The sequence below is a fragment of the Virgibacillus sp. 6R genome (assembly GCF_001895305.1).
Taxonomy (GTDB): domain Bacteria; phylum Bacillota; class Bacilli; order Bacillales; family Amphibacillaceae; genus Virgibacillus; species Virgibacillus pantothenticus.
Genome location: NZ_CP017762.1, coordinates 1,903,158 through 1,960,828, shown reverse-complemented (window position 1 = coordinate 1,960,828; position 57,671 = coordinate 1,903,158). Strand labels below are relative to the sequence as shown.

Annotated in this window: 45 protein-coding genes, 2 pseudogenes and 1 riboswitch (2 of these 48 cut by a window edge); of the genes and pseudogenes, 31 read left to right on the top strand and 16 right to left on the bottom strand. The window is 37.5% G+C overall.

The annotated features are described in order from the left end of the window. Positions 1–653 carry the 5' portion of an SGNH/GDSL hydrolase family protein gene (locus BKP57_RS08880; RefSeq protein ID WP_072741373.1) on the bottom strand. It extends 229 nt beyond the left edge of the window, so 653 of the gene's 882 nt are visible here — the first part of the coding sequence; its start codon is at positions 651–653; its stop codon lies beyond the left edge, outside the window. An 840-nt stretch (positions 654–1,493) separates the two neighbouring features. On the opposite strand from BKP57_RS08880, the gene BKP57_RS08875 reads away from it, so the two are divergent. The 6 genes from BKP57_RS08875 (at position 1,494) to BKP57_RS08850 (ending at position 6,718) form a co-directional block, all read left to right on the top strand. Next, entirely contained in the window at positions 1,494–1,802 is a 309-nt protein-coding gene (locus tag BKP57_RS08875) for a PTS sugar transporter subunit IIA (RefSeq protein WP_050350889.1), read from the top strand. Between the two features lie 65 nt (positions 1,803–1,867). After that, the gene (locus BKP57_RS08870; protein WP_198035034.1) at positions 1,868–2,176 is read left to right on the top strand and encodes a PTS sugar transporter subunit IIB; all 309 of its coding nucleotides are present in this window, start codon (positions 1,868–1,870) and stop codon (positions 2,174–2,176) included. A 33-nt stretch (positions 2,177–2,209) separates the two neighbouring features. After that, complete coding sequence (locus BKP57_RS08865) at positions 2,210–3,526, top strand: PTS sugar transporter subunit IIC (protein ID WP_072741371.1); 1,317 nt, start codon at positions 2,210–2,212, stop codon at positions 3,524–3,526. A gap of 26 nt (positions 3,527–3,552) precedes the next feature. Further along, on the top strand, positions 3,553–4,344 hold the full coding sequence (locus BKP57_RS08860) for a Cof-type HAD-IIB family hydrolase (protein ID WP_072741370.1): 792 nt from the start codon (positions 3,553–3,555) through the stop codon (positions 4,342–4,344). A gap of 8 nt (positions 4,345–4,352) precedes the next feature. After that, positions 4,353–5,879 (top strand): DUF4127 family protein, encoded by a 1,527-nt coding sequence (locus BKP57_RS08855; RefSeq protein ID WP_072741369.1) that lies wholly within the window; start codon positions 4,353–4,355, stop codon positions 5,877–5,879. 29 nt (positions 5,880–5,908) lie between these two features. Continuing rightward, the gene (locus tag BKP57_RS08850; protein WP_050350894.1) at positions 5,909–6,718 is read left to right on the top strand and encodes a MurR/RpiR family transcriptional regulator; all 810 of its coding nucleotides are present in this window, start codon (positions 5,909–5,911) and stop codon (positions 6,716–6,718) included. 645 nt (positions 6,719–7,363) lie between these two features. Here the strand turns inward: BKP57_RS08850 and BKP57_RS08845 are convergent. Further along, on the bottom strand, positions 7,364–9,109 hold the full coding sequence (locus BKP57_RS08845; protein WP_072741368.1) for a PLP-dependent aspartate aminotransferase family protein: 1,746 nt from the start codon (positions 9,107–9,109) through the stop codon (positions 7,364–7,366). Positions 9,110–9,327: 218 nt separating this feature from the next. Further along, a riboswitch (SAM riboswitch) is annotated at positions 9,328–9,448 on the bottom strand. A gap of 770 nt (positions 9,449–10,218) precedes the next feature. Between BKP57_RS08845 and BKP57_RS08840 the strand changes: the two genes are divergently transcribed. From BKP57_RS08840 to BKP57_RS08815, 6 genes are all read left to right on the top strand, one after another. Then, the gene (locus tag BKP57_RS08840) at positions 10,219–11,775 is read left to right on the top strand and encodes a PTS transporter subunit EIIC (RefSeq protein WP_072741367.1); all 1,557 of its coding nucleotides are present in this window, start codon (positions 10,219–10,221) and stop codon (positions 11,773–11,775) included. A 16-nt stretch (positions 11,776–11,791) separates the two neighbouring features. Further along, positions 11,792–13,162: a class-II fumarase/aspartase family protein gene (locus tag BKP57_RS08835; RefSeq protein WP_072741366.1), complete on the top strand. Its 1,371-nt coding sequence runs from the start codon at positions 11,792–11,794 to the stop codon at positions 13,160–13,162. Positions 13,163–13,516: 354 nt separating this feature from the next. Beyond that, positions 13,517–14,263, top strand: a complete 747-nt coding sequence (locus BKP57_RS08830; RefSeq protein ID WP_050350898.1) for a MurR/RpiR family transcriptional regulator — start codon at positions 13,517–13,519, stop codon at positions 14,261–14,263. A 631-nt stretch (positions 14,264–14,894) separates the two neighbouring features. Continuing rightward, entirely contained in the window at positions 14,895–16,337 is a 1,443-nt protein-coding gene (cls, locus tag BKP57_RS08825) for a cardiolipin synthase (RefSeq protein WP_050351165.1), read from the top strand. Positions 16,338–16,531: 194 nt separating this feature from the next. Next, entirely contained in the window at positions 16,532–17,044 is a 513-nt protein-coding gene (locus tag BKP57_RS08820; protein ID WP_072741365.1) for an acyl-CoA thioesterase, read from the top strand. 290 nt (positions 17,045–17,334) lie between these two features. Further along, complete coding sequence (locus tag BKP57_RS08815; RefSeq protein WP_050350900.1) at positions 17,335–18,756, top strand: alanine/glycine:cation symporter family protein; 1,422 nt, start codon at positions 17,335–17,337, stop codon at positions 18,754–18,756. 156 nt (positions 18,757–18,912) lie between these two features. Here BKP57_RS08815 and BKP57_RS08810 read toward each other — a convergent pair whose 3' ends face one another. Then, entirely contained in the window at positions 18,913–19,239 is a 327-nt protein-coding gene (locus tag BKP57_RS08810) for a winged helix-turn-helix transcriptional regulator (RefSeq protein ID WP_050350901.1), read from the bottom strand. A gap of 204 nt (positions 19,240–19,443) precedes the next feature. On the opposite strand from BKP57_RS08810, the gene BKP57_RS08805 reads away from it, so the two are divergent. Then, positions 19,444–20,685 (top strand): aminopeptidase, encoded by a 1,242-nt coding sequence (locus BKP57_RS08805; RefSeq protein ID WP_050350902.1) that lies wholly within the window; start codon positions 19,444–19,446, stop codon positions 20,683–20,685. Positions 20,686–20,988: 303 nt separating this feature from the next. Here the strand turns inward: BKP57_RS08805 and recQ are convergent, their stop codons facing one another. Beyond that, on the bottom strand, positions 20,989–23,124 hold the full coding sequence (gene recQ, locus BKP57_RS08800) for a DNA helicase RecQ (RefSeq protein WP_072741364.1): 2,136 nt from the start codon (positions 23,122–23,124) through the stop codon (positions 20,989–20,991). 294 nt (positions 23,125–23,418) lie between these two features. Next, the gene (gene brnQ, locus BKP57_RS08795) at positions 23,419–24,705 is read right to left on the bottom strand and encodes a branched-chain amino acid transport system II carrier protein (protein ID WP_072741363.1); all 1,287 of its coding nucleotides are present in this window, start codon (positions 24,703–24,705) and stop codon (positions 23,419–23,421) included. A 997-nt stretch (positions 24,706–25,702) separates the two neighbouring features. On the opposite strand from brnQ, the gene BKP57_RS08790 reads away from it, so the two are divergent. Then, positions 25,703–27,562, top strand: coding sequence for a cation:proton antiporter (locus BKP57_RS08790; RefSeq protein ID WP_050350905.1), 1,860 nt, complete (start codon positions 25,703–25,705; stop codon positions 27,560–27,562). Positions 27,563–27,711: 149 nt separating this feature from the next. Here the strand turns inward: BKP57_RS08790 and BKP57_RS08785 are convergent, their stop codons facing one another. Next, positions 27,712–27,909 (bottom strand): SE1832 family protein, encoded by a 198-nt coding sequence (locus tag BKP57_RS08785; RefSeq protein ID WP_050350906.1) that lies wholly within the window; start codon positions 27,907–27,909, stop codon positions 27,712–27,714. Between the two features lie 98 nt (positions 27,910–28,007). On the opposite strand from BKP57_RS08785, the gene BKP57_RS08780 reads away from it, so the two are divergent. Beyond that, positions 28,008–28,853 (top strand): GNAT family N-acetyltransferase, encoded by an 846-nt coding sequence (locus BKP57_RS08780; protein ID WP_050350907.1) that lies wholly within the window; start codon positions 28,008–28,010, stop codon positions 28,851–28,853. A 287-nt stretch (positions 28,854–29,140) separates the two neighbouring features. Here the strand turns inward: BKP57_RS08780 and BKP57_RS08775 are convergent, their stop codons facing one another. After that, positions 29,141–30,229, bottom strand: coding sequence for an AI-2E family transporter (locus BKP57_RS08775; RefSeq protein WP_249664735.1), 1,089 nt, complete (start codon positions 30,227–30,229; stop codon positions 29,141–29,143). Positions 30,230–30,812: 583 nt separating this feature from the next. Between BKP57_RS08775 and BKP57_RS08770 the strand changes: the two genes are divergently transcribed. Together BKP57_RS08770 and BKP57_RS08765 are read left to right on the top strand one after the other, a co-directional pair. After that, on the top strand, positions 30,813–32,546 hold the full coding sequence (locus tag BKP57_RS08770; RefSeq protein WP_050350909.1) for a phospho-sugar mutase: 1,734 nt from the start codon (positions 30,813–30,815) through the stop codon (positions 32,544–32,546). 400 nt (positions 32,547–32,946) lie between these two features. Beyond that, positions 32,947–33,744 carry a TerC family protein gene (locus BKP57_RS08765; protein ID WP_050350910.1) on the top strand — a complete coding sequence of 266 codons (798 nt, stop codon included), beginning with the start codon at positions 32,947–32,949 and terminating at the stop codon, positions 33,742–33,744. Positions 33,745–33,927: 183 nt separating this feature from the next. On the opposite strand, the gene BKP57_RS22025 is transcribed toward BKP57_RS08765, so the two are convergent. Together BKP57_RS22025 and BKP57_RS08760 are read right to left on the bottom strand one after the other, a co-directional pair. Next, positions 33,928–34,095 (bottom strand): hypothetical protein, encoded by a 168-nt coding sequence (locus BKP57_RS22025; RefSeq protein ID WP_156875303.1) that lies wholly within the window; start codon positions 34,093–34,095, stop codon positions 33,928–33,930. A 296-nt stretch (positions 34,096–34,391) separates the two neighbouring features. Beyond that, positions 34,392–35,087: a Na-translocating system protein MpsC family protein gene (locus BKP57_RS08760; protein WP_072741362.1), complete on the bottom strand. Its 696-nt coding sequence runs from the start codon at positions 35,085–35,087 to the stop codon at positions 34,392–34,394. 173 nt (positions 35,088–35,260) lie between these two features. Between BKP57_RS08760 and BKP57_RS08755 the strand changes: the two are divergent. The 3 genes and pseudogenes from BKP57_RS08755 (at position 35,261) to BKP57_RS08745 (ending at position 39,501) form a co-directional block, all read left to right on the top strand. Next, positions 35,261–35,921: pseudogene (locus BKP57_RS08755) on the top strand (chromate transporter). 418 nt (positions 35,922–36,339) lie between these two features. Beyond that, a complete protein-coding gene (locus BKP57_RS08750; protein ID WP_050350914.1) occupies positions 36,340–37,731 on the top strand; it encodes an L-cystine transporter in 1,392 nt (463 codons plus the stop codon). 729 nt (positions 37,732–38,460) lie between these two features. Next, complete coding sequence (locus tag BKP57_RS08745; protein WP_072741361.1) at positions 38,461–39,501, top strand: ion channel; 1,041 nt, start codon at positions 38,461–38,463, stop codon at positions 39,499–39,501. 13 nt (positions 39,502–39,514) lie between these two features. On the opposite strand, the gene ligD is transcribed toward BKP57_RS08745, so the two are convergent. Further along, positions 39,515–41,323: a DNA ligase D gene (ligD, locus tag BKP57_RS08740; RefSeq protein WP_072741360.1), complete on the bottom strand. Its 1,809-nt coding sequence runs from the start codon at positions 41,321–41,323 to the stop codon at positions 39,515–39,517. Between the two features lie 108 nt (positions 41,324–41,431). Here ligD and ku point away from each other — a divergent pair, with 108 nt between their 5' ends. Further along, positions 41,432–42,283, top strand: a complete 852-nt coding sequence (gene ku / locus BKP57_RS08735) for a non-homologous end joining protein Ku (RefSeq protein ID WP_050350917.1) — start codon at positions 41,432–41,434, stop codon at positions 42,281–42,283. Positions 42,284–43,008: 725 nt separating this feature from the next. Further along, positions 43,009–44,019 (top strand): acyltransferase family protein, encoded by a 1,011-nt coding sequence (locus tag BKP57_RS08730; RefSeq protein ID WP_072741359.1) that lies wholly within the window; start codon positions 43,009–43,011, stop codon positions 44,017–44,019. 43 nt (positions 44,020–44,062) lie between these two features. On the opposite strand, the gene BKP57_RS08725 is transcribed toward BKP57_RS08730, so the two are convergent. Further along, a complete protein-coding gene (locus tag BKP57_RS08725; protein ID WP_050350919.1) occupies positions 44,063–45,412 on the bottom strand; it encodes a YjiH family protein in 1,350 nt (449 codons plus the stop codon). Positions 45,413–45,636: 224 nt separating this feature from the next. Here BKP57_RS08725 and BKP57_RS08720 point away from each other — a divergent pair, with 224 nt between their 5' ends. The 8 genes from BKP57_RS08720 to BKP57_RS08690 all read left to right on the top strand — a co-directional run bounded on the left by BKP57_RS08720 (position 45,637) and on the right by BKP57_RS08690 (position 52,831). Beyond that, on the top strand, positions 45,637–47,283 hold the full coding sequence (locus tag BKP57_RS08720; protein ID WP_082240885.1) for an ABC1 kinase family protein: 1,647 nt from the start codon (positions 45,637–45,639) through the stop codon (positions 47,281–47,283). Positions 47,284–47,301: 18 nt separating this feature from the next. Then, the gene (locus BKP57_RS08715) at positions 47,302–47,601 is read left to right on the top strand and encodes a phasin family protein (RefSeq protein ID WP_050350920.1); all 300 of its coding nucleotides are present in this window, start codon (positions 47,302–47,304) and stop codon (positions 47,599–47,601) included. 604 nt (positions 47,602–48,205) lie between these two features. Continuing rightward, positions 48,206–48,889 (top strand): cytochrome c oxidase subunit II, encoded by a 684-nt coding sequence (coxB, locus tag BKP57_RS08710; RefSeq protein ID WP_050350921.1) that lies wholly within the window; start codon positions 48,206–48,208, stop codon positions 48,887–48,889. Between the two features lie 26 nt (positions 48,890–48,915). After that, on the top strand, positions 48,916–50,835 hold the full coding sequence (gene ctaD / locus BKP57_RS08705; protein WP_083547225.1) for a cytochrome c oxidase subunit I: 1,920 nt from the start codon (positions 48,916–48,918) through the stop codon (positions 50,833–50,835). Continuing rightward, on the top strand, positions 50,828–51,403 hold the full coding sequence (locus BKP57_RS08700; RefSeq protein ID WP_050350923.1) for a cytochrome c oxidase subunit 3: 576 nt from the start codon (positions 50,828–50,830) through the stop codon (positions 51,401–51,403). The genes ctaD and BKP57_RS08700 overlap by 8 nt, the downstream gene beginning before the upstream one ends. 148 nt (positions 51,404–51,551) lie before the next feature. After that, positions 51,552–51,689 (top strand): hypothetical protein, encoded by a 138-nt coding sequence (locus tag BKP57_RS22020; RefSeq protein WP_156875302.1) that lies wholly within the window; start codon positions 51,552–51,554, stop codon positions 51,687–51,689. Between the two features lie 403 nt (positions 51,690–52,092). Then, entirely contained in the window at positions 52,093–52,398 is a 306-nt protein-coding gene (locus BKP57_RS08695) for a YwdI family protein (RefSeq protein ID WP_050350924.1), read from the top strand. Positions 52,399–52,462: 64 nt separating this feature from the next. Beyond that, positions 52,463–52,831, top strand: coding sequence for a DUF423 domain-containing protein (locus BKP57_RS08690; RefSeq protein WP_050350925.1), 369 nt, complete (start codon positions 52,463–52,465; stop codon positions 52,829–52,831). A gap of 96 nt (positions 52,832–52,927) precedes the next feature. Here BKP57_RS08690 and BKP57_RS08685 read toward each other — a convergent pair whose 3' ends face one another. The 5 genes and pseudogenes from BKP57_RS08685 to hemQ all read right to left on the bottom strand — a co-directional run bounded on the left by BKP57_RS08685 (position 52,928) and on the right by hemQ (position 56,833). Further along, positions 52,928–53,185, bottom strand: coding sequence for a hypothetical protein (locus tag BKP57_RS08685; RefSeq protein WP_050350926.1), 258 nt, complete (start codon positions 53,183–53,185; stop codon positions 52,928–52,930). Between the two features lie 343 nt (positions 53,186–53,528). Then, on the bottom strand, positions 53,529–53,996 hold the full coding sequence (gene gerQ, locus BKP57_RS08680; RefSeq protein WP_050350927.1) for a spore coat protein GerQ: 468 nt from the start codon (positions 53,994–53,996) through the stop codon (positions 53,529–53,531). A 32-nt stretch (positions 53,997–54,028) separates the two neighbouring features. Beyond that, positions 54,029–54,454 (bottom strand): cell wall hydrolase, encoded by a 426-nt coding sequence (locus tag BKP57_RS08675; RefSeq protein WP_050350928.1) that lies wholly within the window; start codon positions 54,452–54,454, stop codon positions 54,029–54,031. A gap of 160 nt (positions 54,455–54,614) precedes the next feature. Further along, positions 54,615–55,468, bottom strand: a pseudogene (locus BKP57_RS23420) (SDR family oxidoreductase). 618 nt (positions 55,469–56,086) lie between these two features. After that, positions 56,087–56,833: a hydrogen peroxide-dependent heme synthase gene (hemQ, locus tag BKP57_RS08665; RefSeq protein WP_170875221.1), complete on the bottom strand. Its 747-nt coding sequence runs from the start codon at positions 56,831–56,833 to the stop codon at positions 56,087–56,089. Between the two features lie 460 nt (positions 56,834–57,293). On the opposite strand from hemQ, the gene pta reads away from it, so the two are divergent. Beyond that, on the top strand, positions 57,294–57,671 hold the beginning of the coding sequence (gene pta / locus BKP57_RS08660) for a phosphate acetyltransferase (protein WP_072741358.1). The gene runs 591 nt beyond the window's last position; only the first 378 of its 969 coding nucleotides appear in the window; it begins with the start codon at positions 57,294–57,296; its stop codon lies beyond the right edge, outside the window.

The following is a 57,671-nucleotide window of genomic DNA, read 5'->3' as shown; positions in this document are numbered from 1 at the left end:
TACTCACCGAAAGGATTGTAAAAACCTAGTAAATAAATGTCTGTTTCTGCATTAATGGCACGTATGTTTGATATAATCTTGCCCAGTCGTTTTTCATAGTCTATACGGGCTTTTTCGAAATCATCCATCTGCAGATTTGTAATATTCTCTTTTAATATTTGCATAATATCATTGGCGCCGATCGTTATAAATACGATATCCGCTTGCTGTATAGAAGCAATGATATCATCTTGTTCCAGTCGTTTTAGCAGCTGGTCTGAGCGATTGCCCCTTACACCAAAGTTATCAAAAGTAGCTTGGGTTTTTGCTTCCTCTAACATTTCTTGCAATGCTCCAACATAGCCTCCTTGAGCGGTTTCATCTCCAACGCCTTGTGTTAGCGAATCACCAATTGCGGTAATGTGTCTCGATTGGTAAAAATGTTGCGTAACTTGCTGTTCTATATGAAAGGAAAGCTGCGGTAAACGACGTGGTTTATGTTCGTTTGCTGTTATCGCCTTTTTTTCTATTGCTAAATCTGTTTGGTTCTGTTCTTCCTTTGTGGTTTGAACGTATTCCGATGATTGTTCAGGTTCACGAAGGGAGTTGAAAAGGAGAATCCCTCCTATTAGTACTAATAGGATTGCCCCGATAAGATATTTGTTTTTTTGCATCGTTATCAACACCTAAGCTGGTTAATATTAAATGATTCATTCACTTTGTTTCAAGACCATTATTGCTCTAACTATTCGAGCTTACAACTGGTTCATTGATTTAGAATTTCCTTAAAGTTCCTGTACGAATGAAATTGGTTTTAAGCAACTCCAAAATGAAGATTATTGGTTGTAGTATACAGGTTATGTAACATTCAGGCATTTGTTTATCCTAAGTAAATCGAATTTGTCTGAAAAATGCATGGTATGAATTAGCGAACGAACCATCCGTTTCTTATTTTCATCAAGTAAGGTAAGTATACCATTTTTTATGCATGACCTTGTTTGAGGTTGCCCTGAATTTCAAGCTTCATAAAAATTCCATTAAATGAAGGTTTCACTTTTTAGACTATTTGCAGGCTAACGATAAAAGCAAAACGATGGCTAAGTTAATTATCAAAAGTGTCTCTTTTTAAATGCCTAAAAGTGATTAAATTGTAGCCTCGTTTTTCATAGCTTGCCGCTTTTGAATTAGGTCATTCATCTTCTATCAAAAAAGATCGCCTTCAAATACAAGGCGACCAGAAAGGGAAGGTTATTTATAATTTTTCCAATCATATGAAAAAGTAAACCTATTATAGAAAAATGTTAGCGATTTGTTAACAAAACTAGTAACAACCATAGGAACTTTTCAATGCCCCCATCTGAATATGACGAACATTTAAACCATTATATATGTATAAGAAAAGACATTTGTTTTAGTGGTTCGTTTGGTTTATATTCTCCAAAATATAAATATTGGTGAATAATTATATACGAAAATACTTTTTTGTGGTACGCTTACAGCAAGGAGGTGAAACCATGGATATGAATGAAAGCGGTTTTAAGATTATTATGCATAGCGGTGATGCGCGTTCTCATACGATGGAAGCATTAAAAAATGTTCGAAAAGGAAATTTTGAAAAAGCGGAACAATTGTTAAAAGATGCTGATGATCAGTTGCTTCAGGCACATAAAATTCAAACGTCATTATTACATCAAGAAGCTAATGGAAGAAAAGTGGATCTATCCATTATATTCGTTCACGCGCAGGACCACTTAATGACTGCAATGCTGGCAAAAGACTTGGCAACAGAAATTATTGCAATGCAGCAGGATAAAGCTCTATAGATTGTTTGAAACACCAATGATTAGGAGTGTTTATAACTATGAAATATTATAAAGGAGTGTGTGTTATGCGTGTATTAGTAGCATGCAGTGCAGGGATGTCCACGAGTTTATTTGTGCAAAAAATAAAGAATGCTGCAGAAACAGAAGGAATAAATTTGCAAATAGAAGCTGTATCCATTTCAGAAGCGCGTTCACTATTGTCAGAAAACGATTATGACTTGTTTTTATTAGGTCCGCAAGTTGCTTTTATGAAAAATCAAACGGAAAAAGAATTAGGCGATTCGCTTCCGGTTCGTGTCATTAATAGTCAGGACTATGGTTTAATGCGAGTCGAAAGTGTTTTAAAACAAATCAAGGATACGGTAAACCGCTAGTATGAAAAAATATTAAGCTAGGGGGAATAAAAAATGGATATAATAGCCAATAAGATTGCTCAGTGGTTAACACCAGTTGCTACGAAGTTTTCTACGCAGCGTCATTTAGGAGCTGTGCGAGATGGCTTCATAATTTTGATTCCACTTGTTATTGTAGCCTCATTTTTTATATTAATTAATAATGTAATTTTGGACGCTAATAACGGTGTTTTTGCTGATGTTATAGATTTAAGTGCTTATCGGCAAATCGGAAATCAAGTTTACAACGGTACATTAGGACTGCTTTCGATCTTGATAGCTTTTACTGTCGCTTATAAGCTGGCCCGCTCTTACAATGAAGATGGCGTGATACCAGGAGTGATGGCAGTTGCAGTCTTAGTTTCCATGTTTCCTAGTATGGTTGAAGTTATCCCGCTAAATCAAGAAGAAGCGGTACAGGTAACAGGTGTATTTAGTCAAAGTGAAACATCAGCTACTGGTTTAATTTTTGCAATTATTTCAGCCTTAATTGGAACAGAAGTTTTTTTACGATTAAAGAGAATCAAAAAATTACAAATTAAAATGCCAGAAAGTGTTCCTCCTGAAGTTGCTAGATCATTTAATGCGCTGATTCCAGCATTTTTTACCTTAACATTGTTTGCCCTATTAGTATTTTTAACCAATACATTATTTAATTTGGGACTGCAAGAAATAATCACAAAAGCAATACAAGCACCACTTGATGCTATCTACCAAGGGTTACTCGGTATTAATGGGGTTATGTTTGTACAAAACCTATTATGGGCTTTAGGAATTCACGGTACCTTTGTCCTCGGACCAATTACGGAACCAACTTTATTAGCCGCTATTCAGGAAAACATAGAAGCGTTTCAGGCTGGCATTCATATACCTAATATTGTAACTAAGCCATTTATCGATAGTTTCGCGATGATGGGTGGTGGTGGAAATACGATCGGTTTATTAGTTGCCATACTTATTGCTTCTAAACGCGCAGAATACCGCGGGGTTGCTAAGCTTTCTGCTGCTCCAGGATTATTTAATATTAATGAACCATTAATGTTTGGACTGCCAGTTATTTTGAATCCAATCTTAGCGATACCTCTTATTCTTGTGCCAATTCTGAATCTGAATATTGCTTATCTGGCTACATCTATAGGTCTGATTTCAAAAACGGTTGTATTTATTCCCTGGACAACCCCGCCTGTATTATCTGCCTTTTTAGCGACTGCAGGTGACTACCGTGCAGCAATTTTAGCTGCTCTATTAATTGCGCTATCGGTTCTGATTTATTTGCCGTTTGTAATCGCAACGAACCGAGTAGCCGCCATGGAAAGGAAAAATCGCAACTAACTAGAACTGTCAACAGGAGGGTATGCATGACGAAAGTATTAATCTGTGATTTAGATGGAACATTACTTGATAAAAACAATGAAATATCATTAGAAAGCATAAGGAAAATTCAGTTATTTTCGAACTCAGGTGGTATATTTATTATTGCTACAGGGCGATTAGATCATGATATTGTATATGTTGAGAAGCAACTAGGAGTTCAAGGTGATTTTCGAATTAGCCAAAATGGTGCCGTTATAACAGATAAGGATGGAAAAATAGTTTTTAAACAGGAGATTAATTCTCATGCGGCTAAAGGAATCATGCAAATATTAGCCAAAAGGAACGAACGAGTAGAAGTAAATGATGTTAAACGGCGTTATTTTCCTTCACCACGCCCGATGGGAGAAGTAGCTGAATTTGTTGATTCAGCAGTGATTGATCCACAACTAAGCGAAAAAATTGGAAACAGCGTGATTCCAACCATCTTTCTTATATTCGGTGAAAAATCAGGTTTCAAAGAGATAAAAGCTACCATCCATAAAAAATATGAAAACATCGTTAATTGTGTAGAAACCAGTGACTCTTCCTTAGAAATTATGTCTAAACATACCTCAAAGGGTGTGGCTGTTCGTCAAATTATGAAAGCGTTAAATATATCAACACATGATGTGTATGTTATTGGTGATTCTGAAAATGATATTTCCATGTTCGAAACTGCTGGGTATTCATTTGCTATTGACTCCGCTTCAGATCAAGTAAAGCAAAAAGCAGATGAGATTCAAAAAACAGTGGTCGACTGTATAGAAGTAATTATGAGAAAAACTCCAAAAAATTAGGTGATAATATGAAAAAGATAATCTATATCCCGTTAGACGAGCGACCATGTAATTATTTATATCCACAATATATGCAAGAAACAAGAAAGGACGTAAAATTAATTGTTCCACCAAGTGAAATACTAGGTCGGAAAAAAGAAAAAGCAAATGTCGAGCAATTATGGAAATTTATCAATGATTATGCTCCTGAGGCTGATGGTTTGGTGGTTTCTGTTGAAATGATGCTATACGGTGGTCTTTTACCGTCTCGATTACACCAATTACGTGAATCGGAAGGAAAAGAGCGATTGAAAAAGTTCCAACTGCTAAGAGCAGAATATCCGCATTTACCAATAGTTGCATCAAATTTAATTATGCGTACTCCGAAGTTTAATAGCTCTGATGAAGAACCGGATTATTATGCTGCGTATGGAGAAGCATTATTTAAAAGAGCTTATTTACTAGATAAAGACAGCCGTACAGGATTAAATGAAAAGGAAAAAAGTCAATTACAACAAATGAATACTAACATTCCAGAAATGTTTATTGAAGATTATGAAAGACGACGTAATTTCAATGTTACGATGAACATGCATGTTCTTGATTTAGTTGCTTCAGACGTAATAAACTTTCTTGCTATTCCGCAAGATGATGCTGCAGTATATGGATATACTGCAAAAGATCAGGCAGTTGTTTATCGCTACATCGAACAAAAAAGGTTACAAAACAAAGTAATGGTCTATCCAGGAGCAGATGAGGTTGGATCTACATTAGTTGCCCGAATGGTTAATCATTTGCTCAATAGGAAACCGCGGGTATACTCTTTTTTTAGCTCAACATTAGGTCCCTATATTATACCACTTTATGAAGACAGACCATTTGCCGAAAGTGTCAAAGCACATTTGCTTGCTTCTGGCTGTAAAGTGGCTTTACAGCCGAAGGAGGCAGATTTTATATTAGCAATTAATACACCAGGTAAAGTAATGCAAGAAGCATTTAATCAAGATGAAAAAGATGTCACCTACAGCAGCTATCGTCAGCTACACTTTTTTACAGAACGTATCCAAGACTATTTGGACATGGGAAAGCCTGTAGTGCTTGCGGACAGTGCCTTTGCAAACGGAGGCGATATAGAATTGCTCCATTATCTGGATGACTATCAGCTTCTTGATCAATTAATATCTTATAAAGGCTGGAACACAAATGGTAATACGTTAGGGACATCTATTGCTGCAGGCAGCTTTGCATTTGACAAGCAGGATTGCTTGACAATAAAAAAGAATCTCATATACCATATCCTTGAAGATGGTTTATATCAGTCCATTGTTCGCAAAGAGGTTACAGAGACCGTTCTTCCTGAAATTGGCGCAGACTATTTCCAATTGAATCATCAGGATGATAAAGTTGCTAGTGAAATTAAGAAGAGGATTGAAATATATTATCAGCAAATGGTAAAAAATAGCTTTTCGGAATTCGAATTATCCCAGATTTGTATACATTTACCATGGAGAAGAATGTTTGAAATCGGTCTTGATTTAAAAATAAAGAAGAAGTAGTAATTCCTGGCGCAAGGAGAGTTTAATCTATGGATATAATGGATTTTTTAGCACGAGTGAAGAGCATTTACCCAGCCTTAACGAAGAGCGAGAAAAAAGTTGCCTCGTTTGTTTCTGAGAACTACCAGCGTATTGCTTTTATGTCTTTAACAGAACTTGCTGATGAATTTGGTGTCGGGGAAGCTACTGTAATTCGCTTTTTAAAAAAGGTAGGCTTTTCTGGATATCATGAATTTAAGACTACTATGGCAAAGCAAATCCTTAGCGGTAAAGAACCTAAAGCGGATACTAAATTTGAAAAAACGTACCAAGATATTGTTAAAATGCTGGATGAAACAAGACTGATGACCAATACGGAAAAAATAAAACAATCAGCAAATTTGATAAAGAACAGTAATGCAATCTATTTGTTTGGTATCGGTTTCTCTGCTTTGGCTGCACAGGGAGCACAGATTAGACTCATGCGCCTTGGTTATAAAGCATACTTTTTTTCAGAACAGCATACAAGATTGGTTTCATCTCATTTAATTGAACCTGATGACTTGGCGATCGCATTTAGTGTAACAGGTGATACACGAGAGACGTTACAATGGTTAAGTAAGGTGAAGGAAAATGGAGCAAAAACGATTGCGATTACGAACCATTCACGGTCGCCTATTACTAAAATCGCTGAATTATTATTATTTACTGCAGGAAAGGAAGTAGCACAAGAAGGAAGTACTTTAATTACGGAAATGTCGCAGCTTTTCGTAGTTGAACAAATTTGTCAATATCTACACGAAATTGATAGTTCTAGAATAGCATTAGCAAAGAAACAAATTTCTCAATCTATTGATTAGCGTAAACACCTTAAATAAATAGTGCTATTCATTTTTAAGCGCAGTACGTATTCTCAAGTAAGATAAATTATAACCAATGGTATCCCAACCGGTTGAGCTTTCGTTATAACGTGCTAAAATAGCATAAATATATAAGGCTAAGACTCTAGGTAGTGGGTAGAATTGATTTTTTCTCCAATCATTTCGCAACTATTAAAGATGGAGGGTATATCATTGAGTTCAACAGTATAAAATTTTTATGAGTCGTTTTCTTAAAAATTCTCCCACATTTCGTAGGAGAATTTTTAACTAGAACAACATTTGACTAGAGTTTATTAGTCAAATGTTGTACAAAGCAGGCCAATTATCCATAACTTATCAAAAATATTCCAATAATAGCAGTATTAGTTTGTTGATCATTTTTTCTTTGTCTATGTATAGAAACTGACAAATTTTAAGCATTTTCTAACCATTATTCATATTCGTTTTCGAGGCACTTTCCTTAATAAAACAAAAGGCGCCATAAGCTTTTACGAAGTGTTTGTAAAAAGGCTAGGGCACCTAAAGTTTGATTGAGCAAGATGGAGTCCTGTTTAAGGGTAATAAAATCCATTTTTTTAAGTCTATGAGCTTTTTATTATCGCTACTGGTTTGAATTAGTTAACTTTACACTGGTGTTAAACAGGAATTATTACGAAGTCGTAGTGCTTCATCATAAGGGTTCTTGTGTGTAATAACTGTAATTTCTGCTGCTTTTTTATAATCTGCTATATTATGGAAAGCGTTCGGTTGCTCGATCCATAAAAGCTTGCATTTTTTATTTACGAGTTGCTCTAACAAGTCAGCTGGTAATGTTGCGTGTACCAGCCAAATGGCGTCTACAATCGGAACCTCAGATAACTCATCATACTGTGGCAGTTCCGCTGTGGAAATAGGATTTCCGACAGCAACTATGTCAAATCCAAGTGCTCGCAGTTGCAACACTTTTTCTTCATCTGCTTTGCTCGCTTGCTCTAACCCGTAAACGGCAATCGTTTTTTTGCGTATGTTCCCCTCGTCTCTTATAAAAGAAGAATGGAGCAGCCAATGGATAGCGTGCTGATCATCAAATACGATGGTCTCTTGTTCACCTGTAGCTTTGGCTATCGCTTGATCTAGTGTAATTAGCAAATCATTTACGGATTCTAACCCAATCGATAAACGGACGGTTTCTTCCGTCGTTCCGCTCGCTGCTAATTCTTCTGATGTAAGTTGTTGATGTGTCGTGGAAGCGGGGTGAATAATCAGTGATTTCGCATCACCTACATTGGCTACATGTGACCATAATTCAATGTGATCAATTAATTGTCGTCCAGCTTCCCTCCCCCCTTTTATACCAAACGTAATGATCGACCCTGCCGTACCATCACGGAAATATTTTTTTATTAATGGATAGGACGGATGGCTGGGCAAACCTGGATAACTGACCCACTCAATTGCTGGATGATCCTCCAAATACGATGCAATCTTTTGTGCATTTTGTGTATGTTGTTGCATACGTAAATGTAACGTTTCTAATCCTTGAAGCAGTAAAAAGGCACTATGTGGACTTAAGCAAGCGCCAATATCACGAATTAATTGCACGCGAAGCTTAGTGGCAAAAGCGGCTGGTCCAACATCAATAAACCGCAGACCATTATAACTCTCATCGGGTTCAGTAAAGTCAGGAAATCGTTCATTGTTCCAATCAAATCTTCCACCGTCTACAATGATACCTCCAATGGTGGTTCCGTGTCCGCCGATCCATTTTGTAGCAGAATGGACAATAATATCCGCTCCCCAGGCGAATGGTTTGGTAAGGTATGGTGCGAATGTATTATCAATAATTAATGGAATATGGTGTGCGTGAGCGATAGTAGCAATGGTCTCTATATCAAAAACGTGAAGACTTGGATTTGTAATCGTTTCTCCAAAAATAGCTTTTGTTTTGTCAGTGATCGCTGCTTCTACTTCTTTTGGATTGGTACCATCAACGAATTTAACGTTGATGCCATAGCGAGGCAATGTGTTAGCAAATAAGTTATACGTCCCACCATAAAGATTGCGGTCGGTAATGATTTCATCGCCAGCACTGGCGACATTTAAAATAGCGAATGTAATAGCAGCCATACCAGAAGAGGTTGCTACTGCTGCGACCCCATCTTCCAATTGAGCAACACGCTGTTCAAATGCATCGACTGTTGGATTACCAATACGAGAATAAATATTTCCTGGCTCCGCTAATCCGAATAAATTTTGGGCATGTTTGGTATCTTTAAAAACATAAGAAGTAGTTTGGTAGATAGGTACTGCCCTTGCACCTGTTGTCGGGTCGGGTATTTGCCCGCCGTGAAGTAAAATTGTCTCTGGATCTTGCGTGAAAAAGCTTGTCATTGTTTTATTCCTCCTTTGAATGTGGGGCTGGTTCTTAAGATCTAATCCTCTTATCTTTTTTGCATTTGTGGTCTCCGTTTTTGGAACCTGTTGAATGAATCTTGCGAAAAGTATGTTTTCGGCTGGTTAATTTTTTCAAGGTAGGCGACTATTTGGAGGTGGTGGAAATAAAAAGCCCTCTTCCTAAAGAAGAGGGCTAGAATCGTTTTCCGTTCCTCCTCTTATCTTCCAGACCATTTCTAAGGTCTGTAGGATTTAGCACCGTAAAAAGCAAATCATTATTGCTTTTAGGTTGCCGGGTTTCAAAGGGCCTATTCCCTCCACCACTCTTGATAAGAGATTCAATTTTTAAATTACTGAATATTATATAAGGTTCAAGATGTATTGTCAATGAAGAATACGTGTACACATATTATTTATATAAATTAGGTCTAAGTAGGAGGTAGGAAGCTTTAGATATTTCTCATTATAAATAAACAAGGAGGCTTTAATTTATTTTTTGAAGAATAAGAAAGTATAAACTCAGGTGCTTATGGATAATGAAATAACCTAATAGTCACGTCCGGCGCATGAGCCCAGCAACTATGTGAACTTAGAAATGCGCCCTACGATAAGTTATCATCGGTTCGTGGCAAAGAGGAAGGCCGAGACTAAAAACGGGCTTGCCGCTCCACGTCGGCATACCCCTGTTTTTAGTGGCATGATTCCTAAATCTTTAGTTGATTCGTTCCATTCACTACGTTGCTAAACGGGCGCCCTGCGCCTTTGTTTAAAAGATAAGCAAGTATAAAATGAAGTGCTTGTAACGAAATAACCGACTAGTCACGTTCGGCTCCATTGCCCAGCAACTAGTAATTCGCTGCAACTTTGTGAATGACTGTTGATTTAAGACAATTTGCTGTTATTAAGGTTACGTATACACTTGTAGAACGAATAAAGGTATGTTTCAGTTTAAAGTTTTTTACATGTTATTGATTTTTACAAATGGTTGTGACCTAGGTCATTTTTCATTACCTATGTCAGCTGAAAGGATATGAAAGCGCTTTTTAATTTTAATTTGGCTGATAAAATAAAATGTGAAATGCTGAATGAGGAGGTTTAAATTCTAAATGACAAAGCGAAAAATCAGCGACTCCATTCAAAGATTTGGGCGTACTTTACTTCTCCCAATTGGGGTACTGGCGCCAGTTGGTATGATCTTAGGGATTAGTGGAGCATTGGTACAAACGTATATGATTGAAAGGTTTCCTTTTTTAGGCTATGAAGCAGTAAATACTTTATTAACTAGCATTCGTACCATAGCAAGTGTCGTGTTTGATAATATTCCATTGTTATTTGCAATGGGTGTTGCCTATGGAATGAGTAAAAAAGATAAGGGGATATCTGTTTTTGCCGCTACAACTGGCTATTTAACCTTAATTATAGCCATGCATGTTTGGCTAATCATTACGGGGAAGATGGCGGATCCCGAGGTTATGACGCAATATGGGCAAATAGAAGTGTTAGGCATCCAAACAATGAATATTAATGCGGTAGGAGGAATCATTACTGGGCTTTTAGCAGCTTGGGCAACAGATAAGTTTTATAATCTAGAATTGCCAACGGCATTTGCATTCTTTTCAGGAAAAAAATCTGTCCCGATTATTACAATTGGTTTTATGACGGTAATTGGTTTAATCATTCCTTTTATTTGGTCGTTGTTTGTAGGACTTTTAACAAACTTATCTTCCGTATATTTAAGTGTGGTAGGTCCGTTCTTTACTGCTGCAGGAGAGAGATTATTTATTCCTTTTGGATTGCATCATGTGTGGAATGTTCTGTTTCGATTCACGGAAGCTGGAGGGTCCTATGTTATTGATGGCGAAACGTACGTAGGGGTTGTCCCTGCGATGACGGAGATTTTATTTAATCAAGGACCTAATAGTGAGTATTGGTCGATGATGCCAAAGCTAACTCGTTTTATGGCACAACAGCAAATGTTGGTAACGTTATTTATCTTTCCGGCGATTGCCTTTGCAATGTATAAAACGGCTTATAAAGAAAATAAAGCTTATGTGAAATCAATGTTAATTACAATGGTCTTAACTGCTGTTCTTGGTAATGTTACGGAACCGTTAGAATTTACATTCGTGTTTATAGCCCCATTATTATATGTTGTTTATGCCTTTATTGTTGGGATTGGTGCCGTTTTATTATCTTTTGCAGGGGTAGCAATTGGATATATACGTGGAACTATTTTTGACTTTACGATTTTTGGATTGCTATATGAACAAACCAATTGGATTTTTCTTGTGCTAATTGGTACAGGGCTAGCCATCGTAACTTATTTTGTGTTTCGCTGGGCCATTATTCGCTTTGATATTAAAACTCCCGGTCGAGAAGAACAGCAAAATCTAGATAATACATTATTAAAAGAAAAACGTTATGATGAGATAGCGAAAATTGTCGTTAAAGCATTAGGAGGAAAAGGAAATATTTTAAATGTTGATAATTGTATTACCCGACTTCGGATCGATTTAAAAGATGTTCGTGTTATCGACAAAGATGTATTAACTACTTCTGGATGTACAGGATTTTTCTTTCCAACGGCAAAACATATTCATGTTGTCTATGGTCCACAAGTTGAATTTGTAAAAAATGCGGTTGATGATGAAATACGAAACTAAAAATGGAGAGATATAAATGAGAGCATTATATGATTCGAAAAGTAAGACGATGGATGATCAAGGTATAAAAAAACTATTTACCCAAGAAGAAAAATATAAAACGTGGTTATTATTTGAAGCTGCTTTAGCACAGGCACAAGCTGAATATGGATTTATTCCCCAGCAAGCAGCAGATGATATTAACCAAGCAGCTAAAATAGAGAATATTGATTTTGCAGAAATGGATCAAATATACAAAAAAATAGGACATGGCTTTGTCCCTTTTTTAAAGGTATTCGTAAAAGCTTGCCCAGAAAACAGTGGAAAATATGTTCATTATGGAATAACAACACAAAATATACAACAAAGCTCACAACTTTATATTCTTAAGCAAGCACATCATAAGTTTATGAACATAATCGGTAAAATTTTAGGTAATTTAAGTGCTTTGGCATATGACAATAAGGATACGGTAATGCCTGGAAGAACTCATGGTAGACATGCGATTCCTATTACATATGGGTATAAGGTTTCGGTATGGATTAGCGACTTTATTCATTGCTATGAACGTATGGCAGAAGCAGAAAAAAGAGTTTTTAAAATCATGATGGGAGGAGCTGTAGGTACATTTAGTTCGATGCCAGAAGTTGGCATGCAAGTACAAGCGCGTGTTGCAGAACTAGTAGGGATGTATCCGATGGAAGTTCCTTCAAGAAATATAAATACACATAAATTAGAGTATATGATGAACTTGTCGTTGCTAGCCAATATTTGCCATAAAATAGCCGAAGAAGTATATAGTACAACATTGGAAGAAATAGCAGAGGTTTCGGAAGGATTTAGTAAGGGTACGATCGGCAGCAGTACCATGCCACATAAAATTAATCCGAAATTAGCTAAAGGGATTATTGCAAACTCGCAAAAACTGTATTCTTTACCTGGAGTCGGAATGTATTCAGCAGTACGTCCATATGAAGGAGATAGCAGTTCCTATATGCTATTCGATGGTTTGCTTGAAGAAGCCATGGAATTAATTACGGAGGTTTTATTACGATGTGAGGAATTAACAAGAACAATAGTCGTTCATAAAGACAGGATGCTGCATAATGCTTTACGTAACAAGGGATTGGATAATAGTGAATATGTGATGATGAAATTAGCAGAAAAACTGGGTAAAGATCAAGCACATTCACTCATGTATGAAATTGCCATGAAGACGGCCTCCGAGGGTGAAGATTTCTTTACCAATTTAAAAGCAAATGAAAAGATTGCCAGTGACTTTACCGATGAAGAAATTAAAGCGATGATTGACCCGAGAAACTATATCGGGCTTTCCGTTACAATAGCGGAGAAGGAAGCCAATAGAGCAAAAGAAGTGAAAGAAGAAATATTAAATAAGTATAACTAATGGATGACGCTCCTTTTCAGCATAAAAGCTGAGAGGGAGTTTTTGTATATTCATATTATCTTTATGTATCTAACGTACGTATAATTCTTATCTAACTTTATTGGTAGAACTGATAAATGCAAATGTAAATTCGCTGGATAAGAAAAGGCTACGTTTGTTTAATCGCAAGACAACGCCGATTTTTCAACAACGTCTAAAAATTCTTTGATCTCTGTATGAAGGAGAAAATCCATCCAAGCTTTTGTTTCATTATAACTGGTAGGAAGATTTTAAAATGGTATACTAAATCGTAGTAATTTGATTAAAGGGATAGGCAAGTAACAGCAAATATTGGAATGGATTGAGGAATGAAACATGTTGAACTTTTTAGATAACTATGAAGAGATGACAGCAAGTGAACGGAAGGTTTTGAATTATATTGTAGAAAATATGGATGTTATCCCCTACATGAAGATAAATGATTTAGCAGAAACTATATATGTATCGAAAACAGTGATCATAAACCTTGCTCAAAAACTTGGTTATAGTGGGTACAAGGAATTAAAGTATTATATAAACCAATCTGTAAAAGATAAGACGCTTCATCAAAAAAAGAATGATTTATCGTACCGTGATAGACTAGATCAAAGTATTAAAAAAACATTTTCCCTTGTTAGTGAAGAAGTGCTCCAAAATTGTGCTAAACAAATACAATTCTCGGAAAATGTATTTATTATGGCTAGAGGAACTAGTAAGGCAGTAGGTTATTATTTAGAGCATCTTTTGTTATCAATCGGAATTCAGTGTATTTTTATAAAAGATTATAATCTATCTGAGTTATTTACGAACTTTGTAGCCAAAAACGATATGGTGATATTTATTTCTATGTCAGGAAATACAAAGAAGATCGTTAATACAGCTAAAAAAGTACATTTTAAAGACGCAAAAATAATTAGTATTACTTCTTTTCAAACAAATGAATTAACTAAATATACAAATGATAATTTATATTGCTACTCCGATAATAATGATACAAAGAAAAATGACAAAATATCACGAATCGGATTTTTCTTAATAGTTGATTTATTGATTAATGAATTAATACGTTTAAATGATGGCTAACCTTATTGAAGTTAGTCTGCACTAAACTTCTTTACGACACTATAACTATAACGGATACAGGCGATAACTCAGTTTGGCGGTTGTTTTATGAGTATGTTAGATAAATGAATGAGCTTTAAAGTAGGAAGTCGGTTATTCCTCAAGCAACTGGCAGAAAAAACTGCCCTTCCATCGATTGACGTAAACCTTGGGATAAGTGAAGGGTCCAACAACTGTGACTCAACTTTCCGATGCTGTTAAAAGACCCTTTTTTAGGCTATACTCTTGTAGTGCTAAACAATTAGTGAGGGATAAAGAAAACCCCGATTGCTTGAGGCTTCACTTTATTTCAACGTTTTTAATACATAAATTGGTATTCAATTGATACAATTAGCTATATTAAAGTAAAGGATTCATTTCGTAAAGATAAATTCTCGAGTCAAGAAGTAACAAGAGGCATCTAGTATCAGAGGTTATAATAATTTGTTTTTTGTTGAGAATAAACTGAAATTAACATCGTTTTTATTCAGATTATCGATAAATATCATGGTATGCTATAGTATTATGAAGAAGTAAAAAATTCAAGTGCACGGTAGTCCTTTGTTGAATCATGGGAGCTCGTGTTGTTTAGGAAGGGGGGGAAGTCTTGCAAATAGACATATTTTCTTATTTGCTAAGCTTTATATTAATTTTAAATATCGCGTTAGGTGTTTCCATAATCTTTTTGGAACGCAAAGACCCAACCTCAACTTGGGCTTGGCTAATGGTATTGTTGTTCATTCCAATTTTAGGATTCATATTGTACTTGATTTTTGGCAAACCAATTAGTAAACGACGAATTTTTACATGGGACACGAAAAGCAGATTGGGGGTAAAGGCATCAGTCCAATCCCAGTTACGCGCTCTTGAAGAAGGAACATTTGAATTTAAAAATAACGAAATCGCTGAATATGAAGATTTATTTTATTTACATTTGCGTAATGACGATGCTATTTTTACACATGATAATGAAGTGGAAATTTATACGGATGGTACAGAGAAATTTGAGGCATTAATGAGGGATCTGGAAAAAGCTAAAGATCATATTCACTTGTTATACTATATTATTCGCAGTGATCAGCTTGGTCAACGCATTGCAGATATTTTAATAAAAAAGGCAGAAGAAGGACTAGAGGTTCGTGTGTTGTTTGATGATATGGGTTCACGCTCATTAAAGCGAAAATATGTTAAACGTCTCCGTAAGGCAGGAGTAGAAGTGGAAGCTTTTTTTCCACCCAAAATACCAAAGATTAATTTTAAAATAAACTACCGAAATCATCGTAAATTAGCTATTATTGACGGCAAAATAGGCTATATTGGCGGCTTTAACATTGGTGATGAATACTTAGGGAAAAATAAAAAGTTTGGATATTGGCGTGATACGCATTTACGCATTTATGGAGATGCAGTACGTCAAATGCAGACACGATTTATCTTGGATTGGAACCAGGCTTCCCGTAATGATATTTTATACGAAGATCGTTATTATAGTGCCGACCCAGTGGGGGATGTCGGTGTCCAAATAGTTTCTAGTGGACCAGACTCTGAATGGGAGCAGATTAAAAACGGGTATATTAAAATGATCATGACTGCCAAGGAATATGTCTATATTCAAACTCCTTACTTTATACCTGATGAAAGCTTGCGCGATGCATTACGAATAGCTTCTTTATCAGGCGTTAATGTTAGAATTATGATTCCAAATAAACCGGATCACCCTTTTGTATATTGGGCAACATTGTCTTACATAGGTGATCTGTTAGAAGCTGGGGCAGAAGTCTTTATTTATCAAAATGGCTTTTTACACGCGAAAACGATCGTCGTAGATGGCAAAATAGCTTCTGTCGGAACGGCAAATATTGATGTACGTAGTTTCCGTTTGAATTTTGAAGTCAATGCTTTCTTATATGATCGTGAGCTAACACAACAATTGGTATCAAAATTTGAGGAAGATATGCTATTATCTACGCAGATGACGGCAATATTATATAAACAGCGATCTTTAGGCATCCGATTTAAAGAGTCTATTTCACGACTCATTTCTCCGGTTTTATAACGTGAAACTTCATTCAGTAGGAGTGGTTCATCTCCTACTGGATGTTAGTACCGTAAAAGTAAGAACGAAAGGTTTTTGATCGAATGGGGCAATCAGAGACCGTAAACTCTCACTTAGACAAGCTCTATAACTCTATAAGTCGGGGGGGTTATGGCCCTTTACATGTGTGATAAATTACTTTTAGGAGGAGTAAAATGGAAAAAAGAACTTGCACGAATTCCTTAGCTGTAAAAACATCTTATGTATTGCCACCAGATACGAATACGTATGGCACCTTGTTCGGCGGAAAGCTGATGGCGTATATGGATGACGTTGCTGCAATTGCTGCATCTAGACATGCTCGCATGCCTGTCGTTACTGCCTCCACCGATTCGGTCGATTTTTTAGCCCCTGTTAAAGAGGGACATTCCATTTGTGTGGAAGCATTCGTTACTTGGACACATCATACCTCAATGGAAGTGTTTGTTAAGGCGGTAACGGAAGATTTGCGGACGGGGAAAAGGAAAGTTTGTTCAACAGCATTTCTGACGTTTGTAGCAATAGATGAAGAGGGCAAGCCTCGACCGGTCCCAAGTGTGATTCCGGAAACCGAACATGAACAAAAGCTTCATGCGTCAGCAGCAGAACGGGCTGAGCATAGAAAGCGGCGACGGGAGCAGGCAAAAGAACTTGCTGAAGTTTTTGGCACAGATTACCCATGGAATTAAACAAGATTCTAGGTTAAAATGGAAGGATAACAAATAATAAGGAAGTTTCATTTTTTAGGGGTTAATTGTTTTTATCCCGCATATAAGGTGCTGTAAGACCCCCGCTTCAGAAGCGGTTAGGTTATATGCTGCGGTGGGACAACCAGTGGGGGATAGAAGAAATCCTCATTGGCAGAAGATTACTTTATTTTGAGGAGGAGATTGACGGCGGACTATTTTTATTATTCTAAAAGTTACGTGTGTTTATGATGGGGTATGATACACATCGTAAACAAAAGGAGGAACAAGTAGTGGAATTACTGGAAGAATTGGTTGGGAAATTAAATGATGTATTAGGGACGTATGTTTTAATAACTGTATTACTCGGATTAGGTTTATGGTTTACCATTAAAACAGGATTTGTCCAATTTCGGTACTTTCCTGAAATGTTTCGGGTGATTTTAGATAAACGAACTATAAGTGCTGCCGGTAAAAAGGGGACTTCTTCGTTTCAAGCGTTTGCTATTAGTGCTGCTTCAAGAGTAGGGACCGGGAATATGGCTGGAGTAGCAGCAGCTATCGCATCTGGAGGCCCAGGAGCTGTATTTTGGATGTGGGTCATTGCTTTAGTTGGCGCTGCATCAGGATTTGTAGAAAGTACACTAGCACAAGTGTATAAAGTGCCTCATGAGAATCAATATCGCGGTGGTCCAGCTTATTACATGGAAAAAGGGCTAAAGAGTCGTTGGCTTGCTGTGGTATTTGCGATTACAATAACGTTTACGTATGGATTAGTGTTTAACTCTGTTCAATCAAACACAATTAGTTTAGCGTTTGAGAACCAATTTGCAATTGACAAAAATATTATTGCAATTATTTTATTTGTATTTACAGCTGTCGTTATTTTTGGGGGATTAAAAAGTATCGCGAATGTATCCCAAGTTATTGTACCGGTGATGGCTATTTTATACTTGGTGTTGTCGATATATATTTTAATCGCAAATATTACTGCAATTCCAGATATGTTTGCCTTTATTTTTTCCAATGCATTTGGAATTCGTGAAGTTGCTGGTGGTGGTTTTGGTGCAGCTATTTCCTGGGGGATTAAACGTGGTTTGTTTTCCAACGAGGCAGGTATGGGAAGTGCGCCCAACGCTGCAGCAACAGCAGAAGTTACACACCCTGCTAAACAGGGGCTGATTCAGGCTTTAGGTGTATTTTTTGATACCATTTTAATTTGTAGTGCAACGGCGTTTGTTATTATTACAGCAGGTGGCTTTGAAGGTAGTAAAGCAGATGGAATCCAGTTAACGCAAAATGCATTTGCTTTTCACTTTGGTGATTGGGCAGGCGGATTCATTGCTGTTGCCATTTTACTATTTGCGTATAGTTCGATTTTAGGAAATTATTATTATGGTGAAACGAATATTACGTATATTCGAGACAGTAAGATAGGATTATTTTTATATCGAATTGGCGCTTTGGTCATGGTGGCGTTTGGAGCTATAGCCTCCTTTGATTTTGTTTGGTCGTTAGCCGATTTAACTATGGCGATTATGGCTTTGATTAACTTGTATGCAATAGCCAGATTATTTAAAATTGCTAATCAAGTGCTTCAAGACTATCGTAGGCAGCGGAAGCAAGGGAAGGATCCGGTCTTTTACCGCGATGTATTAGATAACCAGGATGGTATTGAATATTGGGGAAGAGATCAAGCAGATCACTCTAAATAAGGCATCATTAAAACAGGAGCGCATCCCATGGGATGCGCTCCTGTTTGTAAAAATAAGATTTAATAGGAATAATCACTATTAAATATGATACGTCGTGTAAAATAAATGAATGTTTCAAGCCGGAGAATATGGTTTAAAGATTTTAAAAACGGTTTGTTAACATTCCGGGTCAACATCGTCAGCAGAAACATGCTCTTCTGCCCAGTGTTGAATTTCTTGAATGACTGGGGCTAATGCCTTGCCTTTTTCAGATAGGGAATACTCAATGCGAACAGGGAATTCGGAGTAGACATCCCTTGTGACGATTCCTTCTTTTTCTAGCATTTTAAGTCGGTCAGACAACAAGCGACCGCTGATCGGCAAATCAGCCTCCATTTCAGAAAAACGCTTCTTTCCTTTAAGTAAGTCAAACAGAATTAGTCCGACCCACCTTGTGCTTAATAGCCCCATAGCTTTTTCAAAACGTGGACATAAATTATCCATTCATTATCACCTCAATTGGTATCAATTCCAATAAATTAACAGTTATTACGAAAAGTAACTTGTTTATAGAGTAGCATATTTTATATTTTGCGTAAAGTTAGCGGTTAGGTCTCTGTCCGGCTTATAATTAGTTCGGCTTTGGAATTTTTCATGAAGTTGTGAAATAATAATGGTATTACTATTTTATTAACATGGAGGTAGACAATGGTTACACAACAAACACAAGAAAAATATGCAGAATTGGCACTCCGCACAGGAGTTAATTTACAAACAGGGCAAGCTTTGATGATTAATGCACCCATAGAGGGGGCAGATTTTACAAAAATCGTTGTGCGCAAAGCATATGAAATGGGGGCGAAGGACGTACATATTAATTGGGTGGATGATGAACTTACACGATTAAAATTTGAATATGCTCCGGACGAAGTGATTGCTCATTTTCCAGAATGGAAAGTAATGTTGCATAATAGCTTTGCTGAAGATGGAGCAGCAATCTTGAATATTCGTTCGACGAACCCAGATTTATTGCAAGGCATTGATCCTTCTCGAGTGGCAAAAGCGAATAAAGCAGGAGCAGAAGCAATGAAAAAATTCCGTAAATATACGATGAATGATAAAATTGCTTGGTCGATTATCTCCATCCCTACAGGAGATTGGGCACAAAAGATTTTTCCAGATAAGTCGCGAGAAGATGCTATTGAAAGCCTATGGGCCGCAATTGTGAAAATAGTGCGAGTAGATCAGGAAAATCCTGTTGCTGCTTGGGAGACACATAATGAGTCTTTGCGTGTAGCAAGGGAAATTCTAAATAAGAAAAGTTACCAGAAGCTAATTTTTAAAGCGCCAGGAACACATTTGGAAATGGAGCTTCCAGAAGGACACATTTGGAAAGGTGGCTCTGCACAAACAGAGGATGGTGTTACCTTCAATCCAAACATGCCTACGGAAGAAGTGTTTAGCTTGCCGCACAAGTATGGCGTAAACGGAACAGTAGCAAGTACCAAGCCGCTGAATTATGGAGGTAGCTTGATCGATCGCTTTCAATTAACGTTTAAAGACGGAAAAGTCGTTGATTTTAAAGCAGAGCAAGGACAAGAAACGCTAGAACACTTATTAAATATCGATGAAGGGTCCAAGCGTCTTGGTGAAGTTGCTCTTGTCCCTCACGAATCTCCGGTCTCACAGTCTGGGTTAATTTTCTATAATACATTGTTTGATGAGAATGCTTCGTGCCATATAGCGCTTGGTAAAGCTTACCCAACGAACTTAGAAGGCGGCTCCAAAATGAATGAGGAAGAGTTGGATCGACATGGAGTGAATGATAGTCTCAGCCATGTGGACTTTATGATTGGGTCAGAACAGCTTGATATTGATGGTATGTTTGCAGATGGTACAACAGAGCCGGTGTTTCGTAATGGGACGTGGGCATGGAAAACGAATGAATAGGAAAAGGTTTTCAACAGGCGGGAAAATTAGCAGTTCACATTTTTCCGTCCGTCTTATCCTTTTTAAACGTAAAAACAGCAACTACTCCGTTTATACAGTTACGGAATGGTTGCTGTTGTTTGCTATCTCGCATATCACTAAGATGAAGATTTCCACAGCGGTTCTCTGAGGCAAAGTCCAAGAGATTAAGTGAGAAGGGTTCAATTGCAAGTTAAATGCTCACTTCTGTTTATAGACCTTTAACTCATAACTTTGGGTACTAACAATCAAGGAAGGATAAAAGTTATTGATTGAAGGTTTACATTATAAATAACCATTTTTCGTTAATACAGCCTTGATTTTCGTATAATCAAATGTGTCTGGAAGGGATTCCTTTAAAGGTTTTAGCTTCGGTTCTTTTAATTCTTTGCGAGCAGTTAAAATGGCTTCCTCTTCCTGAGAAGTGAAAAATACTCCCCATGCGATCGGGTACCCTTCCTTAAAGGCTTTAAATAAATGATTTTCAATGGTTTGGGCAGAAAGCTCGCGAATAGCTACAATGTCTTTGATCGCTTTCCCTGATTGAAATAGCTCATAACTGATTAAATGGCTTGGTCGGTCATCCTGTTTGTGAACAGACTTCTTTGCTGGTCTTGGCTCTTGAATCGGAATCACTTTTTGTACGTCAGGATGTTCCTCGCGCCATTTTTGAATAACGGTTAAAAAAGCTTCCCCATATTGATCGAATTTTCTTTCGCCAACCCCTTTAACCAATAACATCGCTTCTTTTGTAGTCGGAAAATATCTGCTTAATTCCTTTAACGTGGCATCTGAAAATAAAATGTAGGGCGGTACATTTTGTTCCTCAGCCAGTTGTTTTCGTAATTGTCTTAGAGCAGTAAATAAATCTTCATGATAATCCGCCGTTTCATTTGCCGGAATAGGGGCGGTAAACATCCAGACTTTCCTTTTCCCCTTTAAAACGTCGACAGATTGCTGATTCAGTTTTAGTGTAGGAAATTTTCCTTCTTCGGTCGCCAACAATTGCTCTGCAATTAAAAACTGGATCCATTCGGTAAGCTCCTTTTCTGTATAGGCGGAAAGAATGCCGTATGTGGATAAAGTATGCAACCGAAATTGTTTGATTTTCTTATCTTTGGAGCCTTTCAGTACTTTGGCAGTCATTCCAACGCCAAACTGTTCGCCCATTCGTTTTACGCAGGAGAGAATTTTTTGCGCTTCTTCTGTCATATCGACTTTCTCTTGACGCTCTACACAGTTACTGCAACGCCCACATTTCGTTTCGGAGGAAGCATGGAAATAATCTAGAATATAAGCTGTTAAGCAGCTATGTGTGTGGCAATAATTGGTCATTGCTTGCAATTTTCGGTACTCTGCTTGTTTACCAGGTTCGTCCATATTGGATTGTTCAATTAGAAATTTTTGCAACTGAATATCCTGTGGTGAAAATAACAGAATACAATCACTTGCTTCTCCATCTCTGCCTGCTCTGCCTGCTTCCTGATAGTATGATTCAATATTCATCGGCATGGCATAATGAATGACAAAACGAACGTTTGATTTATCAATTCCCATTCCAAACGCATTCGTTGCTATCATTAGCTGTTTTTCGTCATGAATAAAGGCAGATTGTGCTCTTTTTCTTTCCAATTCCGTTAAACCAGCATGATACTTTGCTACAGAATAACCTTGAGCTTTCAACTGGTCGTAAAGCGCATCTGTCTGTTTTCTTGTAGCTGTATAAATAATGCCAGATTCTGATTTTCGTTCGTTTAAAAAAGAAGCAATATAATTGCGCTTAGCTTTTCCTTTTACGACATGAAACGCTAAGTTTTCCCGTTCAAAACCTGTATTCACCACATTTTCAATATGTAATTGCTGCTGAATATCTTGAATCACTTCTGTAGTTGCTGTTGCCGTTAATGCTATCACTACTGGCTGACGGGGGAGTTTTTGCAACTGCGGAATGATTGAGCGATAACTGGGGCGAAAATCATGCCCCCATTGAGAAATACAATGGGCTTCATCAAAAGCTATTAAGGATATTCGTATGCGGCGTAACACACGCATAAAAAAGCTAGATTCAAATCGTTCGGGAGCCACATATACAAACTTATATCTCCCTAACGAAATATCTCGTAAACAGGTCTGTTGTTGCTCTGGAGATAAAGTACTATTAATATACGTAGCCGTAACTCCTAAAGCTTGCAATGCATCTACTTGATCTTTCATTAATGAGATGAGCGGGGAAATAATAATGGCGGTTCCTTCTAAAGCTAACCCGGGAATTTGGTAGCAAAGTGACTTTCCACCCCCTGTGGGCATAACAGCAAGAATGTTTTTCCCATTTATAATAAAGTCAATCGTTTCTTTTTGACCTGGACGAAAATGTTGGTAACCAAAATAGGTTTGTAATAGTTTTTCTTCACGTACGCCCATTTTCGATTTCCTCCTTTACCTCATCCATCTTAACATATTTTGCTTCATGAATAAGTAGTAATGATAGATTAGAAATAAAGTAAGACATCAATCAGTAGTGGTTTCCTTGAAAAGAAAAACGCTTTTTCTGTACCAAGCCTCTTATGATCCCACAACTTGTAGGTCCAACAAATCGAGAATATAGATGTCGCAATGCTTATAACTACTTGACAATTTCTCTACTCTTAAAGTGGGGATTTTTCTGTTACTTTAATTTGGAATAAGTGAGGGCTAATATGTTACTCTACCTCTTTGTTATTGATTCCGTAGTTTCGACAGTGCCCACCCAATTAAACTGCCAATTACAGCAGGAAATAGCCACCCTAAACCAATATTTGAAAAGGGAAGTAATGCCATATATTCAGAGGCAACAGGCATTTGCACGCCTAATTCTTGTAATCCATCATATAAGCTAACAATACTTGTGAAAAGGATAGCGCCTCGATAAACAGCTTGTTTATTTTTGAACATTGACCGCATGAATGTAAGGATGATTAGGACGATGGCGATTGGATACAAAAATACAAGTACAGGGACGGAAAAACGAATGATCGTATTTAGACCTTGGTTCGCAATGATAAAACTTGCCAGTGTAATAATTGCAGTCAGCCACTTATAGGATAGAGGACTGATTTTTGAAAAAAAATGAGAAGCAGCAACGACAAGCCCTACGGACGTTGTGAAACATGCCAATGTAACGATAATTCCTAATAATAACGTACCTGACGTACCAAATATTTGTGTGGCCGCTTGAGATAATATTTCTCCACCATTTGTAAATGTATCCCCATTTGGCATTTTGGCACTAATCCATCCCATCGTTGTATAGACTGTAGCTAGTCCAACCCCGGCAACTGCTCCAGCCTTTAAGGTTGCTTTGATGATTTCCCCTTTTGTGGATAACCCCCGCTCCTTAAAAGTTTGTACAACAATAATACCAAATGCAAGTGCAGCAATTGCATCCATCGTTAAATATCCTTCAATAAACCCTGTGAAAAAGGGGGTTTGGGCATAATCTTCGGAAGCCGAGGATAGGGGTTGATCAAATAAAATGAACCCACCAATGACTAGGGCTGCAATAGAAAGTAATAGGATAGGTGTTAGTAGCTGTCCAATTCGATCAACCATCTTGGATGGGTTTAAGCTAACTAAAAGAACCGCGAGAAAAAATATACTTGTAAATAACCATAAAGACCATGGTGTCGTTTCATTCAAAAGCGGCTCAATGCTCATTTCGTAACCAACTGTAGCTGCTCTCGGGATACCAAAGAATGGGCCAATTGCTAAATAAACGAGGCAGGTAAAGATCAGACCAAATAAAGGATGAACATCATTTCCTAGTTCTCTGGCGTCGTTTTTAACATATGAAATTGCTGTAACAGCTAGGATGGGTATTCCAATCCCAGTAATTACAAATCCTGCAATAGCAGGGAAAAAAGATGTACCTGAAGCTACACCTAGTACAGGTGGGTAGATTAAGTTACCAGCACCGAAGAATAAAGCAAATAACATAAAACCAATAATAAATGTGTCTTTTTTCATGTTCGTTCCCTCCGAATGTATAGGCCGCACCTTTCATATAAGCAAAGCAAAGGTTCTATTTTTGTGAATTAACAGACAATAATAATGCTACCCCGCTGCCAGCAAATAAAAAAATGAAAATGACAATATAATCTGAATTTTGCGCCCTTTATTGTCGGTAGTTTGAAAATATAACAAAGCAGTCATTATCTTAACAGTAAACGGTTTTCTATGTCAACGAACATAAAAGAAAAGGTAAAAAAATCCTTGTCACATTCATCATGAGATATGGGTACTCGGTATATGCTAAGTATAATTAATTCCTTCTATAAAAGTTGCTTCGTACCTTTAAGGCGGTTTATCCTTTAAAGGATAAAGTGAAACGTCAACAGTGGAGGGCTTTTATGATTGTTCGTACCGCAGAGGCATAAACAAGGACTTCTGAATCGGATCGGACATTTGACTTAAAGTTGGATATCCGGCGTACTCATATTTCACCGCATGAATGAACGCATAGCTCTTACTGTAAGTTACATGCAGGATAAAAAACGTACCAAGCTTTTAACGTCATCTTTTCAACTACTTATGAAACCTAAAACTCCATGAAATAACAAATTGCTGGATCACATCATGAAAAGAAAAAAAGTTTGCAATTATATGTTTTAAGACTTATTTGTTTAAAATTGTTTACATTCTCCCTTTTCCCCTTTAAAATGTTTTTAGCTTAATGTTTCATTTATCCCGTTTTTAAAAGATGCTCGAAAGACCAAAATATCGTTTTATGTTTTGAACGGATAAGGTAAATGAAAAGTGAACACGTGCTATTTGCAGCCGGTTTACAATTTAGACCAGAGTTTTAAGAACATGGGTTTACAACTCTATTTATAAGCAAGCAGTTCATTCTTCTGCTCCTTCAATTTAAAAGCGATAGTTAAGGGTATTATGATTGGAGGAGCATTGCTATACCTCCAATTAACTGGAGCTTTACCGATAATATTTTAGTTCAAGGAGGTATAACATGGTACCATCATTACTATTTGAAATCATGCTAATAGGTCTTTTAGGGATTGGCTCACAGTGGATTGCGTGGCGTTATCGCATGCCTGCGATTGTCGTAATGTCGATAACAGGACTGTTGGCAGGACCTATTTTGGGCTTTTTAAACCCTGAAGAAGACTTTGGCAGTTTATATAGTCCGATCATTTCGGTTGCAGTAGCAATTATATTATTTGAGGGGAGTTTAAATTTAAGCTTTAAAGAATTACGAGGACTTGGTAAACCCGTATTCCGTATTTCAACGGTCGGGGCGTTTATTGCCTGGATTCTAGGTTCTTTAACAGCACATTATATTGCTGGTCTTTCTTGGGCTGTCGCCTTCGTTATTGGTGGCTTATTTATTGTTACCGGTCCAACCGTTATTATGCCGCTTTTGCGTCAGTCAAAATTAAAAGCTAGACCAGCAAAAATTTTAAAGTGGGAAGGCATTATTGTTGATCCAATCGGTGCATTGCTTGCAGTTTTTGCCTTTGAAATCATTACCTTTTTAACTGCATCAGATCCTGATGTAGCCAAACTATTATTATTCTTTGCCGCTTCCATATTTGCTGCCATCTTTGGCTGGGCTTGCGGACGAGGAATTGGCTGGATGTTTGAAACCGGCCATATACCAGAATTTTTAAAGTCTCCTGCTGTAGTAATTGTAGTTATTCTTTGTTTTACAATAGCTGATGAAATCGTTCATGAAACGGGGCTCTTATCTGTTACAGCAATGGGAATAACACTGGCGAATATGGGGATTAGTTCTATTTCCGATATGCGTCACTTTAAGGAGAATATTTCGATTCTGCTTATTTCGACAATCTTCATTATGTTGACAGCTTCTTTGCAAATAGAAACGTTGTTGCACATATTCCGTCCAAATATTATTGGTTATGTGCTGCTTATGATGTTTATTGTGCGCCCATTATCTATTTTCCTTTCCACAATTGGAACCAGCTTATCATTTAATGAAAAAGCACTAGTTGGTTGGATTGCTCCAAGAGGGATTGTGGCATTAACGGTTTCTGGTTATTTTGCCGGAGTTTTGGCAGAACAAGGTTATGAAGATGCGCAAATTTTAACCACGCTCACCTTTGGGCTTGTGTTCTTTACCGTTGTGGCACATGGTTTTTCTATCGGCTGGCTGTCGAAGAAATTGCATCTATCCATGGAAGGAAGGCCTGGGGCAATTATTGTCGGGGCCAATCGGTTTACGGTAGAATTAGCTAAATCTCTTTCAAAAGCAGATTTCCCGGTTATTATTGTGGATTCCTCGTGGGAAAAACTGCGTCCTGTACGAGAAGCAGGAATTAACTTTTATCACGGGAATATTTTGTCGGAACAGACAGAATATAATTTAGACACCATTCCATATGAATATCTATTGGCAGCAACCGATGATCACGCATTTAATTCATTAGTGTGTACGACTTTTATGCCAGAGTATGGAAGAACAAATGTGTTTAAAATAAGTCCATTAGATCAAATTAGTGGCGATACATCAGAGGTCGTGTCAAGAGTAGGCGGCCGAATTCTGTTTGATAAGAAATTTACGATGGAAGATTTACTCGATAAATTAGATAATCACTACGTATTTAGACAGACAACATTAACCTCTCAATATAATTACAAACAATATTTAGCAGATAAAGATGATTCGACCGTATTTCTATATTTGATTAAGCCATCTGGGCAATTGAAGTTTTATTCGGAAGAAATGCGGACAGTCCCCGCTGTGGGAGATCGAATTGTCAGTTTGACACCAGCAAATAAAGAGAAAGCGAAAATCCAAGCAAAGCTGGAAATACAGCGTAATGGTCAATCGAAAGAAGGAAGCTAATTAGCTTCCTTCTTTCGATTATACCGCATGTAACTGGGCAGTACGCGGGGAATCTAACTGCGAGTCAACTGCTCGTATGTTCATCTAATAAATAGTGAGTGGTAAAAGCGTGTACTGATTGATTACTTTATACAGGACGTTTCATAGTATTAGGACATGTCCTGATACGTGTTTAGTTCATCCAACTGCCGATGCACTTCTGCAATTTCCCCTTCTAAGCGAATTAGTTGTTCCTCTGCCGAGGATACTCTTCCGCGTACATACTCCAGCTTATCTAAATCACCTTGTATTCGTACGTAGTCTGATTTTAATTCATCTAGCTTATCCTGTAATTGTTTTCGAGTCATCTCCATATCCCTCCTCATCACTAGTGTAACGAAAATGAAGTTTACAAAACAGGGAAAACGATGTATATTATAAAGAATTCTTGCGGGGGGGGGCTTGAATGGAAGTTCGATTTACAAAGTCATTACAGTACTATCTGGACATGGTAGAAGAAGAGCTGTTAAAGAAAGAAGCGTGTAATAATTTAATGCTTGGCATTTTGGAACGTTTGCAACAGGAGCAGGGAGACTGTTATTTAGGATGGGTAGAAAAGGATGGTCAATTACTCTATCCATTTTTACGTACGCCACCACATAATTGGGTACTTCCTGATTTGGAAGGCAATATGGACAAAGAGACGGTACAATGTATTGTGGAACATCTATGGAACAGAGGTTGGGGAGTTCCTGGTGTCATAGGTCCGGAATCGTACGCTACTACTTTTGCAGCGGAATGGGGAAAGCTTACAGGCTGTACTGCCTCCGTACATATGCGTGAACTTATTTACCAGCTAGATAAGGTGAAAAAGCATGCTCGGCAGACTGGAGAACTAATTGTGGCAAAAGAGCAGGATCTGCCCCTATTAATAGATTGGCTGCAACAATTTGGTAAGCAAGCTGGCGAAGAGATCTCCTTACAACGTGCAGAGCAAATAGCAAGGCGGTTTATTAAGGAGCAATCTGCTTTCTTTTGGCGGATAAATGACCAACTTGTGTCCATGGCTAATTGCTCAAGAAAGACGAGGAACGGAGCTGCTATTAATGCCGTGTTTACACCAGACCACTTTAAAGGAAATGGCTATGCTACAAGTGCAGTTGCAGCATTAAGCCAGCAGTTGCTTAATAAAGGGTATCAGTTTTGTAGCTTGTACACAGATGTATCCAATCCGATTTCTAATTATATATATCAGAAAATTGGCTACTATAAAGTTGGATCCGCAATGGTGTATAGATTTCGATGTAGTTAAAGAAGCTTGCTGTGAAGAAGGTAGTTAAACGGATTTAAAAAGATTTGTTTTCACTTACTAACGAGAAGTTATGTTGGTCAAACAAGGGTTCATTTAACTTACTGTTGGAACCTACGCTCTTCCTACTGGGCTTCGCCTCGTAGAATGGAAGAACAGTTAAACCATCAATGAACCTGCATAGGAACAATCCAAAGCAAAGAATAGCAGTTCTTGCTGTCAGTTATACGTGGGACAACCGTATGAAACAAAAAAGCGAGGTCTGTTTAATCAGACCTCGCTATAGATGTTTAAATAAGCGCATCTTCTTTATTCTTTTTGGAATCTACATATGTTTGATAAAAATGAAGAATGATCGTTTTAATTACTGCGTAGAATGGGACTGCAAACAGAATACCTAAGAAGCCAGCGATGCTTCCAGCCGCCAAGATAACCGTAATTACCGTTAGTGGATGTAAATCTAGTGCACGCCCCATCACATTTGGCGAAATTAAATTACTTTCTATTTGCTGTGCTGCAATCATTACTAATGCTACCCAAACAACCATAATTGGCTCCTGAAAGGCTCCAACGATTAATGCAGGGATGACAGCAATAAACGGACCCGCAAATGGAATAACATTCATAACCATAGCAAACAATGCAAGTGTCAGAGAGTAATTTAAGCCGATAATTAAGTAGCCAATAAACAATAAAACTCCTACAGCGAAGCTGACAATTAATTGGCCTTGGATGAAAGAAGTTAATGTAGCATCGAGCTTGGAAAGTAATGCACGTATATTGGCTGCCTTTTTTTTGGAAAAAATTTGCGTAATAAACGGTACTAGCTTTTCTCCGTCCTTTAACATAAAGAATAGGAAAAAAGGAACAAGAACTAATGATGTAACAAAGCCGATAATTTGCCCGATAAATCCAAACAGATAATTGATAACACTGTCAATATGCGACTGTAAATTATTGGTAAAATCGTTAATTGCCTTATTCACTTGGTCAGGAATAGCTGTTTGATTAGATTGCCATAAGGAAATCATATCCTGTGCCCAGTCTACCATTTTTGGAACATTATCAATTAAATTGCGGAATTGTTGTTGCGCAATCGGCGCAATATACATATATACAAATACACCAAGCAGTATCATCACGACAAAAACAAGAACTATCGAAATAATCCGATTGATTTTTAGACGTTCAAAAAAATACATTAAAGGTTTGGTTAAGTAGTAAAGGATACCAGCACCGATAATAGGTACTGCTACAGAACCAACTATTTTTATAAAGGGAAAAAATATAAAGTCTGTGACCGAGATTAATAGAATTAAAGTGAAAGCTAAAATAAAAAACACAAAAAATTGAAACCAGCGTTTATTTACCACGTGCATCCCTACTTTCCCGAGTTCATATATCATTATTTTACTTGTTTATGCCAAAAATAGAAAGTATATCTTGTAATTGAAAACTGAAATACGTTGCTTTTATCCAGTAGACTTGGGTCTTATGTATAAGCCTCTTATATAGAAATGTGCTAACATTAAGAAATACGTACGAGAAACAAAATGTTCGTTACCACCCCAAAGGGTGTTTTCTAAAAAAATGACTGTCCAAAAACCACAATATGATGTAGTTTTACTAGATCACCATATACTATATTTCGTATCAAAAATGACCAAGTGACCTTTTGGGGAGTGAATTAAATGTTTAATTATTCTGATGAAAAGCATGGGAGCAAAAAAGCGTTTTATACTATATTAGTAAAGTTTAACCATTTTCCAGCGGATGTAAACATGAAAGGGTTGCCATAGAATAATTAGTGAAAATATGCTAAAATTCGTATAGTATGAAGGTAAAAAAGAAAAACTGACTGATTGCAGTTAACTATTAGTCGGCGCAGCGAGGAATTTCGATGATTAAATGAAAATGAATAGGAAACTCCTCGTTTAGATAAAAATGTTGGAGGATAAGTGAATGATGAGCTGGGAACGTACTTTTGAAAAGTGGGATTCATATCAAAATCTAGAACCGAATTTAAAACAGGAACTGAAACAACTGAAAGCGGATCCTGTCGCATTGGAGGACGCTTTTTATAAAGAATTAACCTTTGGTACTGGTGGCATGCGGGGAGTTTTGGGAGCAGGAACAAATCGTATGAACGTTTATACGATTCGCAAAGCCGTAAGTGGTCTAGCAAACTATTTGCTGGAGCATACTGTAAATGTAAAGGATCGTGGCGTTGTCATTGCTTATGATTCGAGGCATATGTCGAAGGAGTTTGCTTTAGAAACAGCTAAAGTATTGGGTGCTTACGGAATTACCGCCTATGTTTTTTCTTCTTTAAGACCTACACCTTTATTATCATTTGCTGTACGTTACTTAGGCACCGTTTCCGGTGTAATGATTACAGCTAGCCATAATCCACCGGAGTATAATGGCTTTAAAGTATATAACGAAGATGGTGGGCAAATTACACCGAGTCAAGCCTCAGAAATTATTACGTATATTAATCAGGTAGAGGATGAGCTATCTGTTCCCTATTTGGAACAGGACGAATTAGAAGAGCAGGAGTTAATCAATTGGATCAAAGATGAAATTGATAATGCTTATTTAGATAAGCTGCAGGGCATTTCAAAATGGTCAGCAGATGAAATGGCTAAAGAAAAGACGATGCCAATTGTTTTTACTCCGTTACATGGAACTGCCTCTCAGCTCGTACCTAAAGGGTTAAAACAGTTGAATTTTACAAATGTTCACGTGGTAAAGGAGCAGGCGATTGCAGATCCAGAGTTTTCAACTGTTGCTTCGCCTAATCCTGAGGAACACCAAGCATTTACGATGGCTATTGAACAAGGTAAACAAACCAATGCAACCATTCTACTTGCTACAGATCCAGATGCAGATAGACTAGGTGTCGCAGTGAAAAATAGTGCAGGTGATTACCAAGTGTTGACGGGCAACCAGCTTGGGGCATTGATGCTAGATTATCTACTAGCTCATAGTGACAAAGCGCTATTAAGAACCGGACGCATGATTAAGACTGTCGTCACATCTGAGTTAGGTAAGGCAGTTGCTGATTACTATGGTATTAAGACATTGAATACATTAACTGGCTTTAAATTTATCGGTGAGAAAATTAGAGAGTTTGATAGCACAGGCGAATCCTTTGTTTTTGGTTATGAAGAGAGCTATGGGTATTTAATTAGCAGCTTTGCTCGTGATAAAGATGCAGTACAAGCTTCAATGATTGCTTGTGAAATGGCGTACTACTGGCAGCAACAGGGCAAGACACTTTTAGATGCTTTATATGAACTATTTGCTCGCCATGGTTATTATTTTGAAAATATGCAATCTATCACCCTAAAAGGAAAGCAAGGCTCAGAAAAAATTCGTTTGATTATGGATTATGTACGTAATGAGCCTTTACAAAAATTTGGGGGTCTGGAGGTAGAACAAACAGAAGATTATTTGGCCGGTACAAGGAAATTTAAAGATGGTCAAGTCGAAAACATCGAGCTGCCCAAAGAGAATATGGTGAAGTATATTTTGGAACGGGATTGTTGGATCTGCTTACGCCCGTCTGGAACAGAGCCAAAAATTAAATGTTATTTTGGTGTACGTGGAACGAGTGAAGCGGATAGTAAAGATAAATTGGCAACATTACAAGCTTCCATGGATAAAATTTTGCAAGCAACAATTGAGGTGTAATCTGGTAAATTAATAGTTGACATTTCTCCTCAGAAGAGGTTTAATAATAAAGTGATTTTATTCCTATAAATAAATGTTCAAGAGATTATTTTTTGTCATGCAGTATCTTTATGATAAATCTTTTTGAACAAGTTTTTATAAAGGGGAGTAGCTGTACAATTTTAGTCGTCATTACGAGATCATTCTCCGGCTGAATTGGCAACGATCGTTGTTAGCGAGACCTTTACCAATCCTGGTAAGGGTCTGTTTTTGGTGGTTCTTACCGGTTGGTAGGAACCTTTTTTTATAGCTTTGCTACACTATTTGTTGTTTTTGGCTAATGTATGCGAGCTATAGCACGGATGGGGTTTTTCCTAACTGGAAAAGTTTCGATCGCCATAGAGGAAGGAGAAGATAAGGAATGGGCGTTGATTTACTGATCGAATATTTATGGGTGTTAGTTGTGCTTATTGGTTTAGAAGGACTGTTGGCTGCAGATAATGCGCTTGTTTTAGCGATTATGGTGAGGCATTTACCTGAAAAACAGCGTAAAAAAGCATTATTCTACGGGTTAGCTGGTGCGTTTGTTCTCCGGTTTGGATCATTATTCGTTATTTCGTTTTTAGTTGATGTTTGGCAGGTACAAGCACTCGGTGCGCTTTACTTACTATTCATATCTCTGAAACATTTATATGACCGGTTTAAACCGAGAAAAGGAGTGGAAGAAGACAAGCAGACAAAGGAGAAAAAGGGAAGCAGTTTTTGGATGACCGTGTTGAAAGTTGAGTTTGCTGATCTTGCTTTTGCAGTCGATTCTATCTTAGCTGCTGTAGCACTAGCCGTTGCCTTGCCAGCAACAGAATTAGGTCATATAGGAAGTCTAGATACAGCACAGTTTTTAGTCGTGTTTGCCGGTGGTATGATTGGGTTAATTATTATGCGATTTGCGGCAAATATATTTGTAGGATTGTTGAATAAACGACCTGGTTTAGAAGTGGCTGCTTTTGTTATTGTCGGCTGGGTTGGTGTGAAGCTTAGTTTGATTGTACTTGCACATGAAGATATCGCACTTATCCCACATGATTTTCCACATTCAACCTTATGGAAAGTCATATTCTATGTGGTACTTGTAGGAATTGCTGTCATTGGTTGGTTCTCTTCAAGTGATAAGAAGGCTACAGTAAAAGACGAAGAGCGGGTGAAGGATTCAGAGAAATAAACCGGAAGACTAACGTGTTTTCATATATTGCTTCTATGCTTCCATCCAATGTTACAAAAATTGGACGGAAGCATTTTTTTAAAGCACAAGTCAAATAGCCGATCCTGTTTAGATTCCATTAGTCATACCCTTTTGGCACATCAATTAGCTGGTGATAAAACCTTCACTGAATGAAGCTTCACTTTATTGTTTTTCGATAGTCAATTTATAATTGTCTGGTATAACATTTGCCTTTTTTGCTTCTAAAAGATATTTCTCCGCTTCTGTATAAGTTTCAAAAATCATCTCTTGTTCATTTACTGCGATGATAGCCCGTACCCGATTATGTCCAATTGCAACTATTCGATACATGCAACCTCTCCCTTTACTTGTTGAAGATGATAACTGTCTCCATTTACCTTGGCATGTAACTAGCAGTAAGACCGACCCTTCCATGTTTCAAATGAACCCCAGGGAAATCAGGAGGTTAACTGCCAGCAACGCTCGATTCTGTACAAAGGCGATTCATACCCTAGTGGTAGTAGCAACCAGTGGGGGAAAAGCCCTCAACGATTGATTTCATTTTATTAAAAAAGCCGAAAAGGTTTGCTTCCTTTTCGGTTTATGTCCAAGCGCTAATGTCTCGACATTCCTGCCAGTTCATGTATCTATACAGCTTGTAGGATCATTACTACATAGCCTATGTCATGATGGAAATTCCAATCAACAAATATATCCTCCATTTGTTGATTTAAAATGGATTCCAAATATTCTCTGTCCATAATATTTTTTTCCAGCTTTCGTTTAGAAAGTCTTAACTCTTCTTCAAAGCCGGAGGAAATGAGCTCTTTCTCAATGGTAACGAGGATATCCTCTCGCTTCGATACAATGGTTCGCTCATTTAAACGAACAGACTTTATATTGCGAGGCGCTTTTTGTGCCTTTTCTGTAAAGCGTTCTATCTCCTGATGAATTCCTGTCCTTTCTTCGTTTGAAAGCGAGCTGGAGTTGTTCATAATATGTGTTGCTTTTATTTCTGCAAATAGAATGCCGCTTTTGTTTGTTAAATTCCAATCATAATAAAGTTGTAGTACAGTAATTCCAAATTCGTTTTGCCATATCCTTTTTAGCTCAGGAATACATTTATTCATGACGACATCTCGTGCCTGTTCTATTTTTATGTTTTGTTTTTGCTCGAGTAACACACTCTCCATCGGAGTTATAAAGTCTTTTAGATAAATCGTTAAATAGGAATGGGCTAAGGATACATATAATGCCCCGGGTCCTTTACCGAAATAGCTTCTTAATAGTTTACCAGTTGCACTGGCAATGGAAGCTTCTGTTGACTTTACTTTTGTTTTCACTTAGAGTCATCCTTTTTTGTAGGAACACACCTTTTTTTGCATTCCCTTTTTTTAGTATATCATTACCACATAGATAGTGACAAGAAACCTCCCTATTACAGTTATGTAAAAAATCTTAACATTATATGCGAATTGTGATAGATTTTCAGTAACAATTTGCTGTGGAGGCATTTATGACTGTAAAACATTCAAAAATAGAAATATTGCGTACTTCTTTAACGTTAGGGTTAACCTCCTTTGGCGGTCCTGTGGCTCATTTAGGTTATTTTAAGTCCGAATATATTGATAAGCGTAAATGGCTGGACGAAAAAACCTATGCGGACATTATCGCTCTGTGTCAATTTTTACCAGGTCCAGCTAGTTCACAAGTGGGCATTGCAATTGGAATGCTAAGAGGTGGATTGTTGGGCGGAGTAATGTCCTGGCTTGGATTTACATTGCCATCTGTGATTGTTCTTGTGCTATTCGCTTTCTTCTATCAATACATTTAGCTCGTATGTAGGTACGATGATGAATGGGATAATCGGAGCTGTTATTGCTACTGGCGCTATCTTTTTACCTTCATTTTTACTGATCGTAGGCGCATTGCCGTTTTTAAGTGAGCTGCGTGAACGTTCCAGCTTTCAAGGTATGTTGACGGGAGTAAATGCTAGTGTTGTCGGTTTATTATTAGCAGCGTTTTATGATCCAGTATTTACGAGTTCCATTTTGGATGGAGCCGACTTTGGGCTAGCAGTTATTTTATTTGCTTTATTACATTTTTGGAAAGTCCCAGCGTGGCTAATTGTGATCATAGGTGTGATTGCGGGAGAGATTATTCATCTGTTTGTTTAACGTGAGCTGGAGACAACCTATCTTTTACAAGGATAAAAAATACATGCAATTAAGACAGTTGCCAACATATGTAGTTGGCAACTGTCTTTTTTGCACTATAGGAAAGTATAAGATTTTTTTGGTTTATAGTATAAGAAAAACAAAAGGGTTTCGCCATTAGACTTGGCGACAAGCCAAGTTTTTCTAATATAAAGATTATATAGGGAATAGTTTATAAGACGATATATTCGTATCTAAGGTTATTATTTTGATAAAAAAACTGGTTTGATTCCTTGACAGCAAGGTGAAAAAATTGTAACCTAATTAAAGTCTTAGTATTTTTATCGGATTAATATATTATTAGTGCCACGGCTGGTGCAACATGCATATGATAAATTCAACCAGATATGCAAACAATATTATAAAGGAGGTAATTGGTATGGGAATGTATACGTTATTGAATGTGGCGATATTATTAGTACTTATAGGAATTCTTATTTGGATGCAGAAAAAACATTTTTCCTTCACCAAGCGTGTGTTTACCGGTTTAGGTGCAGGGATAGTTTTAGGTGCTATTCTCCAATGGGCTTATGGAGCTGGGTCTGACATATTGACGGAAACAACAGATTGGTACAGTATTGTTGGTAGTGGCTATATTCGCTTTCTAATGATGATCGTTATCCCGCTCGTCTTAGTGTCAATTATCCAATCCATTATTAACTTGGAAAAAACAGCAGAATTAGGAAAAATGGCAAGCTGGATAATTGGGATTTTAATTTCGACGACGATGATCGCTGCTTTAGTTGGTATTGTTTCAGCTACGGTGTTTGATCTGAGTGCCGAACAGATTGAAGCAGGGCAGGCAGAAAACGAACGAGGAACGATCTTGGAATCTACTTTAGAAGAGGTAGAAGAACAGACTACAGCGCAAAAAATTGTTAGTTTTATACCGTCAAATATTTTCTTAGATATGACAGGTGATCGATCCACCTCCGTAATTGCTGTCGTTATTTTCTCTGTGATTGTAGGGATTGCTGTTTTAGGTGTCCGCAGAAAAAATCCGGAACAGGCTGAAATGTTTACGAAAATGGTTAATGCGTTATATGCAGTCGTTATGCGGATTGTTACCCTTATTCTTCGTCTAACGCCATACGGGATTTTAGCATTAATGGCTAATACAGTAGCAAGTACAGATTTTGCAGGTATTTTAGAGTTAGGCAAGTTTGTAGTTGCTTCATATGTCGCTCTGTTTGTAATGTTTGTCATCCATTTGATCTTAGTAGGTTTATTTGGTCTTAATCCGTTTATATACTTGCGTAAAGCTATTCCAGTTTTAGGATTTGCTTTTACATCCCGTTCTAGTGCTGGAACGATCCCATTGAATATCCAAGCCCAACAGCACGCTTTAGGTGTTGATCAGGGGATAGCGAATATGTCGGCTTCCTTTGGCGCAACGATGGGGCAAAATGGATGCGCAGGTATTTATCCGGCGATGCTTGCAGTTATGATTGCACCGACGATGGGAATAGATCCATTATCCCCAGGGTTTATTTTGCAGCTTGTTTTAATTGTCGGAATTAGTTCCTTTGGTATCGCTGGAGTTGGTGGTGGAGCCACTTTTGCTGCATTAATTGTCTTATCATCTATGAACATGCCAGTCGCTTTAGCCGGCTTATTAATCTCAATTGAAGCTTTTATCGATATGGGGCGAACAGCGCTTAATGTGAATGGTTCCATGGTTACTGGAACGTTAACAGCGAGAATTTTAAATAAGCTAAACGTTAAAACGTATCAGGATAAATCTGCAATTCAAGAAGCACCGGAAATATAGAGAAACCCTAGGTTGATTTTATTAGAAAAAGTGATGTGATGCTTACTTCTTAAGAGGAAGTGAGCATCTTTTTTGTTGTATAGGAATCTATAAAATGAGGTGCTTGTGGATAACGAAATAACCGACTAGTCACGTCCGCGCATGAGCCCGGCAACGATGCGACTTTAGAAATGCGCATTACAGTAAGTCATCATCTGTTCGTCGCTAAGAGGAAGGCCGACTAAAAACGGGCTTGCCGCCAGACGTCGGCATACCCCTGTTTTAGTGGCATGATTCCTTTATCCCGTAAAAAGGCGTTGTAGACTCCCACTTCAAGAATGGAAGATGTGAGCTGAACAAGTCGAAGCGGGAGGTAACAGCACCTAAGTCCCCGATTCGTTCAAGGGCCTTTAGGTCATACCCTGGTGGTACTAACAATCAGCGGGGATGAAGAAAACCCCGCTGATCGAAGTTCACTTTTAGTTGATTCGTTCCATTTGCTACGTTGCTAAATGGGCGCCCACCTCTTAGCGCAAAGAATAATTCTAACTTTAAAAACAAATACCTTTGTTTGGAAATGGTGTATTAGCACAAGTTTTTAGAGACTAAAATAGTTTAAAGATAGATTTTCTGAAATTGCTGTTGCCTAAGAGTTTCATAGGAAAATGTGCGATATGTAAAGGTGAAATATGTTACTATTTGAGTAGTTAAGTTAAAGTTTTTATGGGAGAAATGAAAGAGGAGGAGTATATGATATTTTTTAAACAATTATTCGTTAAAGTCATTAAACTTAATCATTGGTTTTTACTTTTTGCAACACTTACATTAGTGTTTGCAAGCAGTTATTTTATTTATTATCTAGAACCAGATACATTTGCTAGCCCATTTGAAGGCTTGTGGTGGACGATGACTACTGTAACAACGGTCGGCTATGGAGATGTTTCGCCAACAACAGTTGGTGGAAAGATTTTTGCTATGTTTTTATATATTGTTGGAATCGGCTTAATGACCATTTTTATTGGTAAGGCAATTGATTTTTTGAGCATTCGCAAGCGATTAAAGGAGGAAGGTAGATTGAATATTACTACAGAAGACCATATTATTCTCGTTAATTGGACGAAGAAGGCAAGGATCACATTAGATGAGATTTTACATACGTTTAAGGATATTCCGATTGTTATCATTGATGAGAAAATCGAAAAAACGCCACTGATCCATGAACAGGTTGAATTTGTTCAAGGTAATCCTGCCAATCGCGATGTATTGTTCCAGGCAAATTTGCTAAAAAGTAAGTCGGTCATGGTATTTGCTTCTGAAGATGGCGTAGCCACCTCTCAAGCAGACGGTCAAACATTGCTTATTGCTACAACGTTAGAGAGTATAGGGAAAGAATTCTCGCAAAATATTTATACGATTTGCGAAGTATTGGAATCAACACATATTCCGGCCTTTAAGCATGCTGCCGTCGAAGAATTTATTACTGCGAACGATACTGCGGCTCACTTAGCAGCTCGCTCCATTTTATTTAATGGTTCGAGTGAAATTATTAGACAATTAACGAGCCATCATGGTTATGATCTATATTCGATTGGAAAAAAGGCAGATTGGAATACATTTGAACACGCTCGAACTGCGTTAGCTGCCCAAGGAGCGGTATTATTATCTAATGGCAACGATATATCGATTATTAACCAACTGAAAGAGCCAATTCCGCACGATGCACAGCTATTCATTATTTGTGATGAGGATGTATATACCAACCTGCTTCGTCAAGGTGTTCCATCCTACTAATGTTTTTAATCATTCATCTATGATGATCTTGTAAAAAAGTCAAAACTTCTTCTAGGTTTTGGCTTTTTTTCACGGCTTCATAACTTTGCCATGGACAACCCCGTTCTTTTACAAGCTCAACGACGTTTTTTATCGTAAAGTTTTGTGGAGTTAAATCATCCGTTACTTCATTCCAAAATAAGGGCATGGCGACTGTTCCTTCCGAAGTTTTTCTAGGCGAGTAAGGTGCAATAATCGTTTTTCCTTTGCCATGTTGGACGTAATCAATATAAAGCTTGTCATTACGTTTATGCTTGAATCGTTCAGTGGTGAATAGTGCTGGGAAGGTGCCTTCTAATGTAAATGCTATGGTTTGGGTGAATAAGGCAGTATCTTCGTAGGTCATGCTTCCACTTGGAATCGGGATATATACTTGCAGCCCTTTATTTCCCGAAGTTTTGACAAAAGAGATCAACTGTAATTCATCAAATAGATATTTCATATTTAAAGCTGCTTTGATTGCTAAAGAAAAACGGTCTCTGCTTGGTGGGTCCAAATCAAAGACAATTTCTTCAGGCGTATTTGTTGCAATGGTTTGAAATGGCGTATGAAATTCTACGGTACCATGATTGGTTAACCAGATGAGGTCGTTTAATGTTTCGCAAACGATACTATGTTTTTCCTTGTGTTCATGTCTTGGCATAAAAGCAGGTGCGTAGGTGGGCAAATGTTTTTGGAAAAAATGTTCCTTATCTATTCCATCAGGCGCGCGAATAATTGTAAGTGCACGCCTTTTAAAAAACGTCAGCATGTAAGGAGCTATTTGCCGAATATAAAGCAAGAGGTCTGCTTTCGTATAACCTGGTTTCGACCAGAAGACTTTGTTAAGATTTGTTATTTCAACTTCTGTTGGAAACATAGCCTGATCAAGCTGTAGCTTTTCCCAAGTCAATTCTTCTGGACGCGCGTGTGGAAGTATTTGTTTGAAAGCTGGCTCACGTAATTCTTGCTTATATAAATCAAGGCTATGGATGGCTGTACAAATAGCAGGAGGCAAAATGTAAGTATTGCTTTTTTGTTCTCCTTTTGTTTGAAATAATTGTCTTAAAATATCCATTTCTTTTGAATCAAGCCCATGCTTGCATTTCCCAATGGAGGCGATTTGGTTATGTTTATATACACTTACTTGAAAATAATCGTTATTTATATCTAAAGCTGTTAAAAAGCCACTTAACGACCTCCAGTTTTTTATTTTATACCAGTCTTGGTGATTATTCCCTTGCTTATAGAGACTATTTTTCCGCTTTGCTATCATACCTTCTCCAAGATGTATAAAGATTTCCTTCCAAAGCTGGTCGGGGTTTGTGTAACTTGGTACATATATAAGTTCTTGTGAGAAAGGGTAAGTTGTAAATAGTAGTTGGAGGTATTCTTTGCGTTTTTCCAAATCAATCGATAACAAAGATTCCCCTTGGTGCTGCAGTATATCGAAGACCATAAAACTGGCAGAACGTTGATTAGAAGCGGTTTCGATGCTAGATGTTGCCTGTAGTCTGGCACGTTTTTGAACCCACTCAAAATTTGCTTGATAGAGTTGGTTTAATATGACGAGTTCTCCATCCATTGTTAAGGGCAAATGGGATTCGACTTGTTCTTGGAGCTGCAAACAGGCTTGGATAATTTCTGGAAACTGTTTACTTAAATTTGTATTATTTTTACTCCGTAGTTGAATAAGTTCTTTAGTCCATTGTAATGTGCAACGATAGCCATCGTATTTTACTTCATATAACCATTCTTTACCTCTGGGGATATCTACACTGGGTATAGGCTTCATGACATGCATTTTCTGTTCTCCTTTCTAAAACCTAGTTTGATACAGAAACAAGAATAATAACCATACTTGGATAAAATTCCTTACGCTTTGGCAAACTACGGTTAAGGAGGAATGAGAATGCATACGATGTGGAAAGGAACGATCAGCTTTGGTCTTGTGAACATCCCTGTAAAAATGCATGCCGCTACTGAGAATAAAGATATTCAATTAAGGCAATTGCATAAGGAATGTCAATCACCTATTAAATATGAGCGTACGTGTCCTGTATGTGAACGCCCAGTTAAAAACGAAGAAATTGTCAAAGCATATGAGTACGCAAAGAATAAATTCGTTGTTTTGGACGAAGAAGAGCTGGAAGCATTAAAACAGGAACAAGCAGATAAGGCTGTAGAAATTGTTGATTTTGTACAACTTGCTGAGGTTGACCCCATTTATTATGAAAAAAGCTACTTTTTATCTCCAAATGAAGGTGGCGCTAAAGCTTACGGCCTATTGCGTAAAGCATTGAAGGAAACCGAGAAAATTGGTATTGCCAAAATGATGATTCGCTCTAAAGAACAATTAGCAATCATTCGTGTTTATCAGGATACATTAGTTGTCGAAACGATACACTATCCAGATGAAGTACGTAGTGTTGCAGATGTACCTAATGTTCCTAAAGAGGTGGAGGCAAACTCCCAAGAATTGGATACGGCAAAGATGCTGATCGAACAATTAACGACAGCTTTTGATCCGACAAAGTATAAGGATGAGTACAGACATGCTTTGCTTGATTTAATTGAGCAAAAGAAGGAGCAAGATCAAACGGCTACTGCGCTGGATAAGCCTTCACCAGATGCAGCAACAAATTTGATGGATGCTTTACAAGCTTCATTAGAACGAGCAAAGCAGGATAAGCCGAAACCAAAACAGCCACAGCTATCCAAACAAAAGGAAAAAAAGGTAAAAAAGAAGAAAACAGGGACATAATTGTATCCGCTTTTGGTAAGAAACCACCATGGCTCGCCTAGAGCGCGAGCCACCATCTATGATGAAGAATTTTGCTTTATAATGTTTAGATTCTTGAAATACTACCTAAAATAAATAAGTTATATAATGGTAAATAGCGTTTTCTTCATACAAAGTAAAAGTAAATCATTGGATAAAGGTGTTTTTCCCCTATATAAGGTACGTAGGACTTATCTTCAGGAGTTGGATAATCTTTGCTGCGACCTGCAACAAGTCTAAGGGGGAAGGTAACAGACCTAAATGCCCGTTTAGCAACGTAGCGAATGGAACGAGATAAACGTGGCTATTCGGTTATTTCGTTATCTCCAAGCTCCTCATTTTATGCTTTCTTATCTTTTTAAAAAGAAGTAATCCAGTAGATTACTTCTTTTAACGATTCTATTACATATAGATGGTTATTTTGCAACCCGTTTACAAAACGCTAACAAGTGTATGAAAACGAGTGCTTTCATATGCAAACGGTGTCCAAAAAGGGTAGAGTAAATAATGCACCCTATTTTTAAAAATAGGATTAGATTAAGCGTGTTCAAAAAGCCTGGAAAAATGGGACAAAATTCATGGATTGCTTTTATTAGCATGGCTCATACAAACAACTCAACATCTTGACACTTATCAAAACTTACTTCTCTGAAATTTCCCTGCTTTTTGAAATGAAAATAAAATTTATCGAAAAGGACGGGAGAACCATGGAGAGAAACTCTTTTTTTGATAATGCAAAAGTCATCCTGATCTTTTTAGTTGTTTTTGGACATATGATACAGCCTTTCACAGAAGACTCAAAATATGTTCATACACTTTATCTGTGGATTTATACGTTTCATATGCCTGCGTTTATATTCTTGGCCGGTTTTTTTGCCAAAGGCTCTGGGTCGGTGAATCACGTATTACAATTAATGAAAAAACTATTACTACCATATGTGATTTTTCAATTGCTTTATACAGGTTACTATTTTTTAATCGGTAAACCAGGCTGGCAAACGGATTTATTCAGTCCGCACTGGGCGATGTGGTTTTTATTCAGCCTTTTCTGCTGGCATCTGTTATTATACTGGTTTAAAAAGCTACCACCATTACTAAGCGTTGCTGTTGCTGTACAACTTGGGCTCATCGTAGGTTATTTTAGTGAGATTGGTCAAATGTTCAGCTTGTCGCGCACGTTCGTTTTCTTTCCATTTTTCTTAGTGGGTTATTTTTTAACGGAAAAACAAGTAATGGTTGTCAAGCTGAAAGCAGTGAAGGTAGTTTCCTTTATGGTTATGGTTGGAATCGCCATTGCTATCTATTATTTGCCTGATTTTAATTCCGGATGGCTTCTCGCTTCTAAGTCATATGGTAATTTAGGACTTCCAGAGTTTGGAGGGTTAGCAAGGTTATTAGTTTACTTATCTGCAGCATTGATGGTTTTAAGTGTACTTTCTTGGATACCAATCCAACATTTCAAATGGACAGTACTCGGCACTCGTACACTCTATGTATATTTGCTACATGGCTTTTTTATCCAATACTTCCGTCAAGCAGACCTGTTTAAAATAGATGGAATATTTGATTTCATGGGTCTTGCTGTCTTATCAATCCTTCTCGTTCTGCTTTTATCCAGTCGACCAGTACAAGGGATTTGGCAGCCATTTATTGAAGGGAAAGCATCGATTATGAAGAAATTGTATACAAAAACGGCACAACAATTAGAACAGAAATGATTCTAAAACAAACAGCCAAGCTATTTTTTAGCTTGGCTGTTTTTTAAAAGATGAGGTGAGCAATGAGTGCGATAATCGGTAAAGTAATCAGTGTGCGTAATAAAAAGATAATCACTAAATCTTTAAAGGAAACGGGTACTTTAGAACCAATTAATAATCCGCCCACTTCTGACATATAAATTAACTGGGTGACAGATAGTGCTGCAATGGTAAAACGGGTAATGTCTGCTTCAATGGTTGAAGCTAAAATCGACGGTAAAAACATATCTGCAAATCCGATCAACACTGTTTCTGACGCTTCTTTTGCATATGGTATCTGTAACAGCTCCAGCAAAGGGACAAAAGGCAAGCCGAGCCATTGAAAAACAGGAGTTGTTTCCGCAATGATTAGTGCAATCAATCCAAAGGCCATGACGACTGGGGCGACTCCCATCCACATATCCAAAATATTTTGTGCGCCTTCTTTGAAAAGCTTATACACACTTGTTTCTTGCTTGGCCCGGTCTAATGCTTTTTTGTAGCCGTATGACAGAATATGCTCACCAGCTGGTACCTGTTCGGAAATTCCTTCAGATTCCTCATTTATATACGTATCTGCTTTTTTAGAAAGTGGAGGAATCCGCGGCATGATTAAGGCAGCAACAAATCCAGCAGCCAAAACTGCACCATAAAATGGCAGGAACATATCTTTAAGACCAACTTCCGAAATGATAACTAAAGAGAAGGTGATCGAGACAACGGAGAATGTCGTCCCAATCACAGCAGCTTCCCGTTTCGTGTAATACCCATTTTCATATTGCTTACTTGTAATTAACACACCAATGGTGCCATCGCCTACCCAAGAAGCTAAGGAATCAATAGACGAACGTCCTGGAAGCCGGAATAAAGGCCGCATTACTTTCGTCATCAGCGTTCCAAATAATTCAAGCAGTCCAAAATTCATCAGTAACGGTAAAAATAGCCCTGCAAATAAGAAAACAGCAAATAAAACATGTAATAGATCTCCTAGTAGCATTTGACCAGTTTCGGCGCTATGGATAAATTCCGGTCCCAAGCGGAAAAATACCATAATGGCAAATATAGCGGCAATCACTCTCGTTATCGTCCAAAATAGATTGACATAAAAAAGCTGTTGAAAAAATGGGGTGCTGTTCAACTTTTCTTTACCAAGAAATCGAACAATGATAGTCATAAGTGCTGTAAATACGATAATCACCATCATAATTGCTGATAATTGATCTGCCAATAATGCTTCAACTTTACCAGCAAGGATAGCAATGGGAATAGTAAGTCCATCTTCTGTTTTAATTGGTGACATAAATAAAAAAACACCAATAAGAGATGGTATAATAAATTTAAAATGATCCAAAAAGGAATAGCTGTTATTTTTCATAAAATCCCCCAACGTTCTATGTTTCTTATTATTATAAGGGAAAATGAATGATTATCCAATGATTAATTATCAATGCGTTAAAACTTTGGAGAGCAAACCCGCAACAGATGTGCATGTGGTCTCTAATGAAGAAATCTTTTTCAAGTACAAAACAATGTAATCAGAAAAGATGATATAGTTTTAGTCTAGAATGGAAAAGGGTATACAATAATGAGGTGTTTAAATTGCATAAAAGGTTAAAATATAATTTAGGTTATCGTTGTATCGTAATGGTTTGGATGACGTTAAAGTTTATTGCGAAGATTTATAGCTTTCATTTTAAACACCGTATTTGGGATAATGAAACATTTGACAAGTGGAATCATTTAATCACAAAAATGGCACAAGAATACCGCGAAAAAGCGATTCTGCTTGGTGGTGTCTTAATCAAGGTCGGGCAGTTTCTTAGTACAAGAACAGACTTTATGCCGGATGCATTTATTAAAGAACTAAGTGGTCTCGTGGACCGGGTGCCTGCCATGCCTTATTCTTACGCTCGTAGTATTTTGGAAGAAGAATGGGGTACTTCAATTGATGCACATATTGAAGAAATTCAAACACCTTCCATTGCATCAGCCTCGATTGGCGAGGTGTACCGAGCTAAGTTAAAAGATAGCCAGATAGAGGTTGCTATTAAGGTGCAACGTTATCGAATCAAAGAGGTGTTTCATAAAGATTTTAAAACGTTGCGAATCGTATTTTGGTTAATATCTGCCCTCACTTCTTTTGGGAAGAAAACAGATTTACCTTCATTGTATCGCGAACTTGTGACAGTTATGAATCGGGAACTGCATTTTGATCATGAATTATCCAATGCCCTGTATTTTAAGGAACGATTTGAGGAAAACGCCTCTATTCATATTCCGTTTTACATAGAGGAATTATGTACAAAGCGCGTGCTTGTTATGGAATGGGTAGATGGTGCAAAAATCACGGACGTGGATTTTATGAACCGTCACCAAATTGATACAAAAGAAACAGCCAAAACTTTATTTGATTTTTATTTGGAACAATTTTTAACTACAGGAAAATTTCATGCTGATCCGCATGCCGGGAACATTTTAGTGCAACAAGATGGGACGATCGTTATTATTGATTTTGGTATGGTAGGGGAAGTACGTAAACAAGATAGCCATTATTTTAAACAGTTGATTCAAAGTATTGTGATGGATGATTACGACCAGGTTATTAAAACGCTGGATGAAATGAACTTTATTTTGCCGCATGCGGATCGTGAAAAATTAAAACGGGTTATTCACGAGACGATAAAAATGTATCAAAGTGGTACAATGAATATACAGGATGCACATGTTATGGATCAAATAAAAGAAGACATCCGGCTTGTAATTCATGAACAACCTATCCAGCTATCTGCGGAATATGCTTATTTGGGAAGGGCGGTTTCCATTGTTATCGGAATTTTAATAGCGATTTATCCGGAAATTGATTTTCAAAAATGGGCAGAGCCTGAGCTGAAAAAATGGTTTGGCGGCAAGAAAATTGCGGAAACATTTTATAAGCAATACGCAAAAGACACGGTTAAGCCATTTCTTTCTTACCCACAAGCTGTTTTGGACTGGCTGGAAAATGGAACCAGGGATAGACAGTGGGATCAACAAAAACAGAAGCAACGATTAAAACACCAGTATTTTGTCATATTGGAAGTATTAAGCATTATTTTTCTACTCATCAGCTTAGGCTGTGCAGCGGGAGCATATTATTTACAATGGCAACTGATTGTGGTGATTGCGCTATGTAGTGTAACTGTTTTTGTAATTATCCTACTGGTTATATTGAGGAAACATTATAAAATGATTCAATCTACAAATTAAAGGAGGCAGGTGGATCTTATGAATGACTTATTAAGAAGAGGGTTTTTACTTGGATTAGGTGCAGCAGTAACTAGTAAGGAGAAATTTGAAACTAAAATAAAACAATTAGTAGAGAAAAATGAACTTACACAAGAACAGGCGAAAACGTTATTGCAGCAGTTTGTCGATAAGGGAGAAGCAAAGAAAGAGGATTGGCAAACCCGACAACAGGAGCAAACGCAAAAACTTGCTAATGATATCGGATTAGCAACAAAAGAAGAAGTAGAAGAACTTCGTAATCGAATAACAGAGCTGGAAAATAAATTAGCAGAAAAATAATACTAAGTGAGAGCAAATCATATGTTGATTTGCTCTCTTTTTTGTTGTAAAGGAAACTATAAAATGTGGTGTTTGGGGATAACGAAATAACCGGCTAGCCACGTCCGGCGCATGAGCCCAGCAACGATGTGACTATAGAAATGCGCCCTACAAATAAGTCCTCATCGGTTCGTCGCAAAGAGGAAGGCCGACTAAAAACGGCTTGCCGCCCGACGTCGGCATACCCCTGTTTTTAGTGGCATGATTCCTTTATCTTTAGTTGATTCGTTCCATTCGCTACGTTGCTAAACGGGCGCCCTACGCCTTTGTTCTTCCATAGGGGTCTTAGTGAGAGTGGTCAATCTAGTAGAACCATTATACGTGCCGTAATTTAAAAATGAAGTACAGAATAATGTTTAATTTATGATCTACGTAGGGAAAACAATCAATGTTATGAAAATATTAATTGGTTGTTGTGAAAGTGACTTCATAGTTTAGCGTTTCAGGAGTGTATGGACAGATTAGCAAACACGTTACTCGGTTAGGGGGCTTAGAAGGTGATGCGGTAACGCTTACGGATGATGCAAACCACCTCCTGCTAAACAATTAGGAAAAGGTGAGAGCGATGAAAAAAATATTTTTGTTACCACTATTGCTGCTTTTGACAGGATGTAATATTACTGTGCTTGAACCAAAGAGTGAAACAGCAAGTGAACAGGCGTTTTTAATTACGTTTAGCTTCTGGATCATGATGATTGTTGTCGTTACAGTATTTATTTTATTTGCTCGTTTTGTATGGAAATATCGTTATACTGATAGCAGAAAACATGATTTGCCAAAAGATGTAAAAGGGAATATCAAATTGGAAATAACCTGGATAATCATCCCGGTTTTATTGTTAATTATTTTGGCTGTCCCTACACTAGCGATTACATATGACCAATCGCCAGAATGGACGAAAGAAAGTGATGATACAGGGGTTGCGATTGATGTAACGGGCAAACAGTTTAATTGGATGTTTCGTCATAAAAATGGAAAAGAAGAAATGGACAAGTTAGTTATTCCAGAAGGTGAGTCGATCATCTTGAATTTAAGATCCGAGGATGTTATCCATTCCTTTTGGGTGCCGGAATTAGGTGGAAAAGTGGATGTCATGCCTGGAAAAGAATTGACGTATGAAATCAAACATCCACAAAGAGGTACGTATCAAGGAAAATGTGCGGAATATTGCGGTCTAGGTCATGCAGATATGACGTTTAAGGTTGAAGTTGTATCTAAACAGGCATATGCGCAATATCTCCATCAATAATAGAAGAAATGAAAGGTGATGACATCATGAAGCTGTCCGTGTTTGGGTATAAACTGGTAATACCAACAGATATTATAGCTGCTTGGGTGTCCGTAATCCTCATCGGTATAGTAGCTGGCTATATCATTATTAAAAAGCGAAAGTTAGGGGTTGTTTGGGATTATATGAAAACAACCAATCATCGTAAAATAGGTATACTCTATTTGCTTTTTGGAATTATTTATTTCTTTCGCGCCGGTGTGGATGCTTTACTTATTCGTACACAGCTTGCAGTTCCCAACAATGATTTTTGGGTTTTTCAAGGGGAAAAATATAACGAATTGTTTACAACACACGGGACGTTGATGATATTCTTTGTAGCAATGCCATTGCTGCTTGGCTTAATGAATATTGCGGTACCATTACAAATTGGAGCTAGAGATTTAGCTTTTCCGTTCCTAAATGCATTAGGTTTTTGGTTGTTTTTCGCTGGTTCATTATTTTTTAATATCGCTTTCTTTATTAATCTGACGCCAGAAGTAGGATGGACAGGCTATGCTCCGTTATCAAGAGCCGAATTTACGCCAGGCGCCGGAACGGAATTTTACGTGTTTGGTTTACAAATATCTGGTTTAGGAACCATATTCACAGCGTTAAATCTAATTGTCACGATCATACGTCACCGCGCACCAGGTATGTCTTATACACGTATGCCGTTGTTCGCTTGGGCGTCGTTAATTACGTCTTTTCTCATCTTAATTGCATTTACGGTGCTGGCGATTGCTTTATACTTATTGATGTTTGACCGACTTTTTGGCACTGGGTTTTTCTCCGGGAATGAAGGAGACCCTGTTTTTTGGCAGCATCTATTTTGGATATTTGGTCACCCGGAAGTGTATATTTTAGCATTACCTGCGTTTGGTATTTTTTCAGATATCATTTCCACTTTCTCTAAAAAACGTATTTTTGGATATGGAACAATGGTCGCTTCCATTGGACTTATTGGTTTTTTAGGCTTTATGGTTTGGGTACATCATATGTTTACGGTCGGGCTTGGTCCAGTAGTGAACACCTTTTTTGCTATCACTACCATGGCAATTGCAATTCCTACCGGGATTAAAGTATTTAACTGGTTATTTACGATGCGTGGCGGCGTTATTCATTTCACAACACCAATGCTATTTGCGTTAGGGTTTATACCCTCTTTTGTTATTGGTGGTGTTACAGGGGTCATGTTATCTTTATCAGCAGCAGATTTTCAATTTCATGATACTCATTTTGTCGTTGCTCATTTTCATTATGTCATTATTGCCTCTACCATCCTTGGTGTATTTGCCGGATTATATTATTGGTATCCTAAAATAACTGGCTATATGCTGGATGAAAAATTAGGTAAATGGCATTTTTGGACATTTTTGATCGGATATCATATCACATTTTTCCCAATGCATATTACCGGGCTAGAAGGTATGCCGCGACGTGTATATACGTACAGTGAAGCAGACGGTATTTTCATATTAAATGCAATAAGTACAGTTGGAGCATTTCTAATGGGGATCAGCATGCTGTTTATGATTTGGAATGTATATAAAACCCATAAAAAGAAAGAGCAGGTTTCAAGTGATCCTTGGGATGGGAGAACGCTGGAGTGGACGGTCTCTTCACCAGCCCCAGAGTACACTTTTGAACCAATGCCAGTGATTCATAGTATGGATGCATATTGGTATGCAAAAGTAAAGAATAAATCACTTCCGACAACGACAAACGTACGAGTGAAGCCGTTAGATCGTGATTCCATCCAACCATTTTGTATAGCGATGAGCTTATTCATTGTTAGTACTGGGTTAACATTTCGTTGGTATTGGTTAGCCATCCTAGGAGGCGTCGTGCTGTTTGCATTGCTTGTTTTACGTTCAATGACAGATGAACGAGAAGATTTTTATGGAAAGAGTGATGGTCATGCGTAAACAGGAAACAGAATTATTTCAAGATAAAAAAGTAGGCTTCTTTATCTATTTAGGTGTGGAAGCAGTAATGTTTGCTGTTTTGTTTGCCACGTATATGATTTTTACTCCTGCAGGAAGTGGTCCATACCCTTCCGATGTATTTCAAGCGAAAATGGTATTGCTCTCTTCCTTATTCCTCCTATCCAGCAGTGTGACATTATATGTAGCCGAAAAAGGGATACAAGCAAGGAGGGGCAAGAAAACGTTATTAAGCCTTGGACTAACTTTAGGTCTCGCCATTGTTTTTCTAGGCTTAGAAAGCTATGAATTTTATACTTTTGTGCAAGAGGGCTATGGATTAAGTACGAGTGTTTTCTTATCTTCTTTTTATGTTCTTGTAGGGTTGCATGCAGTGCATGTTGCTTTTGGTATCGGTTGGATGATTGTTTTATTTATTCATTATGTTCGACCTAACGTGTCGTACTCCTTATATAAAGAAAAACAAACCATTTTTTCGTACTACTGGCATTTTGTGGACGGCATATGGGTGTTTATTATACTTATTGTCTATTTGCCGTATTTAGTATAAAAATAATGTCGGTTTAGCGAGAATCTAATATGTCAAATTAGGTAGTTATCTGTAAATTCTGCCTATTAACTAAAAAGTTATTGCGCTTCTACTAAAAGCACGTTACAATGGAAGGAAATATCAGCTCGATAGGGGGATTCTCGATCGTATGGTAACCTTTTTACAGTTATGTAAGAATACAGAAAGTAGGTTAGGTAGGCAACTGCTTGATAATGAAATATTGTTTTTGCAATGGGTGTATAATCGTTATTTGGAGGAAAAACCCAAGAAAATGCTAAATGCATAATAAAAAGATAAGCTATTAGTTCGAGTTGATAGGGTGAAAAATAGGAATGAAAAGAAACAAGTCCTGCCAAGTACCAGGACTTTTTATTTTCACTCTAATATAGGTGGGGGGATGGACTTTTCCTAACAAACAAAGAAGTGCATAACGCATGCGTCATGAAAATGGACTGTTGATGACCAATTTCTCTTTTGCTTATGTAGCTTCTATTCTATTTTTAATAAGTAAGAAATAGAAAATCGCCGAAGTTCACACCGAATTCGCTTGAGTTTACAGTAAAATCGCCGAAGTTCACCATTGTCAGCATCGTAAAAAACGTTCTGTTGCTTCGGAGCAAGTTGGTTTGTTTTTAATGTAAACTCCTTTTATAATAGAAATATATACTTCAAAGTTAGGAGCAAGTGTAGTGGCTGTAACAAATACGACCGTCATTAAAAAAATGCTAGAAGAATTGCATGCAGCAAAAAGCAATGCCGAAAACGAGGCGATCTTGCATCAGCATGTTCGTCATATACGTTTATTATGTGATTTGCTTCTTAATGAGCCATCAAAAGCAGTCGCGGAAATGCAAGATAAGAACCAAATATCTATGGCAGAAATGAAAATGATGCTTGGAGAAAAAGGTGCGGAAAAAATCAAGCAGCAGGAATCTAGACAGCAATCTAAAATAGATCATGAAGAAGCAAATGGTGATTCACTATTTGATTTTTAGGATAAATCACAGTAATAGGTCCGCTTATTTCTACAAAAGCACTTCATGAGAAAAGAGGGAGAGCATGAAATTATTTTTACTGTTAGGTGCTATTAACGGGTTTTTGGCAGTTGCTTTAGGGGCATTTGGTGCACACGGTTTAGAGGGGAAGATTTCGAAGAGTGCTATTGCTACCTGGGAAAAAGCAGTAAACTATCAGATGTTTCATACCATGGCATTATTTGTAACTGGTTTATTAATGATGAAGATACATAGTGTTGGTGTAATATGGGCAGGGTGGATGTTCTTTATTGGAATTTTATTGTTTTCTGGCAGCCTTTATATTTACTCTACAACAGCGGTTAAAACCTTTGCCATGATTACTCCTCTTGGAGGGGTGGCATTTTTAATAGGCTGGATACTTTTAGGATCATTTATTGTGAAGCATGTTTAAAATAGCTTTTCATAGATACGTTTTGGAAAATGACATCTGATCTCGGACTCTGCCTAACTTCAGGGCTTAGATTCCTTTTGGAACACAAATTCATGTTTATAGATGGAACAGGAAAAAAATAGCGAATATAGCAAGCAGTAGTGCGCGCCCTGCCTGTTTTATTACATGTGAAGAAAGCGATTGGTACAGGTTCCATTGGATTAAGCTATCACAAATAAGACTGGTTGCAAGCAAAAATAGGCATATAATAACAACAATAGTGTAGCCTTTAATTAAAGCAAATATTGCAAAAGGAATTGCAGCACCCAATGATATTAGCTCAACTAGAATGAATTTTTCATAAGGGTGTTTCATTATATTCGCCTCTCTTTTTGCTTACTTTAATGCTATATCAGATGAAAAACAAGGGATGACACAAAGGAATTATGTGTCATCCCTTTATTTAGTTCTCGTTCCTAAAGTGAATCTTCAATGGATGGGGTTTTCTTTCGGTTCCTAATGATTCTAAATAAACAGAGCTGTTGACTTGCAGTTAGACTCTAGTACTTATCCTCCTACATTTACTTTGGTATAAGAGCAGATCTTATTGCCGGCTACATGTGGGGGATAAAATGATACCCATAGGTGTCTCTACGAAACGAGCATATGCGCTTTTCAGGTTATCATCACCATTATTTAATGCTGAAAATGAAAGGACTTATCGTGGTGAATAGGAAGTATTATCAAAAGGATAAGCATAATTTAGTTCCTCATCAAAGACAATATAATCAAGGTATACCATAAGTAATAAGTATCTCTTTCCTGTTTGAGGATCGCTAAGTACAATATGGTCCCGACCTGCTGCTTCAATAATTCCACGAAAAACTTTAGCATTCCACTGTTCATTATTTTCAAACGTCATATAGACAGTTGCTTCTTTGCCGCGGTTTAATCGTAATATGTTTTCAATGTAGGATTGTTGCTCAGGCAGCATGGGTTGGTTCTGAATTGTACTACCTGCTGCAGGTGGGTAAGGTTGTGTTTGTGATTGTTGATAAGGTTGATTGGTTGGCTGCTGCCGCATCGGGTACATGGGATAATAAGCAGATGAAGCTGCTGGATAATAATAGTAAGGATATGGCTGGTACGAGCTTATATGCTGACGACTATTTTGATTGTCACTCATAAAAAAAACCTCCTTTTTATTTGTTAATTTATTCATCGATAAACGTTAGGACACTCTGACGCTAATGGATTATAAAAGCAATGTGATTTATAGCGTCCTACATTCCACTGTCCATACCATTGAGCAGGGCAGCTTCCTTCAGGCTCAAAAAACCATAAGGAATTTGTGGCAGGGTGTTGTCGTTCACCTTGAATAACTCTACGCGCTAAGCGCTTCTCCTGTTCTCTTGCTCGCTGATAAAAATAACCTTTTTGGGTTGCTTCAAACCCCCCTGGGCTTTGAAATACCATATCGCTAATTGTTGTTATTCCAATAAAATCTAGACAATTAGCAATCACTCGGTTAATTCCGGTATTTCCAACCATTAACATCCCTAATTGACCATCACCTTCTGCTTCTGCTCGCATTAGTCTTGCTAATAACTCTATATCTTTCTCCGTATGTGCTACAAGCGCCATTTGCATTCCTCATTTCCGTCTAATCTGGTTGTATTAGTATATGTATGAAAAACTGGTTAGGAATATGTGTAATAAAAAATTTAGGCAGAAAAATTTTCCAAAAAACTTTTTGCCTAAATTAAAATTGGCTTCCGTTTTTAAACTAGTTTTAGTATCAGAATTAGGAGTGTACCGATTCTCCTGCATCAACATGTAAAACTTGGCCAGTAACAAATCGTGAATCATCAGATGCAAAGTAACATATGTTGGTGCAAGTTCGAATGGCTGTCCTATGCGTTGATATAAGCTGGATCCATGTAATGCATTTAAATCTGCAGAAAAACTTGCTGGAATTAATGGTGTCCAAATTTTCCTGGGAGCTACAGCTTTGACGCGAATTCCTCGTTCAATCAGGCTTTTTGTCAATAGTTTGGTTCATCCGACGATCGTTCCTTTGGTTGCTGAATAGTCGATTAATAATGATTCACCTGAATACGTAACGACTGATATATAGTACCAATAATAGAGCTGCCTGCTGTTAAGTACGGCAGGGCTGCTTTTGTTGTATAAAAATGCAAACAAATATTACTTTAAAGGTGTGGTCAAATTGTTCGACAGTAATACTGAGCAGTTCATTTTGCTGAAATTGTATCCCCACATTATTGCAAAGTATATCTATTTGACCGAACGTATTGGTCGTCTTCTCTACGATCGCTTGCATTGTTGTTTCTCACCTCTAGGAGTAGCTGGCAAGATTGACCATGTGCTTCTATTCGTCGGCTTGTTTGGGGTGGCATCGTTGTGCTCGTTCAAGTAAGCAATTGCAACATTTTCCCCTTCTTTGATAATTGGGGTGTTCTCAATAATAGTTTAGATACCATGAATTCTTCTTGACCAGGATGAATTAACTGACGTTGCTTCAGGGTTACTTGAAGGTATTTCTTCATAGCGTGGGGTTTTACCATCATTCGGATACATAGGATATGGATGTGTTTGTTTATTTTCTTCAAACCAATGTTGGAGTTGGAATTTCATATAAATGCTGTTCAGAAGAAAGCTGATGATGGATCTGTCTTTTTTCATCATAATATAACCTCTTTTCTTTCTTTTCCTGCTTGCTTTACTAATGTATGCATAGAGGCCCTCTGCGGATGTGAAGATAGTAGAGCTAAGTATTCATGCTTCATTTTTAAATAAATAACGTACAATGAAAGTAATCGGAAGTTTTATCCCGTATATAAGGTGCTGTAATACTCCCACTTCAGGAATTGGGTATCTGTGCTGCAACAAGTCTAGGTGGTAGATAACAGCGCTTAAATGCTTTATTTCGTAAGCGTCCTGTAGGTCATACCCCTTGGGCTACTAACAATGAGTGGGGGATAAATGAAAACTTCAATGATTGAAGATTCACTTTATTTAACAGTGAAGTGGGTTGGTTATTAATTGGAGGAACAGAGAAGAAAGTACGAATGAAATATCTTAATGAAAGTTGGCTCATGCCTGTTATTAGAAGACGATCTCCGTTTCACACTACTCCGCGCTATGAAACCCTATTATTCTCATATTTGCTAAAGAGAAACGCCCTGTTATGTGATAAATCATCACATAACAGGGCGTTTCTTAGTTACCAATAGGTTATCATATCCAAATTAACTATATTTCAAAAAAAGGTACAATATCTTTGTTGGCAAGATGGTTACCAACAAAGAATTCTCCAAACTCTCCGTATTTAGAGCTAACCTCATCGAATCGCATTTCATATACAATTTTTTTGAATTGTAGAGGATCATGAGCGAATAATGTAACGCCCCATTCCCAATCATCGAGTCCAATGGAACCAGTAATGATTTGGGAAACCTTTCCTGCATATTTGCGGCCGGTCATACTATGTTCATACAACAATTTGCCGCGTACATCTTTTTCTAATGTATACCAGTTTTCTTCACCGTGACGGCGTCGATCCATAGGATAAAAACAGACATGCTCCCATTTAGGAAGAATCGGTTTGAGTCGTTCTGCAACTTCGGGAATTAATTCGGGGTGTTCTTCTTTATAAGGGCGATATTTTGATAATTCAACTACAGAAAAATAAGAATGAGCAGGAATTAAGAATTCACCCATTTTTGATTTATTCAGTTCATTTTCAATCGCTGCTAATTCGTTAGTAGTTGGACGCAGGAACATAAACATCAAATCAGCTTTTTGTCCAACAATATTATATAGTGCATGGCTGCCATTTTTAGCTAATTCCACTTCTTCCCATTGAGTAATCATTTGCTGTAAGCTAGCAATAGCTTCTTGTCGTTCTTCTTCACTGACCAATTTCCATGAGTTCCAATCTACTGTTCGGAAATCGTGCAGGCTATACCAGCCATCCATCGTTTCTACTGCTTCTACCATTATAATCTCCCCTTTATTTATGAAATCATTAAGAACTTACTCAAAAAGCAAACGAAGCAAGCTTATATCGTATATTTCTTCTTGAGCGGTAATACATAAAGAAAATCTTCCATCAGGGAGAGTTTTCTTTATCCCCACTGATGTTTACTACCTAAAGGCCTTCGCACCGTTTACTTGCAGTTGCTTCTCCGTTTATCTTCTTAAAATTCCCCTTGTAGAGGGAGGAAGAAAAGGGTTTCCTGCGAGCTACATGTATGGATAAACATGACAAATGATGCAATTCTGCCTTTACTATAGCATAAATAAGGCATATTAAGCATGATATAGACTCCTAACAAGCAGTTAGGTTGATAATTGTCATGAGAATGTCAAAAAATAAGCGATAGAAAAGAGAAATACTTTCATTTGCTTGTAAAATCATCTACTATTTAAGTATAACCATTTAGGAGGTTTGTCAACAGTGAGTGAATTATTTAAACAAATGCAAGAAAAAGTTTCGAGCCAATCTAAATCTATTGTCTTCCCAGAGGGGACAGATGAACGTATATTGACTGCTGCAAGTCAACTGGCTGCTTCTGAGGTGTTAGTGCCAATTCTTCTTGGTGATAAGGCCGAGATAAAGCAGAAAGCGCAAGAGGCAGGCGTAGATGTTTCACCATGTAAAATTATTGATCCGAAAGAGTTTGCCGAATTTGATTTAATGGTGGAAACATTTGTGGAACGTCGTAAAGGGAAAGCGACAAAAGAGGATGCGCAAAAAATACTTTTAGATGAAAACTACTTTGGCACGATGCTTGTTTATATGAATCAGGCGGACGGTCTTGTAAGTGGAGCTACC

What these genes read in the sequence shown, in the direction of transcription:
- BKP57_RS08875 (WP_050350889.1), top strand. Translation starts at nt 1,494, where the DNA reads ATGGATATGAATGAAAGCGGTTTTAAGATTATTATGCATAGCGGTGAT.
- BKP57_RS08870 (WP_198035034.1), top strand. Translation starts at nt 1,868, where the DNA reads ATGCGTGTATTAGTAGCATGCAGTGCAGGGATGTCCACGAGTTTATTT.
- BKP57_RS08865 (WP_072741371.1), top strand. Translation starts at nt 2,210, where the DNA reads ATGGATATAATAGCCAATAAGATTGCTCAGTGGTTAACACCAGTTGCT.
- BKP57_RS08860 (WP_072741370.1), top strand. Translation starts at nt 3,553, where the DNA reads ATGACGAAAGTATTAATCTGTGATTTAGATGGAACATTACTTGATAAA.
- BKP57_RS08855 (WP_072741369.1), top strand. Translation starts at nt 4,353, where the DNA reads ATGAAAAAGATAATCTATATCCCGTTAGACGAGCGACCATGTAATTAT.
- BKP57_RS08850 (WP_050350894.1), top strand. Translation starts at nt 5,909, where the DNA reads ATGGATATAATGGATTTTTTAGCACGAGTGAAGAGCATTTACCCAGCC.
- BKP57_RS08845 (WP_072741368.1), bottom strand. Translation starts at nt 9,109, where the DNA reads ATGACAAGCTTTTTCACGCAAGATCCAGAGACAATTTTACTTCACGGC.
- BKP57_RS08840 (WP_072741367.1), top strand. Translation starts at nt 10,219, where the DNA reads ATGACAAAGCGAAAAATCAGCGACTCCATTCAAAGATTTGGGCGTACT.
- BKP57_RS08835 (WP_072741366.1), top strand. Translation starts at nt 11,792, where the DNA reads ATGAGAGCATTATATGATTCGAAAAGTAAGACGATGGATGATCAAGGT.
- BKP57_RS08830 (WP_050350898.1), top strand. Translation starts at nt 13,517, where the DNA reads ATGTTGAACTTTTTAGATAACTATGAAGAGATGACAGCAAGTGAACGG.
- BKP57_RS08820 (WP_072741365.1), top strand. Translation starts at nt 16,532, where the DNA reads ATGGAAAAAAGAACTTGCACGAATTCCTTAGCTGTAAAAACATCTTAT.
- BKP57_RS08810 (WP_050350901.1), bottom strand. Translation starts at nt 19,239, where the DNA reads ATGGATAATTTATGTCCACGTTTTGAAAAAGCTATGGGGCTATTAAGC.
- BKP57_RS08805 (WP_050350902.1), top strand. Translation starts at nt 19,444, where the DNA reads ATGGTTACACAACAAACACAAGAAAAATATGCAGAATTGGCACTCCGC.
- recQ (WP_072741364.1), bottom strand. Translation starts at nt 23,124, where the DNA reads ATGGGCGTACGTGAAGAAAAACTATTACAAACCTATTTTGGTTACCAA.
- brnQ (WP_072741363.1), bottom strand. Translation starts at nt 24,705, where the DNA reads ATGAAAAAAGACACATTTATTATTGGTTTTATGTTATTTGCTTTATTC.
- BKP57_RS08790 (WP_050350905.1), top strand. Translation starts at nt 25,703, where the DNA reads ATGGTACCATCATTACTATTTGAAATCATGCTAATAGGTCTTTTAGGG.
- BKP57_RS08785 (WP_050350906.1), bottom strand. Translation starts at nt 27,909, where the DNA reads ATGACTCGAAAACAATTACAGGATAAGCTAGATGAATTAAAATCAGAC.
- BKP57_RS08780 (WP_050350907.1), top strand. Translation starts at nt 28,008, where the DNA reads ATGGAAGTTCGATTTACAAAGTCATTACAGTACTATCTGGACATGGTA.
- BKP57_RS08775 (WP_249664735.1), bottom strand. Translation starts at nt 30,229, where the DNA reads ATGCACGTGGTAAATAAACGCTGGTTTCAATTTTTTGTGTTTTTTATT.
- BKP57_RS08770 (WP_050350909.1), top strand. Translation starts at nt 30,813, where the DNA reads ATGATGAGCTGGGAACGTACTTTTGAAAAGTGGGATTCATATCAAAAT.
- BKP57_RS08765 (WP_050350910.1), top strand. Translation starts at nt 32,947, where the DNA reads ATGGGCGTTGATTTACTGATCGAATATTTATGGGTGTTAGTTGTGCTT.
- BKP57_RS22025 (WP_156875303.1), bottom strand. Translation starts at nt 34,095, where the DNA reads ATGTATCGAATAGTTGCAATTGGACATAATCGGGTACGGGCTATCATC.
- BKP57_RS08750 (WP_050350914.1), top strand. Translation starts at nt 36,340, where the DNA reads ATGGGAATGTATACGTTATTGAATGTGGCGATATTATTAGTACTTATA.
- BKP57_RS08745 (WP_072741361.1), top strand. Translation starts at nt 38,461, where the DNA reads ATGATATTTTTTAAACAATTATTCGTTAAAGTCATTAAACTTAATCAT.
- ligD (WP_072741360.1), bottom strand. Translation starts at nt 41,323, where the DNA reads ATGCATGTCATGAAGCCTATACCCAGTGTAGATATCCCCAGAGGTAAA.
- ku (WP_050350917.1), top strand. Translation starts at nt 41,432, where the DNA reads ATGCATACGATGTGGAAAGGAACGATCAGCTTTGGTCTTGTGAACATC.
- BKP57_RS08730 (WP_072741359.1), top strand. Translation starts at nt 43,009, where the DNA reads ATGGAGAGAAACTCTTTTTTTGATAATGCAAAAGTCATCCTGATCTTT.
- BKP57_RS08725 (WP_050350919.1), bottom strand. Translation starts at nt 45,412, where the DNA reads ATGAAAAATAACAGCTATTCCTTTTTGGATCATTTTAAATTTATTATA.
- BKP57_RS08715 (WP_050350920.1), top strand. Translation starts at nt 47,302, where the DNA reads ATGAATGACTTATTAAGAAGAGGGTTTTTACTTGGATTAGGTGCAGCA.
- coxB (WP_050350921.1), top strand. Translation starts at nt 48,206, where the DNA reads ATGAAAAAAATATTTTTGTTACCACTATTGCTGCTTTTGACAGGATGT.
- ctaD (WP_083547225.1), top strand. Translation starts at nt 48,916, where the DNA reads ATGAAGCTGTCCGTGTTTGGGTATAAACTGGTAATACCAACAGATATT.
- BKP57_RS08700 (WP_050350923.1), top strand. Translation starts at nt 50,828, where the DNA reads ATGCGTAAACAGGAAACAGAATTATTTCAAGATAAAAAAGTAGGCTTC.
- BKP57_RS22020 (WP_156875302.1), top strand. Translation starts at nt 51,552, where the DNA reads ATGGTAACCTTTTTACAGTTATGTAAGAATACAGAAAGTAGGTTAGGT.
- BKP57_RS08690 (WP_050350925.1), top strand. Translation starts at nt 52,463, where the DNA reads ATGAAATTATTTTTACTGTTAGGTGCTATTAACGGGTTTTTGGCAGTT.
- BKP57_RS08685 (WP_050350926.1), bottom strand. Translation starts at nt 53,185, where the DNA reads ATGAAACACCCTTATGAAAAATTCATTCTAGTTGAGCTAATATCATTG.
- gerQ (WP_050350927.1), bottom strand. Translation starts at nt 53,996, where the DNA reads ATGAGTGACAATCAAAATAGTCGTCAGCATATAAGCTCGTACCAGCCA.
- BKP57_RS08675 (WP_050350928.1), bottom strand. Translation starts at nt 54,454, where the DNA reads ATGGCGCTTGTAGCACATACGGAGAAAGATATAGAGTTATTAGCAAGA.
- hemQ (WP_170875221.1), bottom strand. Translation starts at nt 56,833, where the DNA reads ATGGTAGAAGCAGTAGAAACGATGGATGGCTGGTATAGCCTGCACGAT.